The organism is Parvularcula lutaonensis, from assembly GCF_014651915.1.
Lineage (GTDB): Bacteria > Pseudomonadota > Alphaproteobacteria > Caulobacterales > Parvularculaceae > Parvularcula > Parvularcula lutaonensis.
Genome location: NZ_BMXU01000001.1, coordinates 1,247,501 through 1,301,839 on the forward strand (window position 1 = coordinate 1,247,501; position 54,339 = coordinate 1,301,839).

At 63.6% G+C, this 54,339-nt stretch carries 58 protein-coding genes, 2 tRNA genes, 1 other RNA gene, 1 pseudogene and 1 riboswitch (1 of these 63 running past the window's edge); of the genes and pseudogenes, 27 read left to right on the forward strand and 35 right to left on the reverse strand.

Annotated features, from left to right (window positions below; translation table 11 throughout):
• Positions 1-44: 44 nt before the first annotated feature.
• Positions 45-476, reverse strand: a complete 432-nt coding sequence (locus IE053_RS05980; protein WP_189573282.1) for a CBS domain-containing protein — start codon at positions 474-476, stop codon at positions 45-47.
• Between the two features lie 60 nt (positions 477-536).
• Positions 537-1,319 carry a rhomboid family intramembrane serine protease gene (locus IE053_RS05985; protein WP_189573285.1) on the reverse strand — a complete coding sequence of 261 codons (783 nt, stop codon included), beginning with the start codon at positions 1,317-1,319 and terminating at the stop codon, positions 537-539.
• A gap of 136 nt (positions 1,320-1,455) precedes the next feature.
• Between IE053_RS05985 and IE053_RS05990 the strand changes: the two genes are divergently transcribed.
• The 4 genes from IE053_RS05990 to IE053_RS06005 are packed head-to-tail and all read left to right on the forward strand — an operon-like array spanning position 1,456 to position 4,610.
• Positions 1,456-2,052, forward strand: coding sequence for a PilZ domain-containing protein (locus IE053_RS05990; protein WP_189573288.1), 597 nt, complete (start codon positions 1,456-1,458; stop codon positions 2,050-2,052).
• An 11-nt stretch (positions 2,053-2,063) separates the two neighbouring features.
• Positions 2,064-2,564 carry a hypothetical protein gene (locus IE053_RS05995; protein WP_189573291.1) on the forward strand — a complete coding sequence of 167 codons (501 nt, stop codon included), beginning with the start codon at positions 2,064-2,066 and terminating at the stop codon, positions 2,562-2,564.
• Between the two features lie 35 nt (positions 2,565-2,599).
• Positions 2,600-3,301, forward strand: a complete 702-nt coding sequence (locus tag IE053_RS06000) for a response regulator (protein WP_189573294.1) — start codon at positions 2,600-2,602, stop codon at positions 3,299-3,301.
• Positions 3,302-3,308: 7 nt separating this feature from the next.
• On the forward strand, positions 3,309-4,610 hold the full coding sequence (locus IE053_RS06005; protein WP_189573297.1) for an ATP-binding protein: 1,302 nt from the start codon (positions 3,309-3,311) through the stop codon (positions 4,608-4,610).
• A 7-nt stretch (positions 4,611-4,617) separates the two neighbouring features.
• Here the strand turns inward: IE053_RS06005 and IE053_RS06010 are convergent, their stop codons facing one another.
• The 7 genes from IE053_RS06010 to IE053_RS06040 all read right to left on the reverse strand — a co-directional run bounded on the left by IE053_RS06010 (position 4,618) and on the right by IE053_RS06040 (position 9,387).
• A complete protein-coding gene (locus tag IE053_RS06010; RefSeq protein ID WP_189573300.1) occupies positions 4,618-5,997 on the reverse strand; it encodes an outer membrane protein assembly factor BamB family protein in 1,380 nt (459 codons plus the stop codon).
• On the reverse strand, positions 5,994-6,842 hold the full coding sequence (locus tag IE053_RS06015) for a tetratricopeptide repeat protein (protein WP_189573303.1): 849 nt from the start codon (positions 6,840-6,842) through the stop codon (positions 5,994-5,996). The genes IE053_RS06010 and IE053_RS06015 overlap by 4 nt, the downstream gene beginning before the upstream one ends.
• A 29-nt stretch (positions 6,843-6,871) precedes the next feature.
• Positions 6,872-6,947, reverse strand: a tRNA-Trp gene (locus IE053_RS06020).
• A gap of 68 nt (positions 6,948-7,015) precedes the next feature.
• Positions 7,016-7,420, reverse strand: a complete 405-nt coding sequence (locus IE053_RS06025; protein WP_189573306.1) for a nuclear transport factor 2 family protein — start codon at positions 7,418-7,420, stop codon at positions 7,016-7,018.
• A 66-nt stretch (positions 7,421-7,486) separates the two neighbouring features.
• The gene (locus tag IE053_RS06030) at positions 7,487-7,942 is read right to left on the reverse strand and encodes a J domain-containing protein (protein ID WP_189573309.1); all 456 of its coding nucleotides are present in this window, start codon (positions 7,940-7,942) and stop codon (positions 7,487-7,489) included.
• Positions 7,943-7,993: 51 nt separating this feature from the next.
• On the reverse strand, positions 7,994-8,881 hold the full coding sequence (locus IE053_RS06035) for a division plane positioning ATPase MipZ (protein ID WP_189573312.1): 888 nt from the start codon (positions 8,879-8,881) through the stop codon (positions 7,994-7,996).
• Positions 8,878-9,387, reverse strand: a complete 510-nt coding sequence (locus IE053_RS06040; RefSeq protein ID WP_189573314.1) for an SPOR domain-containing protein — start codon at positions 9,385-9,387, stop codon at positions 8,878-8,880. Before IE053_RS06040 ends, IE053_RS06035 begins: the two co-directional genes overlap by 4 nt.
• A 98-nt stretch (positions 9,388-9,485) precedes the next feature.
• On the opposite strand from IE053_RS06040, the gene panC reads away from it, so the two are divergent.
• Positions 9,486-10,349 carry a pantoate--beta-alanine ligase gene (panC, locus tag IE053_RS06045; protein WP_189573317.1) on the forward strand — a complete coding sequence of 288 codons (864 nt, stop codon included), beginning with the start codon at positions 9,486-9,488 and terminating at the stop codon, positions 10,347-10,349.
• A 70-nt stretch (positions 10,350-10,419) separates the two neighbouring features.
• Here the strand turns inward: panC and tig are convergent, their stop codons facing one another.
• Positions 10,420-11,742 carry a trigger factor gene (tig, locus tag IE053_RS06050; RefSeq protein ID WP_189573320.1) on the reverse strand — a complete coding sequence of 441 codons (1,323 nt, stop codon included), beginning with the start codon at positions 11,740-11,742 and terminating at the stop codon, positions 10,420-10,422.
• A gap of 249 nt (positions 11,743-11,991) precedes the next feature.
• Here tig and IE053_RS06055 point away from each other — a divergent pair, with 249 nt between their 5' ends.
• Both IE053_RS06055 and IE053_RS06060 read left to right on the forward strand, forming a co-directional pair.
• On the forward strand, positions 11,992-15,303 hold the full coding sequence (locus tag IE053_RS06055; protein ID WP_189573323.1) for an amidohydrolase family protein: 3,312 nt from the start codon (positions 11,992-11,994) through the stop codon (positions 15,301-15,303).
• Positions 15,304-15,381: 78 nt separating this feature from the next.
• Complete coding sequence (locus tag IE053_RS06060) at positions 15,382-15,819, forward strand: hypothetical protein (protein WP_189573325.1); 438 nt, start codon at positions 15,382-15,384, stop codon at positions 15,817-15,819.
• Positions 15,820-15,937: 118 nt separating this feature from the next.
• Here IE053_RS06060 and IE053_RS06065 read toward each other — a convergent pair.
• Positions 15,938-16,022, reverse strand: a tRNA-Leu gene (locus IE053_RS06065).
• 111 nt (positions 16,023-16,133) lie between these two features.
• Here IE053_RS06065 and IE053_RS06070 point away from each other — a divergent pair.
• Positions 16,134-16,481, forward strand: coding sequence for a DUF1428 domain-containing protein (locus IE053_RS06070; protein WP_189573328.1), 348 nt, complete (start codon positions 16,134-16,136; stop codon positions 16,479-16,481).
• Here IE053_RS06070 and IE053_RS06075 read toward each other — a convergent pair.
• On the reverse strand, positions 16,478-17,932 hold the full coding sequence (locus tag IE053_RS06075) for an NAD(P)H-hydrate dehydratase (protein WP_189573331.1): 1,455 nt from the start codon (positions 17,930-17,932) through the stop codon (positions 16,478-16,480). The two genes, IE053_RS06070 and IE053_RS06075, sit on opposite strands and share 4 nt — an antisense overlap.
• 128 nt (positions 17,933-18,060) lie before the next feature.
• Here IE053_RS06075 and dprA point away from each other — a divergent pair, with 128 nt between their 5' ends.
• On the forward strand, positions 18,061-19,176 hold the full coding sequence (gene dprA, locus IE053_RS06080; RefSeq protein WP_189573345.1) for a DNA-processing protein DprA: 1,116 nt from the start codon (positions 18,061-18,063) through the stop codon (positions 19,174-19,176).
• Here dprA and IE053_RS06085 read toward each other — a convergent pair.
• Genes IE053_RS06085 through IE053_RS06095 form a run of 3 tightly spaced genes read right to left on the reverse strand, consistent with a single transcriptional unit; the run spans position 19,152 to position 21,401 of the window.
• Entirely contained in the window at positions 19,152-20,102 is a 951-nt protein-coding gene (locus IE053_RS06085) for an alpha/beta fold hydrolase (RefSeq protein ID WP_189573348.1), read from the reverse strand. The two genes, dprA and IE053_RS06085, sit on opposite strands and share 25 nt — an antisense overlap.
• Positions 20,099-20,416 carry an SCP2 sterol-binding domain-containing protein gene (locus IE053_RS06090; RefSeq protein WP_189573351.1) on the reverse strand — a complete coding sequence of 106 codons (318 nt, stop codon included), beginning with the start codon at positions 20,414-20,416 and terminating at the stop codon, positions 20,099-20,101. Before IE053_RS06090 ends, IE053_RS06085 begins: the two co-directional genes overlap by 4 nt.
• Positions 20,409-21,401 (reverse strand): class I SAM-dependent methyltransferase, encoded by a 993-nt coding sequence (locus IE053_RS06095; RefSeq protein WP_189573354.1) that lies wholly within the window; start codon positions 21,399-21,401, stop codon positions 20,409-20,411. The genes IE053_RS06090 and IE053_RS06095 overlap by 8 nt, the downstream gene beginning before the upstream one ends.
• A 196-nt stretch (positions 21,402-21,597) precedes the next feature.
• Here IE053_RS06095 and IE053_RS06100 point away from each other — a divergent pair, with 196 nt between their 5' ends.
• Positions 21,598-22,068 carry an Hsp20 family protein gene (locus IE053_RS06100; RefSeq protein ID WP_189573357.1) on the forward strand — a complete coding sequence of 157 codons (471 nt, stop codon included), beginning with the start codon at positions 21,598-21,600 and terminating at the stop codon, positions 22,066-22,068.
• Between the two features lie 35 nt (positions 22,069-22,103).
• Here IE053_RS06100 and IE053_RS06105 read toward each other — a convergent pair whose 3' ends face one another.
• Positions 22,104-23,069 (reverse strand): LysR family transcriptional regulator, encoded by a 966-nt coding sequence (locus IE053_RS06105; protein WP_189573360.1) that lies wholly within the window; start codon positions 23,067-23,069, stop codon positions 22,104-22,106.
• 94 nt (positions 23,070-23,163) lie between these two features.
• Here IE053_RS06105 and IE053_RS06110 point away from each other — a divergent pair, with 94 nt between their 5' ends.
• Positions 23,164-23,451, forward strand: a complete 288-nt coding sequence (locus IE053_RS06110) for a hypothetical protein (protein WP_189573363.1) — start codon at positions 23,164-23,166, stop codon at positions 23,449-23,451.
• A 141-nt stretch (positions 23,452-23,592) separates the two neighbouring features.
• Complete coding sequence (locus IE053_RS06115; RefSeq protein ID WP_189573366.1) at positions 23,593-24,753, forward strand: MFS transporter; 1,161 nt, start codon at positions 23,593-23,595, stop codon at positions 24,751-24,753.
• Here the strand turns inward: IE053_RS06115 and IE053_RS06120 are convergent.
• The 3 genes from IE053_RS06120 to IE053_RS06130 form a co-directional block, all read right to left on the reverse strand.
• Positions 24,711-25,106, reverse strand: coding sequence for a hypothetical protein (locus IE053_RS06120; protein WP_189573368.1), 396 nt, complete (start codon positions 25,104-25,106; stop codon positions 24,711-24,713). The two genes, IE053_RS06115 and IE053_RS06120, sit on opposite strands and share 43 nt — an antisense overlap.
• A 349-nt stretch (positions 25,107-25,455) precedes the next feature.
• Complete coding sequence (locus IE053_RS06125) at positions 25,456-25,623, reverse strand: hypothetical protein (protein ID WP_189573371.1); 168 nt, start codon at positions 25,621-25,623, stop codon at positions 25,456-25,458.
• A gap of 112 nt (positions 25,624-25,735) precedes the next feature.
• Positions 25,736-26,938, reverse strand: a complete 1,203-nt coding sequence (locus IE053_RS06130) for a succinylglutamate desuccinylase/aspartoacylase family protein (protein WP_229786076.1) — start codon at positions 26,936-26,938, stop codon at positions 25,736-25,738.
• A gap of 131 nt (positions 26,939-27,069) precedes the next feature.
• Between IE053_RS06130 and rpmG the strand changes: the two genes are divergently transcribed.
• The 3 genes from rpmG to purQ all read left to right on the forward strand — a co-directional run bounded on the left by rpmG (position 27,070) and on the right by purQ (position 28,711).
• Complete coding sequence (gene rpmG, locus IE053_RS06135; protein WP_173197016.1) at positions 27,070-27,237, forward strand: 50S ribosomal protein L33; 168 nt, start codon at positions 27,070-27,072, stop codon at positions 27,235-27,237.
• Positions 27,238-27,368: 131 nt separating this feature from the next.
• Positions 27,369-28,016: a PA14 domain-containing protein gene (locus IE053_RS06140; protein ID WP_189573374.1), complete on the forward strand. Its 648-nt coding sequence runs from the start codon at positions 27,369-27,371 to the stop codon at positions 28,014-28,016.
• 38 nt (positions 28,017-28,054) lie between these two features.
• Positions 28,055-28,711, forward strand: a complete 657-nt coding sequence (gene purQ / locus IE053_RS06145) for a phosphoribosylformylglycinamidine synthase subunit PurQ (protein ID WP_189573386.1) — start codon at positions 28,055-28,057, stop codon at positions 28,709-28,711.
• Between the two features lie 295 nt (positions 28,712-29,006).
• Here purQ and IE053_RS06150 read toward each other — a convergent pair whose 3' ends face one another.
• Positions 29,007-30,926 (reverse strand): family 16 glycosylhydrolase, encoded by a 1,920-nt coding sequence (locus IE053_RS06150; RefSeq protein WP_189573388.1) that lies wholly within the window; start codon positions 30,924-30,926, stop codon positions 29,007-29,009.
• A gap of 157 nt (positions 30,927-31,083) precedes the next feature.
• The gene (locus IE053_RS06155; protein WP_189573389.1) at positions 31,084-32,217 is read right to left on the reverse strand and encodes a serine hydrolase domain-containing protein; all 1,134 of its coding nucleotides are present in this window, start codon (positions 32,215-32,217) and stop codon (positions 31,084-31,086) included.
• Positions 32,218-32,294: 77 nt separating this feature from the next.
• Here IE053_RS06155 and IE053_RS06160 point away from each other — a divergent pair, with 77 nt between their 5' ends.
• Positions 32,295-32,876 (forward strand): NnrU family protein, encoded by a 582-nt coding sequence (locus tag IE053_RS06160; protein WP_189573392.1) that lies wholly within the window; start codon positions 32,295-32,297, stop codon positions 32,874-32,876.
• Positions 32,877-32,918: 42 nt separating this feature from the next.
• Positions 32,919-35,648, forward strand: a complete 2,730-nt coding sequence (gene purL / locus IE053_RS14620; protein WP_308430431.1) for a phosphoribosylformylglycinamidine synthase subunit PurL — start codon at positions 32,919-32,921, stop codon at positions 35,646-35,648.
• Between the two features lie 41 nt (positions 35,649-35,689).
• Here purL and IE053_RS06180 read toward each other — a convergent pair whose 3' ends face one another.
• Entirely contained in the window at positions 35,690-36,583 is an 894-nt protein-coding gene (locus tag IE053_RS06180; RefSeq protein WP_189573394.1) for a hypothetical protein, read from the reverse strand.
• A 583-nt stretch (positions 36,584-37,166) separates the two neighbouring features.
• Entirely contained in the window at positions 37,167-38,486 is a 1,320-nt protein-coding gene (locus IE053_RS06185) for a trypsin-like peptidase domain-containing protein (protein ID WP_189573396.1), read from the reverse strand.
• A gap of 113 nt (positions 38,487-38,599) precedes the next feature.
• A riboswitch (FMN riboswitch) is annotated at positions 38,600-38,751 on the forward strand.
• A 156-nt stretch (positions 38,752-38,907) separates the two neighbouring features.
• Here IE053_RS06185 and ribD point away from each other — a divergent pair.
• From ribD to folE, 5 genes and pseudogenes are all read left to right on the forward strand, one after another.
• Positions 38,908-39,987 carry a bifunctional diaminohydroxyphosphoribosylaminopyrimidine deaminase/5-amino-6-(5-phosphoribosylamino)uracil reductase RibD gene (gene ribD / locus IE053_RS06190; RefSeq protein ID WP_268249055.1) on the forward strand — a complete coding sequence of 360 codons (1,080 nt, stop codon included), beginning with the start codon at positions 38,908-38,910 and terminating at the stop codon, positions 39,985-39,987.
• On the forward strand, positions 39,987-40,583 hold the full coding sequence (locus IE053_RS06195) for a riboflavin synthase (RefSeq protein ID WP_189573398.1): 597 nt from the start codon (positions 39,987-39,989) through the stop codon (positions 40,581-40,583). Before ribD ends, IE053_RS06195 begins: the two co-directional genes overlap by 1 nt.
• A pseudogene (gene ribB, locus IE053_RS06200) lies at positions 40,580-41,182 on the forward strand (3,4-dihydroxy-2-butanone-4-phosphate synthase); the annotation flags it as partial. The gene IE053_RS06195 and the pseudogene ribB, both read left to right, overlap by 4 nt.
• Before the next feature lie 84 nt (positions 41,183-41,266).
• Complete coding sequence (gene ribH, locus IE053_RS06205; RefSeq protein ID WP_189573402.1) at positions 41,267-41,737, forward strand: 6,7-dimethyl-8-ribityllumazine synthase; 471 nt, start codon at positions 41,267-41,269, stop codon at positions 41,735-41,737.
• Positions 41,738-41,740: 3 nt separating this feature from the next.
• The gene (gene folE / locus IE053_RS06210) at positions 41,741-42,313 is read left to right on the forward strand and encodes a GTP cyclohydrolase I FolE (protein ID WP_189573404.1); all 573 of its coding nucleotides are present in this window, start codon (positions 41,741-41,743) and stop codon (positions 42,311-42,313) included.
• 216 nt (positions 42,314-42,529) lie between these two features.
• Here the strand turns inward: folE and IE053_RS06215 are convergent, their stop codons facing one another.
• From IE053_RS06215 to ruvC, 4 genes are read right to left on the reverse strand one after another with little or no spacing between them, the layout of a single operon-like run.
• A complete protein-coding gene (locus tag IE053_RS06215; protein WP_189573407.1) occupies positions 42,530-42,934 on the reverse strand; it encodes a YbgC/FadM family acyl-CoA thioesterase in 405 nt (134 codons plus the stop codon).
• 1 nt (position 42,935) lies between these two features.
• A complete protein-coding gene (gene ruvB / locus IE053_RS06220; protein WP_189573410.1) occupies positions 42,936-43,949 on the reverse strand; it encodes a Holliday junction branch migration DNA helicase RuvB in 1,014 nt (337 codons plus the stop codon).
• A complete protein-coding gene (gene ruvA, locus IE053_RS06225; protein WP_189573413.1) occupies positions 43,946-44,554 on the reverse strand; it encodes a Holliday junction branch migration protein RuvA in 609 nt (202 codons plus the stop codon). The genes ruvB and ruvA overlap by 4 nt, the downstream gene beginning before the upstream one ends.
• Entirely contained in the window at positions 44,551-45,054 is a 504-nt protein-coding gene (gene ruvC, locus IE053_RS06230; protein WP_189573416.1) for a crossover junction endodeoxyribonuclease RuvC, read from the reverse strand. Before ruvC ends, ruvA begins: the two co-directional genes overlap by 4 nt.
• Before the next feature lie 117 nt (positions 45,055-45,171).
• Here ruvC and IE053_RS06235 point away from each other — a divergent pair, with 117 nt between their 5' ends.
• Positions 45,172-45,318 (forward strand): hypothetical protein, encoded by a 147-nt coding sequence (locus tag IE053_RS06235; protein ID WP_189573419.1) that lies wholly within the window; start codon positions 45,172-45,174, stop codon positions 45,316-45,318.
• Here the strand turns inward: IE053_RS06235 and thiE are convergent.
• From thiE to tkt, 7 genes are all read right to left on the reverse strand, one after another.
• Positions 45,315-45,956 carry a thiamine phosphate synthase gene (gene thiE, locus IE053_RS06240; RefSeq protein WP_189573422.1) on the reverse strand — a complete coding sequence of 214 codons (642 nt, stop codon included), beginning with the start codon at positions 45,954-45,956 and terminating at the stop codon, positions 45,315-45,317. The two genes, IE053_RS06235 and thiE, sit on opposite strands and share 4 nt — an antisense overlap.
• On the reverse strand, positions 45,953-46,714 hold the full coding sequence (locus IE053_RS06245; protein ID WP_189573425.1) for a Coq4 family protein: 762 nt from the start codon (positions 46,712-46,714) through the stop codon (positions 45,953-45,955). Before IE053_RS06245 ends, thiE begins: the two co-directional genes overlap by 4 nt.
• 72 nt (positions 46,715-46,786) lie before the next feature.
• A complete protein-coding gene (locus IE053_RS06250) occupies positions 46,787-47,239 on the reverse strand; it encodes a PH domain-containing protein (RefSeq protein WP_189573428.1) in 453 nt (150 codons plus the stop codon).
• 98 nt (positions 47,240-47,337) lie between these two features.
• Positions 47,338-48,387: a class I fructose-bisphosphate aldolase gene (locus tag IE053_RS06255; protein ID WP_189573431.1), complete on the reverse strand. Its 1,050-nt coding sequence runs from the start codon at positions 48,385-48,387 to the stop codon at positions 47,338-47,340.
• 141 nt (positions 48,388-48,528) lie between these two features.
• Positions 48,529-49,728 (reverse strand): phosphoglycerate kinase, encoded by a 1,200-nt coding sequence (locus IE053_RS06260; RefSeq protein WP_189573433.1) that lies wholly within the window; start codon positions 49,726-49,728, stop codon positions 48,529-48,531.
• 73 nt (positions 49,729-49,801) lie between these two features.
• Positions 49,802-50,809 carry a type I glyceraldehyde-3-phosphate dehydrogenase gene (gene gap / locus IE053_RS06265; RefSeq protein ID WP_189573450.1) on the reverse strand — a complete coding sequence of 336 codons (1,008 nt, stop codon included), beginning with the start codon at positions 50,807-50,809 and terminating at the stop codon, positions 49,802-49,804.
• Position 50,810: 1 nt separating this feature from the next.
• The gene (gene tkt, locus IE053_RS06270) at positions 50,811-52,793 is read right to left on the reverse strand and encodes a transketolase (RefSeq protein ID WP_229786077.1); all 1,983 of its coding nucleotides are present in this window, start codon (positions 52,791-52,793) and stop codon (positions 50,811-50,813) included.
• 105 nt (positions 52,794-52,898) lie between these two features.
• Here tkt and IE053_RS06275 point away from each other — a divergent pair, with 105 nt between their 5' ends.
• From IE053_RS06275 to IE053_RS06290, 4 genes are all read left to right on the forward strand, one after another.
• Positions 52,899-53,099 (forward strand): hypothetical protein, encoded by a 201-nt coding sequence (locus IE053_RS06275; RefSeq protein WP_189573452.1) that lies wholly within the window; start codon positions 52,899-52,901, stop codon positions 53,097-53,099.
• Positions 53,092-53,400 (forward strand): cell division protein ZapA, encoded by a 309-nt coding sequence (locus IE053_RS06280; protein WP_189573456.1) that lies wholly within the window; start codon positions 53,092-53,094, stop codon positions 53,398-53,400. Before IE053_RS06275 ends, IE053_RS06280 begins: the two co-directional genes overlap by 8 nt.
• A gap of 136 nt (positions 53,401-53,536) precedes the next feature.
• Positions 53,537-53,694, forward strand: a non-coding RNA gene (gene ssrS, locus IE053_RS06285) — 6S RNA.
• Positions 53,695-53,700: 6 nt separating this feature from the next.
• The gene (locus IE053_RS06290) at positions 53,701-54,300 is read left to right on the forward strand and encodes a 5-formyltetrahydrofolate cyclo-ligase (RefSeq protein WP_189573459.1); all 600 of its coding nucleotides are present in this window, start codon (positions 53,701-53,703) and stop codon (positions 54,298-54,300) included.
• Positions 54,301-54,321: 21 nt separating this feature from the next.
• Here the strand turns inward: IE053_RS06290 and IE053_RS06295 are convergent, their stop codons facing one another.
• A protein-coding gene (locus IE053_RS06295) for a hypothetical protein (protein ID WP_189573462.1) crosses the window boundary here: on the reverse strand, positions 54,322-54,339 show its 3' portion. Its footprint extends 273 nt past the window's final position; 18 of the gene's 291 nt are visible here — the last part of the coding sequence; its start codon lies off the right edge, out of view — the gene reads right to left on this strand; it ends in the stop codon at positions 54,322-54,324.

Consider the following 54,339-nt stretch of genomic DNA (forward strand, 5'->3'; position numbering starts at 1 on the left):
TCAAATCACCCTAGAAAGCGCCGCTGGCCTGCGGAGGCCTCGTTTCAGCCGCTCGCGATGTAGCTCTTCAGGGCCTCGGCTTCTTCCTTCACCTCACGGATCCGGTGCTTCACCACATCGCCGATGGACAGGATCCCCACGAGTTCGTCCCCCCGCATCACCGGAAGGTGCCGGATACGGCGGTCCGTCATCATGTCCAGGAGCTCATCGACTGTCGCGTCGGGTGAGCAGGTGATCAGGTCCCTGGTCATCACTTCGGAGACCTTTCGTTCCCGCACGCCCATCGGCGCGCCGGCCATGACGCGAATCAGGTCCCGCTCGGACAGGATACCACTCGGCTTGCCCGCAGCATCCACGATCAGGAGGGCCCCGATATTGAGTTCGGCGAGTTTGTCGATCGCGTCACCGAGCCTTGCCGTCTCAGCGAGGGTCTCGACCTTGTTGCCCTTGGAACTGACAATATCCTGTGCACGCATCCTGACCTCCTTGGCGGTAAGGCCGTGATATGGTGCGCCTAGTCAGCCCTTCCCGCAAGTTCAGGAGAAGCCGAATGGCAGCGGAGGCCTTTTCGCCATGCGGTCGAACAGCGGGAATGCGATCAGCCCGAACAGAAACCCGCCAATGTGGGCCTCCCATGCGATCTGCGACGCTTCTCGAACACCGAATGCGCTGACAATGCCGGTCGCTAGATTGAGGCCGATATAGACCATCGACGCCACAAGGACGGGCCGCGCCCAGATTGGTGCTAGCCGTCCATATTCGGCTCCCATGGGTGCGAAGAGCCTGAGCGCGAAACGCAACGTTCCGGCCATCAGCCCGGAGATCGCACCAGACGCACCGATCATCGGGGTCGAATCATAAGGATGGAAGGCGAAATGCGTGAGCCCGCCGGCGATGCCGCAGGCGATGTAGAAAGCCATGAATACGAGAACATTGTGCGTCCGGTCCGCCGGAGGCACGCCCTCGACGCACAGACGCCGCGCGACGCCCGAGCCGAAGACCACCAGCCAGAGCATGTTGAGCAACAGGTGCGCGAGATTGCCGTGCAGGAACATGTGGGTGAACAGCGGAATGATCGCGAGCGCCACCTGGCCCTGCTCGATCCGAACGAGAAACTCCACGGGAACAAACGCGAAAGTGCTGAAGAGCGGGCCGGGGCCGAAGGGTGACTTGACCCAGAACGACGCGAAATAAGCGATGATGGTCCAGGTCACGATGCCGCCGATAGGCACTGGCAGGTTGAAGATCGGACCGCCGCGGAAGGGCGTGCTGCCGCCGAAGCCTCGGTTGCGTCTGATCGCGGAGGGTCGTTCGGACATGGGGCGGTGGGCCTTCCTCAGGAATGCGCAAGGTGGCCATCGAACGGCCCGGCAGCAAGCATTAGCCTCAACGTTTTGACCGTTTGTTGATTCGCCGGCGCTAGGACGTTTCGCTGCAGGAGAGGCGCAAACCACCATGGACTCTTTCCAAGCCCAGTCGATCAGGGACCTGGCCGAGCCGTCGAGGCTCGCTGAGGCGGCTCGAGGGCGTCGGCACCGCCGGGTACCGATGCGCCTGCCCATGAAGTTCAAGCTGCCCGATGGAAAGGCCCGCCAAGGCGTGCTGGCGAATCTCTCTGTCAGCGGGGCCGGCGTGATTGCACGGCCGGGCGCACTCAACGGAGACAAGGTCGAACTGGTGGTGCCTGATCTCGGTCGGTTCACCGGCACTGTCGTGCGCCTCAATCCGCGAGGCTTCGGCGTCGAACTCTCCGGGACACGGGCGGACCGGATCGCCCGGGCCGACGCCCTCCAGATCTTTCTGAATCGTCCTTCCGAGAATTCCCGCGCCGTCCGTTATCCCCTCGCGGAGGAAGCCGTGCTCGAGACGGTGACTGGACAGGTCGCACACTGCCTCATTCTCGATGTGTCCGAGACCGGCGCTTCGGTGGCGACAGCGCTCTATCCGCGAATCGGAGAGACCGTCATGATAGGCCGCAAGCGCGGGATTGTCGCGCGCCACCATGAAGAAGGGCTCGGAATCACCTTCATGCTTCCCATGGGCGCGCGCTAGGCGGGACAGGTATGGCGACCGAGAATTGGTGCATGAGCGTCGGCGGGAGGATCTACGGACCCTACCCCACGTCCCAAATGGCGAGCTTCGTCGCCGAAAAGCGCCTCGCCTATCACTCCCTCGTCGCTCCCGCGGGGAGCCGTGACTTCAGGCAGGCGTTGCAATTCGACGAGCTGCGCCCGCTTTTCCAGAGCGGTCCGGCCTCAGCTTCATTGGGCGGTTCGCTGCGCGCCTGTCTCGTCATCTTCGCCGACGGTCGTGCAGCCGAGGGCAACGCAGCCGAGATTCTTGGCCGCTTTGCCGATTCCCGTGCGCTTTCAGGATCCGTCTATCTCGTCCGCGGCGAGCTTGACGCCGAGTCGCTCCGAGCAGAGTTGGCGCAAGCCGTTCGGGGAGGCGAACGCCTCATGGTCATTGGCCTCGATAGCGGTGATTTCGCCTCGCAGGGCGTCGCCCTCACCGAGCATGAGACACTCGCCGCCCTCTTCCGCGACGCTGTCGAGCGGGATTGATGGGCAAAGCTGGCGAATTCCTTTAAGCGGATCGCATGGTGCAAACCGCCGAAACCCTTGCAGGACATGATACGCCGCACGTGCTCGTCGTGGACGACGACGAGGGCATCAGGAAACTGTTGGCGCGCTACCTGCGGGAAAACGGCTTCCTCGCCTCCGCAGTGGAAAGCGCGGCCCACGCTGATGCCTTGATGAAAACCATTGCCTTCGATGCGCTGGTGATCGACGTCATGATGCCGGGCGAGGACGGTTTCTCGATGACCGAGCGGCTGCGGGCGCGCTCCGCGGTGCCGATCCTCCTTCTCACCGCGCGCGGGGAGCCTGAGGACAGGATTCGCGGCCTCGAGGCTGGCGCCAACGACTACCTTCCCAAGCCGTTCGAGCCGCGCGAACTCGTCCTGCGCCTTCGCGGGCTCCTCCAGCGCACCGCCCTTCCCCCCAAGGACGAGCGCGTGCGCTTCGGTCCCTTTGCCTTCGATCCGGCACGGGGGGAGCTGACCAATGACGGTGAGAGGGTGAAACTCACCGATGCGGAGCTGCATCTTCTGCGTACGCTGGCCGCCAAACCCGGAGCCCCCATTCCGCGGACCGTCCTGGCACAGAAGGAACTCGGGGTCTTCGACCGCTCCATCGACGTCCAGGTCACGCGCCTGCGCCGCAAGATCGAAGAGGACCCGCGCAGCCCCCGCTACCTGAAGACGGTGCGCGGCGTCGGCTACGCCCTGATGACGGACTGACCCGCCCGTGCTCCGCAGGATCGCACCCAAGAGCCTCTGGGGACGGACGGTCCTGATCGTCGTCCTGCCGATTTTCCTGATGCAGTCGGTGGTGACCTTCATCTTCTTCAACCGGCACTGGGAAGAGGTGACAGGCTCCCTTGCCCGCCAGTCGGCAAGCGAGATGGCGCACATTCTCGAGCTATGGCGTGACCCACCCGAAGGGCTCGACCGCGACGATATCGTCGAGATGGCGCGCGAGGACCTGCAGCTCTTCATGCGCTGGGCGCCCGGAGAAACGATCCCGGAACGCGACAAGCTTTCCTTCTTCTCGCCGCCGAACAGGACGCTGGAGGACGAGCTTTCCCGAGCCATCAGCGAACCTGTCTGGATCAATACGCGCGGCTATGCGGACGAAGTCGAAGTCCGCGTCCAGCTCGACGACGGATACCTCGTCTTCGTCACACCACGCGATCAGGTCACCGCGCAGAACGGGCACCTCTTTGTGCTCTGGCTGATCGCCACGACCATGCTCCTCGGCTATGTCGCCGTGCAGTTCATGCGCAACCAGGTCCGCTCGATCACGCGGCTTGCGGCTGCGGCGGAAGCCTTTGGTCGCGGCGATGACATGCCTGAGTTTCGGCCGACCGGCGCGCGGGAAGTCCGGCAGGCAGGACAGGCTTTCATGGCCATGCGGGCACGGATCAAACGCTACCTTCTTCAGCGCACGGAGATGCTTGCCGGGGTCAGCCATGACCTTCGCACGCCGCTCACCCGGATGAAGCTCGGCATTGCCATGCTTCCCGAAGGCGAAGACCGGGATGCCCTCGATGCGGATGCGAAAGAGATGGAGAGGATGCTCGAAGCCTATCTCGACTTTGTGCGGGACAGTCAGGACACCGACAGGACGATCGTTTCGGTAGGTGAACTGGCCGCGGACCTGAAGGCCGAGTTCGCGCGCATGGGCAAGGCGCTCGAGGTGGAGATCGAGGAGGACCTGTCGGTCGATGCGTCACCCCTCAGCCTCAAACGCGCGCTCAGCAACCTGTGCAGCAACGCGTTTGCCCATGCCACGCGCGTGAGGCTCGAGGGGCATCGCGCAGGCGGCAGCGTCATCCTGACCGTCGACGATGACGGGCCGGGGATTGCGAAGGAAGACCGTGACCGGGCCCTCCAGCCCTTCGAGCGGCTCGACAGCTCACGATCTTCGCCAGGCAGCGGGCTTGGCCTTTCGATTGTCCAGGATATCGTGCGGAACCACGGCGGCAGGTTGACCCTCGGCGAGTCCCCGCTGGGCGGGCTGCGCGCGACGATCAGCCTGCCAGGCTAGCGCGCTGTTACTGCGCGGCCTCCCCGAAAGCTTCGACGAAGCCTTTCTCCGTGATGACGTAGATCGTCCCGCCGGCAATGACTGGTGGCAGGTTCGCCCCGTCCTTGAGGCGGTAACGCGCTTCGATCTCGCCATTCTGGGGAGAAAGCCCGATCAGTTCTCCATTGCTTCCCGCGAGCCATAGCCTGCCGCCACCGAGAACGGGACCGGCCCAGCTGATGCGCTTTTTCTTTCGCCGCTCGTTCTTGAAAGCGGGAAGGTCCACGACGAAGCGGATCCGGCCGTCGATCCGGTTGACCGCCACGAACTGGCCGGCGTTCGACACGATGTAGATCGTTTCACCTGCAAGCCATGGGGTATGATACCCCCCTACCGGACGTTCCCAGGCAACGGCCCCTGTCCTCAGGTCGATTCCGGCCATTTGGCCCGACTGGCTCACCGAGAAGACTGCGCCCCGGTCGATGATCGGGCTAGCGGCAATGTCGCCCAGCACCGAAAGGGCATTGAGCTTAGAGGTCCGGGAGATCGTCTGCTGCCAATTGACCCGGCCATTGATAAGGTCGAGCGAAGTCACTTCGCCCGAGCTGAACGGGACAACCACACTGCGCCCGTCGACAGCGGGGGCCGCGGCCGCCAGGAAGCGCGCTGATTCCTCGAAACTCTCATAGCCCCAGCGCTCCTCTCCGGTGGCCTGGTCGAGAGCAAAGACTTCATTCGAAATGCTCACGGCGATCACCAGGCCGCCAGCAACCGTCGGTGGATTGCGCATCGGGCTTCCGGTCTCGACCTGCCAGAGCAGCTCACCGGACCGCGCATCGAGGGCGGCGATGAAGCCGAAGCCCGACGTCACGAACAGTCGGTCTTCAGCAAGGGCCGCGCCGCCGCCGAAGCCGAGATCGGCCGGCTTGACGCGTGCGAAAATGTTGAGGCGGCGAGCGGCGCGGTCGCGGACATCCGGCGTCAGGGTCGTCTCCCAGACTTTCTTGCCGGTGTCGCGGTCGACAGCCATGACATTGGCAACCGCGTCGATATTGTAGAGCAGCTCCGTCCCGACGACAGGCGTCGAAGTGATCGGGGCTTTTTTCGCCTTTGGCGAGATGACGCGTGCGCGCCATGCGCGGACCAGCTCCGCGGGTGCGGCCACGTGGATCAGTGTGTGGTCGGGTGCGCCAGCAACCTGCGGCCAGGTTTCATTGGCAAGGGGCGGCGGGACGACGATGCCCTGCCCTGCGAGTTCGGGATCGGGCTCGATCACCTCTTCGGGTGCAAGCACGGCGACCGCATCCGCGAACTCACGATCTTCGGCACTGCCGCCATTGCTGCTGCAGGACACGGCCAGGAGGGCAAGCCCGGCAAGGCCGGCAAGTTTCAGGGTCCTCGCGATCACTGGGGCGTCTCTCCGGTTTCACCCGCGCCGGTGTTCTCACCAGCGGTCTCCTCTGCCTGTTCAGCAGGCTGAATATCCGGGAGCTGGGGCAGTCCGAGGGACGTGCCTGAGCCGACGCCAGCAGCGTCGAGTTCCGCGCCAAAGCGTTCGATGAAGGATGTCGCATCCGGGACCGGGGCCGCAGGCTGGATCGCGGCACCGTTTGCGGCGGCGTCGGCCAAGGCTGCGTAGGTTTCTGCCCGTGCGCGCAGGCCGGGAGGCGCCGTCTCTGATGCGGCGAGCGCTTCGAACCCAGCCCGTGCGGCGAGGTAGTCGCCTCGCACGAGTGCGGCAGCGGAGGTTATTTCCTCCGCATGCGCCCGAAAGGCTTCGGTTTCGACCTGTGATGCGATCTCCGCCGCCTCTTCGGGCCGATTGTTGAACAAGGCGTAGGCTGCGCGGATCCGGGCGACGTCGCGCATCGGCGCGGACACCGAAGCATCTTCATAGACGCTGGCGTAAAGATCGCGGGCTGCCTCGATATCGCCCTGCAGGCCAAGCTGCTGGGCGGCGCGCATGGCAGCGAGCTTGGCGAAGCCGCTATCGGCTTCCTCCGCGAAGGTGCGGAGCGACGCAAGGTCAGGCTCGGTCTCGGCGCCGAAACTCAGCGGGACATAGGCTTCGGCGGCGAGGCGCGCTGTTTCTTCCTTTCGCGACTCGTAGAACTGCCAACCTGCAACGCCACCGATAATGGCGACGGCACCGGCAATCAGGGGAATCTGAAACTGCCGGAGGCGCTCGAATGTCTGGTCGCGGGAGAGATCTTCATCGACCTCGCGGAGGAGGACGTCTTCTTCGGAAGCCACAGGCGCTCCTCAATAACTCTGTCCGGCACTGGCAGGGGCAGCAGGACTCGAACCCGCGACCCTCGGTTTTGGAGACCGATGCTCTACCAACTGAGCTATACCCCTAGGCCGTCCGGGGGCCTTACGGCCCTCGCACACAAGACGCAATAAGCCGTGAGGCCTGAACTCCGATTTTACATCGGATAGAAGAACTCCTCGCGGACGATCTTCCCGTCCTTGACGTGATAGGTCCCGATTTCGCTGCCCTCGGTGATCTCACCGGTTTCCTTGTTCTTGATCTTCATCCGGAAATGAACGGCAAAGGTGTCGTCGCCGAAATAGTAGGGCCCCTTCACCGCCTCTTCGGGCGGGATGTCCCCGATCTGCTCCTCGAACATCGACTCCCACCACTGGTGCTTGCCCTTGATCGCCTCGAGCCCCCTGGCCTCGCGGTCCATCTTCATGTCGGGATTGGCATAGGCCTCCACCGACACCGCATCGTCGGCGTAGAGCCTGTCCAGATTTGCAGAGGCTTGGCCCTTGCGGCAACCGTCGACGAGGGTGGTGGCGACGTCCCGCAGCTTGTCACTCGGTCCCATCGAATGTTCTCCCTTTGTTTGCGCCTGTGGCTTGCCATACCGGAGGCCTCCCTCCAAGCGGCGGAGTCAGTCGCTATGCAGCAGGACCTTGCGCGCCTCATTGACCTTCGCAGCCAGATAATCGCTGCCACCTTGGTCGGGATGGGCCCTGACGATCATGCGTTTGTGCGCAGCCTGGATCGCTGCTTCGTCGGGATCACCATCGAGGCCGAGCACCGCGAGCGCTTCGGCCCGGTCCATGCCTGGCGGGCGGGGCCGCGTCGGGGGCGGCTTGTCACCGAGCTCCTCGAAATCCCCCTTCCGTCCGACCTCCCGCATCACCTGCGTGCCGGCGAAACCGGCACCGATAGCCAGGGCCATGGCTGCAAGAGGCGTTAGCCTCATCCAGGCAAGCAGGATCACGGCCGCCGCCGTCGCCGCACCGATCAGCGCGAGCCGACGCTTCAGCGCGACCGAAAGATCGAGCTTCCGGGCCACGAAACCCGAGACAAGGAGAAGGACAGCGAGCGCAAACAGCAGCATCCTGCTACGCTACCCCTGTTTGGTGAAGAAGTGGATGGTCGCGGATGGCCTTCAGGCAGCTTCAGCCGCGGCTTCCTTGGCCCGCGCGGGCTCGGGTTTGACGTCCTCGCCGGACAGGCCGGGCAGCCTGAGCGCCGCGATGAAGCTCCGAAGTTCCTGGCGTGCCGCGATATGGCTCATCGAGGAGAGCTTTCGCGGGCTGCCCTTCGAGCCGAGATCGAGCAGCGTCATGCCATAGCTGAACAGCTCGCGATAAATCACGCGCTCACCGAAGCCGCGCGCCTGGCGGAACTGGATCCGCTTGGACAGGTCATCGAGCTTCGCTGCCATCTTGGCCTTGTTCTTGGCGTTGGTGGCCTGCAACCGGTTGCGGGTGACGACCCAATCAATGCCGCCCATGACCCCTGACTGGGCCCGCATCTGGCGCGCGCGCCAGACGGTCTCGGCATAGAGGCTCGGGCCCTTGATCTCGCCCGTCGCGCTGTCGACCCGGGCTAGAAGGTCAAAGTCGACAAAGCTGTCATTGAGCGGCGTCACGATGGTATCGGCATAGCAGTGCGCCGTGCGGCTGAGATGCGTGTCCGCACCCGGACTATCGATGACGAGGAAATCACAGTCCGCGAAAGCCTCGAGGGTCCTTTGCAGGCGGGCGTCATCATCCTCGTTGCGCATCTTGACGCTGTCATGCTCGGAATTCTGCAGTGGCAGGAATTTCGGCATAGGGAGCTCGTCAGGCGTCAGTCCCTGCGTCACCGCCCATTGCGCACGGTTCTCGAGATAGCGCGCAAGACTCTTCTGGCGCACATCGATATCCAGAACGCCGACCGAGCGACCTGCTCGCAGCAGCGCAACGACGAGGTGCATGGCGACGGTTGTCTTGCCCGAGCCGCCTTTCTCATTGCCGATGACAATGACATGGGTGCCTGTTTTCGAGGTCATCCGCCAAATCCTTGAGGGGGGTACAGGACTTCGCCCGTGGCGTCGGACGGTACGCAGTACGCGCCTTCGCCCCGAAGGGCCTTACACAGACTTTCGGCTTCCGCAAGACTGCCAATGGGCCCCGCGAGAAGACGGACAAACTGCCCGCGCTCGCCCAGGTCGACGTCTTTCAGGACAGGATCGAAATCCGCGAGCAAGTCGGGATAGCGGGCCTTGAGGACATTCCAACCACGCATCGCGTCCATGGCGGTGTAATAGGAGGCGAGATGGACGGTAGCCCCTGTCGCATTCTGCGGCCTCGCCTCGACATCGCTTCCAGGACCAAGCTCCGGCAACGCCGGCGGCTCCTCCTGCGGCACCGGTTTCGGTTCCAGCCTGTAGGAGTCCCGCAGCGGTTCGAGCGTCTGGGCAGCGCCTTCTGCAGGTACCGTGGCCAGCGCCAGCACAAGGCCCATCGCCAGCATCGCCAGGGTCCTGATCTTGAAGGAGAAGGCTTGGTCTGTCATGGCGCTGAGCGTTTACCAATGTGGTTGACGAAAAGTTACCGGACTCGCGCGGATTGGTTGCACGTGTTCGGACCCGAAGGACAAGGCCCAAAGCATCGATGAAAATCGCACGCAGCCTCGACGATCTGAAAAACTGTCTTCAGTCAGATGGATTCGCTGGATACCGGCTGGCCCTGGTACCGACAATGGGGGCTCTGCATGACGGTCACCTCTCCCTGACCCGCGTGGCCCGGAAACACGCGGAGCGTGTCTGTGCGACAATCTTCGTAAACCCGAAGCAATTCGGACCCAATGAGGACTTCGAAACCTACCCGCGCACCGAGCAGGACGATCTCGAAAAGCTCGCCGAGGCCGGGGTCGATCTTGTCTACATCCCGGCGCCTGGCGACATGTATCCGCCTGGCTTCGCGACGAGGATCGATGTCGGCCCCATCGCCGAGCCCTTGGACGGGGCGTCCCGGCCCGGCTTTTTCTCAGGCGTTGCGACGGTCGTCACGAAACTCTTCACGCGGATCAAGCCCGATGTCGCGGTGTTCGGAGAAAAAGACTACCAGCAGCTTCTCGTGATCCGGCGCCTCAACGACGACCTCGACCTCGGCGTCGACGTGATCGGCGCTCCCATCATTCGCGAGGCTGACGGCCTCGCGATGTCCTCCCGCAACCGCTACCTCTCCCCGCCCGAGCGCCGGATCGCTGGTGAACTCAACCAGATCATGCGCAAGGCGTGTCACCGCATCCGCGGCGGCGTTTCCGTTCCCGCCGCGCTGATCCAGGGGATGCAGGAGATGGATGCTGTCGGTCTTCGCCCCGTCGATTATTTCGAGCTGCGCTCAGGCACTGACCTCAGCCTCCTGCCCGAGCGGGAACTGCGCGCATCGGAGCTCGAGGATGCGAGGCTCTTCGCAGCGGTGATGCTCGGAAAAACGCGGCTGATCGACAACATGGCGGTCAGCGAAGCCTGACGATACGCTCAACAAAAAAGCGCCGGGCAAGGCCCGGCGCTTTCTTTCGATTGGCAAACGCCCCGAAGGCTTACTCGTCGCCTGGCTCGGCCATGAGCTCGTCCTTCGAGACGGTCTTTTCCGTGATCTCGGCCTTCTCGATGAGGTGGTCGACCACCTTCTCCTCGAACAGCGGCGCGCGGATCTGGGCCAGAAGCTCAGGGCGCTCCTGGATCATCTGGAAGAGTTGCTGCGGCTGCATGCCGAACTGCATGGCCTGGGCCTGGATGGCGCGGGTCAGCTCGTCCTGCGGGACTTCGACCTTCGCTTCCTTGCCAATTTCGGCCAGAAGCAGGCCGAGACGCACCCGGCGTTCGGCGATCTTCTGGTAGTCGGCCTTCAGCTCTTCCTCGGACTTGTCCTTGTCCTCTTCGTCGCGCTCGGCGTTCTGGACCTGCTGCCAGATCTGCTCGAACTCGGCCTTCACCATGCCCGGAGGCAGGTCGAAGTCGTGCTGCTCGTCGAGATAGTCGAGGAGTTCGCGCTTCATGTGGAGGCGCGACTGGCTTTCGTAGCGGCTCTTCACCATCTCGGTGATCCGCTCACGGAGCGCAGCGAGGTCGTCAAAACCGAGGGTCTTGGCGAACTCGTCGTTGATCTCGGTTTCGACCGGCTCCTGGTTGGCCTTGATGGTGACCTCGAACTCGGCCTCTTTGCCAGCGAGGTGTTCGGCCTGGTAATCCTCGGGGAAGGTCACGGTGATGACCTTCTCTTCGTCTTTCTTGGCGCCGATCAGGCCCTCTTCGAAGCCGGGGATAAACTGGCCCGAACCGATGACGAGTTCGGCATCCTCGGCGGCGCCGCCTTCGAAGTACTCGCCATCGACCTTGCCCTTGAAGTCGATGATGACCTTGTGGCCTTCCTTGACGTTCCGGTTCTTCGGCAGGTCCTTGTAGGACTGGTTCTGCTCGGCAAGCTTTTTCAGCTCTTCCTCGACCTCTTCGTCCGTCACCTCGGCGACCATCTTGGTCAGCTTGATGTCATCAAGGCCCTTGGGCTCGATCTCGGGCAGGATTTCCACGTGCATGTGGTATTTGAGGTCGGCCGTCCCCTTCACCACGTCGTCGATCTCGGTTTCGAGATGCGGATGCGGCGGCATCGCCGGCTGGACGTCCTTGAGGGCCTCGGCCTGCGCGGCAGCCATCTCTTCCTGAATGAGCTCGCCCATCAGGTTCGGCCCGTAAAGCTTCTTCAGGAAGCTGGTCGGCGCCTTGCCGGGGCGGAAGCCTTTCAGGTGCACCTGCGGCTTGATCTCTTCGAGCTTGGCTTCGAGGCGCTCAGCCAGATGGCTCTGCGGGATAACGACAGAGTATTCGCGGCTCAGGCCCTCGTTCTTGGTTTCCGTGACTTGCATCTCGTTTCCGTTCCGGCGCCGCCGATTCGCGGCATGGGTGATCCTTGTGGCCGGAGCGTCTCCGGCGGAAAAGCGCGCCTAGAGCGGAAACACCCGAGTTTCAATGGGGGGCGGGCTGAAACCGCGGAGAGGCTCGCCGGTCCGGGGCCGGAGGCCGGGATTTCCTTCGTGAAGCGCCACTGGTGAGCGTGATTGACCCGCCGCGTTTTCGGCCCAACCCTGCCCCTCCGTAAGTGTTCAGGTGGACCCATGACCAACCAGCATTTGCTAGCCACGACGGCCTTCGCCCTGTGCACCTTCCTGATGGCTGACAACGCCGGGGCGATGGCGCAGGAGACCGAAATCGCTGACGCGGAGGCAGAGATCGCGCGGGAGGATGCGAAGGCGTCCCTTCCCCTCGAGGGCAAGACCACCAAGCTCGATTTCACGGTGGAGGAAGGCACCTGGCTTTCCCTCGACCTGACCGGGGACGACGACATTGTCTTCGAGCTGCTCGGCGACATCTACCGGGTCCCTGCCACTGGCGGCAAAGCGGAGCAGATCACCTCCGGCCTTGGCTATGACAGCCAGCCCGCGCTCTCTCCGGATGGAAGCCTGATCGCATTCATCAGCGACCGCGACGGCAATGACAATCTCTGGGTCGCCGATGCCGCTGGCGAGAACGCGCGAAAAATCAGCAACCTCAGCCGCACACGGATCGTCTCCCCGGCCTGGAGCCCGGATGGCGATTTCATCCTCGTCACCGAACTCGGCAAGGAGCCGCAGCTTGCCCTCTACCACAAGGACGGCGGCAGTGGCGTCTCCCTCACCTCGAAAAAGCCGGGTACGGACGAGAGCGAAGCCATCGACGGCCTCGGCGCGGTGTTCAGCCCGGACGGGCGCCATCTCTATTACGGCGCTCCTACGAATGGGAGTTTTCCCGGTGCGCAGGTCCACAGGCTCGACCGAAGGACTGGCTATGTCGCGCCGATGACCCAGCTCGCAGGTGGCGGTTTCCGACCGGCTGTGTCACCTGACGGACGCCTTCTCGCCTATATCACCCGAGACGAGGCGGTGTCCCGGCTGAGGCTTCGCGATCTTGAGACCGGTGAAGACCGAGAACTCCTCTCGGGCATCCAGCGCGATGCGCAGGAAGGCCGCAGGCCAAGCCGCGATTACTTCCCCAGCTACTCCTTCACCGCAGATAGCGAAAGCATCATCCTCAACCATGACGGCGCCTTTGCCCGCATCGCGTTGGACGACAGCGAAATCACGGAGATTCCGTTCTCTGCCGAGGTCTCCCTCGACATCGGCCCCGACCTCAATTCTCCTTACCGGGTGGATACTGGCCCCGTCCGTGCGCGGATCGTGCATGATCCAGCCCTGTCGCCTGACGGGCGCCGGATTGCGGCCTCCGTATTCGGAGAGATCTACGTCACGCCAACGGCAGGTGACGGTGCGCCGCGCAAGCTAGACACCCGCAACATGCTCGCCTTCAACCCTGTCTGGTCCCCGGACGGAAGACAGCTGGCGTTCGTCACGTGGTCCGATCGCGAAGGCGGCCACATCTGGCGCATGCCGGCGAATGGCTCCCGCGCGCCTCGCCGCCTGACCGAGCACCCGGCCTACTACAGCGATCTCGACTGGTCGCCTGACGGCCAGACGATCATTGCCATGCGTGGCAGTGAATGGATCAGGCACCGGACCTTCAGCGAGTTTGGCGGCCTCGATACACCCCTCGAGTTCATCCACTTGCCGGCCCGTGGTGGCGAGATCACCGTCATCCGCCCCGCCGAGTATGGCGAGCGCAAGCCGCACTTCGCTGAAGGCTCGGACCGCATCTACGCCTATTCCGGCGAAGAGCTCTTCTCCATGACCCTCGACGGCGGCGACCAGCAGACGCACCTCAAGGTCAACGTTCCGACCGGCCGACCAAGCCAGGACGAAGCCTTCGCCGAGCGCATCGTCGTTCATCCGGGAGGGGAGCATGCGGTGGCGCTCGGTAATGCGCAGGTCTGGGTCGTGCCGATCCCGGCCCTTGGCGCCACGACCCCACAGGTCAATGTCCGGGGCCCTTCTATGCCCATCGCCCGCCTCACCGACATCGGCGCCGATTTCATCGGCTGGAGCGATGATGGTGAAGAGGTCTTCTGGGCGATCGGTTCGACCGTCTACCGCATGGACTTCGACGACATCCCGTTCACCGGGCCCGAAGAGGAGAACGGCGAGTCAGAAGAGACCGACGAACAGGACGGCACGAAGGTCCTCGAGGACGAGCCGACCGTCAGGGTCCGCGAGATCGTTGTCGAGAAGCCCCGCGCGACGCCCGAAGGTGCGATCCTCCTTTCCGGCGCGACCATTATCACCATGGCCGGTTCGTCTACGGAGGAAATGGTCGAAGGCATCGCGGATGCGGATATCCTGATCGTCGATAACCGCATCGAAGCGATCGGCGAGAAGGGCTCCCTCAATTCGCCCGAGGACGCCGAGACCATCGACGTGTCCGGCAAGTTCATCATCCCCGGCCTCGTCGACACCCACGCACACTGGGAGTTCCGGACCCAAGACGTGCTGGAGCCGCATAACTGGTCCCTTGCCGCCAACCTCGCCTATGGCGTGACGTCGGGCCTGGATGTGCAAACGGCGCATAAGGACTATTTCACCTATAGCGACTTTGTCGATGCGGGCATCTCGACGGGCCAGCGGGCCTTCATGACCGGGCGCGGCATTTTCTCCAACACCGATTTCGAGAGTTATGAGAGGACCCGCGCCTATCTCCGCCGCTACTCCGATCATTACCGCACTCGGAATATCAAGTCCTATCTCGCCGGCAACAGGAAGCAGCGCCAGTGGGTCGTGCTCGCCTCCGAGGAACTGGGCCTCCTGCCAACCACCGAGGGCGGCTCGGATATGCGCCTGGATATCACCCATGCCATCGACGGCATGTGGGGCAATGAGCACACACTGCCCATCGTTCCGTTGAGAGATGATGTGATCGATCTCTACGCAAAAACAAAGACCGCCTACACGGCGACCCTCCTCGTGCAGTATCAGGCCATCAGTGCCGTGAATTTCTTCTTCACGAACGAAGACCCCCATGATGACGAAAAGCTCGCCCGTTTCTATCCTGAGAACCGGATCGACGTCCTGACCCGGCGCCGCTCGACCTGGGCGCGGGAGGATGAATATGCTTTCAAGGAGGCAGCGGCGAGCGTCGCCGCGCTCCAACGCGCCGGCGGCCTTGTCGGAATCGGCGGTCATGGCGAGCTCCAGGGCCTCGGCTATCACTGGGAGATGCGCGCCCACGAGATGGGCGGGATGACCCCGGCGGAGATCCTCCGTGCCGCGACGATCGACGGTGCTGCCATCATCGGCGTCGAGCAGGATCTCGGCTCAATCGAAAGAGGCAAACTGGCCGACCTCGTGGTCCTCAACAGCGACCCCCGCAAGACGATCGATCACGCTTCGGACATCCAATACGTGATGAAGAACGGCGAGCTTTACGACGATGAGACCCTGACCCGTATCTGGCCGTCCGAGAAACCGCTCGCGCCGTTCTGGTGGACGGAGGATCAGCAGTAATACCCCGCAGAGGCCCGGTAGCGGTCCCGCCAGCCCTCTGCTAGCTTCCATCAGCATCAAGAGAAAAGGGCTTCTTCCATGCGCTCATTCCTTCTCGCCGCAAGCTGCGCAGCGATCCTGTCCGCCTGTGCAACGACGCCGGAGCCCTGCACACGCGCCTACTTCGTCTACAAGTCCGATGAGCTGCAGCGCGATTTCGTCAGGAGAAACCGGGGCGAAGTCCGGCGGCTGCGGACACTCCGCACGGACCTGAGGACGCAGCCTGATCTCTTCACGGCACTCGCCGTCGTCTCGGCGAAGCGGGACCTCGAACAGATCGTCTCGGATCTCCGCACCCGAGTGATCCCCGACGCCCGCAGCATCGCCAGCTTCTGCGGCATCGACGAGGCCTTCGACATCATCATGGATGGCTTCCTCGTCGAGCAGGGCATCGACCCGCAGCTCGTGAGGACCTTGGGCCTTCTCGACCTCTTCGAAGACCCATCCCTGATGAGCACGCTGGAGCCGGCGCTCTGAGCGCTCTGCAAGGCACCCGAAGCCGGAGCAGAGGAACCTTAACATCGTGCACGGTGCGGATGAGGTCAGATACCGAAGAGCGCGGCCTCAAACAAAAAAGCGGCAGGCCGACCATGAATGGTGCGGATGAGAGGACTCGAACCTCCACGCCATAAGACACCAGAACCTAAATCTGGCGCGTCTACCAATTCCGCCACATCCGCACATGGGGAGCCGGGCATCTAGGGCGTCTGTGCGCGGCTGTCGAGCGCTGCGTCGGAGGCTTGTCCCGACCCGGGCGAGCGCGCTTACTCAGCACGGCAGGAGGAAAACCCATGGCCTATCTGGAAGCTGCCGTCTCGCCGGTCCCGACCGCGCACAAGCAGCGCTATATCGAAGAAAGCAGCAAGGCGGCGGAGGTTTTCAGGAAACACGGCGCCCTCGCGGTGACGGAGAACTGGGCCGATGACGTGCCCGAGGGCAAGCAGACGGACTTCCACCGGGCCGTCGCCCGCAAGGCTGATGAGACTGTTGTCGTTTCGACCATTCTGTGGCCGTCCAAGCAGGTCCGGGACGCCGCCTGGCCCAAGGTCATGGAGGACGAAGCGATGAAGGGCCATGAGGGCCTTTTCGATATGTCGCGAATGATCTTCGGCGGCTTCGAGCGGATCGTCGATGCCTAAGAGACAAGCCGGTCAATCACGCCAGCGATGCGGCGCGGAAGCCGGTCGGCATTGAGGCTGGGGCCAGCACTGCGGGCCGCTTCGGCATGGATCCAGGCACCGGCAGCAGCGGCTTCCCGGGGCGCGACGCTCTGGGCCAGGATTCCGCCGATCAACCCCGCAAGGACATCTCCCGATCCGGCCGTAGCGAGGCTACGGCTGCCATTGGTATTGATGACCGGCAAGCCATCGCCTGCGATCACGGTCGTCGACCCCTTGAGCAGCACGGTGGCGCCGCAGCGCGCGGCTGCCGCCTTCGCACGGGAGAGCTTGTCGCCCTCGACTCCCTTGAAGAGGCGGGCGAACTCTCCCTCGTGCGGGGTCAGGACGCAGCCTTCGTGCAGCGCCGAGAACAGTTTGCTCGGCTCGTCCTCGTAAAGCGTCAGCGCGTCGGCATCGACAACGCAGGGCAAGCCGCTCGCGAGCGCCGTATGCAGACAGTCACGGGAAAGTGCGCCATGTCCCATTCCAGGGCCGATGACGATCGACGACGCCTTGCCCTCGGCCAGCTCCTCGAGCGCTTCGGGGCCGGTCATGGGCCTGACCATGACGGCATCGAAGACCGTGCCGGCAAACTCGGCGCTCGACAGGGGCGCGAGATAGGTCACCGCCCCCGCACCCGAGACACTCGCACCGTATGCTGACAGCCGCGAGGCGCTCCCCATGAAACCGGGCCCGCCGACCACGACGGTATGGCCCCTCTCGTACTTGTGCGTTTCTCGCGCCCCGTTGGCCAGTAGGTGACGCCAGAGTTCCGGCGCATTGTGCAGGGCTGATGCGTCTCCCTCCCGGTACTGAAGTCCGATGTCCGCACAGAAGACCTTGCCGCATCGCCTCGCCCCCTCGCCAAGGAGGTGTCCCGGCTTCAGCCGATGGAATGTCACCGTGACGTCAGCCTGCGGAGCAATGCCGAGAACTTCCCCTGTCGCCCCGTCGATCCCGCTCGGAAGATCGATCGACAGGACGGATGCTCCCGCGAATTCGAGCTTCTCGATCAGCGCACGTGCTTCGCCTTCAACGGGCCGCGAAAGCCCGGCGCCAAACAGCGCATCGACCACCAGCGCCCCAGGGCCCGGCGCGAATGTGCCGGTCGGCCTGAGCCTGCCGTCCAAGCCCCTGTGCCGTTCCGCTGATGGGGGTTCCCCGAGGCAGATCACCTCGATAGGCCATCCGGCATCAACGAGCATTTCGCCGAGACGCAGGCCGTCTGCGCCGTTGTTGCCGGGGCCGCAAAGGATTGTCACCGGACGCCGGGTGAACTCGGATCGCAGGACGCGCAGGCTCGCGCGAGCAGCCCGGTCGATCAGTGTGGTTTCGGGCGTCCCTGCCGCGATCGTCCGCCGGTCCGCTTCCGCCATGGCGTCCGGCGTCATGAGCGAGCACCGCTTCGTCGCTTCGGCGTCAAAGGCCATCGATCCGTCCCACCGTTCTTCCCTCTGCCAGCTTGGGCGCCCGAGCGTCGCCGAACAAGGTAACTCAAGAGCATTTCCAGCGGCTCAACGCGCTGGTGCCGGGAACCTTCTCCTGCCAAGAATACCTCATGACGCAGGTTATCAATGACCGGGAACGCTTTGCCCGGCTTCAGCTTTTCCGGTCCCGCGGCATCGGGCCACTGACCTACTCCGAGCTGATGCGGAGAATGGGAACGGCTGAAAAGGCCGTGGAAGTCCTTCCCGATCTCGCCACCGCAGCCGGTCGGCCGGGCGTGACCCTGGCGCATCCGCGGGATGTGGAGCGAGAGCTGCAGGTCGCTGCGGATTTTGGCATCGATTACGTCACCCTCGGCGAAGCAGCCTATCCCGAACAGCTCGCCGCGATCCCCGATGCGCCCCCGGTCATCGCGATGCGCGGGCGCGCCGAACTCGCTGGAAAACCATGCGTCGCGATCGTGGGAGCCCGGAATGCCTCGGCGGCAGGCCGGAGCTTCGCCCGCACCGTCGCGAAGGATCTCGGGGATTCGGGGTTCGTTGTCGTCTCCGGCCTCGCCCGCGGCATCGACGGCGCAGCCCATGAAGCGGCGCTCGATGCCGGGACGATCGCGGTCCTCGCAGGAGGGATCGACCAGATCTACCCGCCCCAGCACAAGGCTCTCTATGCGGATATCGCCGAGCGCGGTCTCATCGTCTCCGAACAGCCTTTCGGCATGGTCGCCCGGGCGCAAGACTTCCCGAAACGCAACCGGATCGTCTCCGGTCTGAGCCGCGGCATCGTGGTCATCGAGGCGGCTGAGCGATCAGGTACACTGATCACGGCGAGACTGGCTGCGGAGCAGGGACGCGATGTGTTCGCAGTGCCGGGCTCGCCACTCGACCCGCGCAGCCGCGGGACAAATGGCCTCCTGCGCAAGGGAGCGATCCTCGTGCGGGATACGCAGGACATCATCTCGGAGCTGGAGACCATGTCGGCCCAGAGCCGCCTGTTCGAGCCCTCGAGCCTGGGCTGGGATGTTTCGCCAGATCAAGACGAAGGCCAGCAGGACGGTCTCCGGTCAGAGATCGTCGGTCTTCTGAGCTTCACGCCAACCCACCGTGACAGGATCATCGCCGAAACCGGCGCTGGTGCCTCCTCGGTAACCATGGCCCTGCTGGACCTCGTCCTCGATGGCGAGGCTGTTGAGGAGACAGGCGGCTCCTACGTGCTGTCCGCCTCGCGTTGAGGCAGGTGCGCTGCGATATGGGCATCGAACGCGTCCCAGAACGCGTCGCGATACTCATCCCGCTCCATCAGGATTTCGTGCTTCGACCCCGGAACCTCGGTGATGGTGATCCAATCCCTGGCCAGCTTCCGGATATTTTCGTGGTCTGACGAATCGACCCAGGTGTCATCGGGCAGGCTGACGATCAGGACGGGTACGGAGAGTTTGTCGAGCGCACCCTCCTGATGGAGGCGCGCCTGCTGCCGGTGCATAGCGGCGACCATCGCCGGAGTGGTGCGCGGCAGGGTCAGGGCTTCGTCAGCGATCAGGAGATCGCGGAGGATCGCATGGCGTTCGGGGTCCGAGGTGAGCGTGTTGCCTTCGAACTCCATCGCTTCGCCGCCTTCCTTGGACAGCGGCATGTCCTTGAGCCCGACCGAGCAGAGCGCCCCGGCAAGCGCCCTCACCCCGGCGCGCTGCCACATGGCCGGGAAGATCCGGGTCGCAGGCGCCGACAGCACCACGGCATCGGCCTTGCCGCCCTCGGCGAGCCAGGACAGCGTGACGAGCCCACCCATCGAATGGGCAAGGATCACCAGCCGGTCAGCATCCAGATAATCGACGACGGCCGAGAGATCCGCGATGTGCTTGTCGAAACTGTCGAAGCGACCACGGGCGTCATCCTCACGCAGGCGTTGAGAGAGGCCCTGGCCCCGTGGATCCATGCACCAGACGTCAAAACCCCGGTCGATGAGATCAAGCGCGACCTCGCCGTACTTTTCTGCGGGCTCGGCCCAACCCGGAACGCAGAGGACCGTGCCCCGCTCTCCCGTACCGCCGAAATGCAGTACACGGATGATCGCCCCGTCCTCGCTCTTCACGGCATGTGCGGTCACGCCCTCGGGCATCGGGACCGTGGGTGGTTTGATGACGCGTATGTCGCTCACGTCGGTTCTCCGAGTTCGAGGCGTGCCATCACGGCCATGTCGCCGGAAATCTTGAGCTGACCGGCCATCAGCGCCGTTTCCAGCTTGCGCTGGCCGAGGAGCACGGACCGCAGAACGGGCACCTCGCCGCGCCAGAGGCAGAACCGGCCCTCGAGTTCCGGCGGCGCCTTCTCTGAGACGGAAGGGGAATCCCCCCGCCCGTCTATCCAGAGCGATGATCCGTCCTCGGTACATTCGATGCGGAGGACACCGTCGAAGGACGAAACGAAGCCCTTCTCGGCACCCTCACGCAGGCCGTCGGCTGCGCTACTCAAGCAGCGATTCCTCCGGTTCCATCGGTTTGACGAAGCGAAGGGTCATCCGGTCGCTCTCGCCGATATCGAGATATTTCTGGGGATCGAACCCCTCAGGGGTCGTGCCGTCACGGCCCGACGTCCGCGAGTTCGGCGGCAGCGTCCAGACACCGAAGGGGTGATCGGCCGTATCCGCCGGGTTCGCGTTGATCTCGCTCGAGGCGTCGAAAACGAAGCCGGCATCCTCGGCGAGTTTCCGAACCGTCGACTCCTTGATGTAGCCCGAGGACTTCTCGAGGGTTTTGTCGCGATCCTCGGGAAGGCGGTGATCGACCACGCCGAGCGTGCCACCGGGCTTCAACGCATCATAGAATGCAGCGAAGGCCTCCTCCGACCAGCCGCCCATCTCGAAATTATGGACGTTGCGGAATGTCACGACGACATCGGCCGATCCCGGCGGAGCGATCTCCTGGCGGTCAGCTGCCAGGACCGTCATCTCGACGTCACCGTAGACCTCGGGATGATCGACGTACTTCTCCTTGAAATTCGCCAGTGCCTCCTGGATCCGCGGGTTCTCGCTCTCAGGGTTGAAGCTCGCCGCGTAGAGCTTGCCGCCGCCGCTCGCGAGGTAGGGAGCGAGGATGTCCGTGTAATATCCGGCACCGGGCCAGACCTCGACCACCACGTCATCCGGCTCGATCCCGAAGAACAGGATGGTTTCGACCGGGTGGCGGTATTTGTCGCGCGCCTTGGCCTCCGGGCTGCGCAGGTCACTGCGCACGGCGGCCTCGAGGGCGAGGCGATTGGCGGCCCCTTCAGCCATGGCAGAGGCACGGTCCCCGGCAGCCTCGGCAGCCTCGGAGGCGGTGTCTGCGGCGGTTTCAGCTGCCGCTTCCATCGTTTCCGCGGCTGCGACAGCATTGGTCTCGACCTCGGCCTCTCGGTCTTCGGAGCAGGCGACGAGCCCGAAGGCCAATGCGGTGGTCAGGAGAAGTCTCATGGTCATCGGCGTTTCCTCGCAGATTGAGTTGCACACGGCTTACCGGGTTCCCCGCGCGCGGCAAGAGGGACGTCCAGACAGAAAGAAATCGACTCGCAGGGTCTTGAACAGACAAGTAGACTGCCCACCTCAACGAGTGCCGGGTGCCATAACGGGCCCGGCTTCAGCCGCAAGGCGCGATCATTGCTCAATGGAGGATGACATGAGAACTTATGACCTGACCCCCGTTTATCGTCAGAGCGTTGGCTTCGACCGACTGTTCAACGAACTCTTCGACGGCCTCTCGAAAGCCGAAACCACCGGCTATCCGCCCTACAACATCGAAGTTCTGGGCGAGAACGACTACCGCATCACCCTTGCCGTGGCAGGCTTCTCCGAGGACGAGCTCGAGATCGAAGTCACTGATCGCGCCCTACGCATCTCGGGCTCGCGCAAGGAAGATGACGGCGTCGAGCGGAAATTCCTTCACCAAGGTATCGCGGGCCGCAGCTTCGAGCGCCGCTTCCAACTGGCTGACCACCTGAAAGTGCGTGGTGCCACGATGGAAAACGGGCTGCTCAACATCGAGCTGCAGCGCGAAATCCCAGAGGCGATGAAGCCGCGCAAGATCGCCATCGGCAAGACCGATGAGCAGGACGGCCCGCGTGTCATCGCCAGCAACGACGCGGCGTAGTCCTCCCCTCTTCCAAACGCCAACTCGTTGCGACGTCAGGAGGCTCTCGGGCCTCCTGACAACGAGCAATTCTCAGCCATCCGGATCATCTCGGCGATCAGCCGCTCCCTGACCCAGCGATGCTGCGGGTCATGGGTCCAGTTCGGATGCCAGCCGATGAACAGCTTGAAACTCGGCACCTTCACCGGACAATCGAAGATCGAGAACTTCCCGCGCGAGAAGTTGAAAAGCGTGGCCGGTGCCGTCAGCACGCAGTCAGAGTTCTCCAGGACCTCGAGCGCCAGCAGGAATGTCTCGGTCCGGAAAGCAATACGCCTCTTCATCCCCGCCGCATGAAGCACCTGGTCCACCGCGCCGACATCGAGGCCCTCCGGATTGATCAGGATGTGGTCGGCCTTCACATAGCTTTCGATGTCCATGCCGTTGGCCAGCGGATGGTCCCGCCGGACGGCCGTCACGTAATGCTCCTCGAAGATCGGCCGCTGCACGAATTCATCGACGTTCACGCCCGGCGGTAGCTGCAGCATCTTGGGCTCGGGCAGGATGATCGCATCGATCTTGCCCGCGATCAGGTCCTGCGCCTGGGGCACGGCAGGCTGCAGGATGTCGAGTTCGAGGTTCGGAGCATCGGGCTGGACTGCCTTCTGCCAGGCGCGGATCACCACGGCACCGACGCTGTCTATGACAGCTATTCGGAATCTTCCGCTCTGATTGGCCGGATCGAAGCTTTCCTCCTCCAGGAGGAGGTCGCGCATCCGGTCGACAATTTCTGCTACGCGCGGTTGCAGCGCTTCCGCCTTTTTCGTGGCCAGCATGGTGCGCCCGGATTTGATGAGGAGCGGGTCGCCCAGTAGGTCCCGCAGACGCCCCAGCGCATGGCTGACAGTGGGCTGCGACACATCGAGCCGCGCCGCTGCACGCGTGACAGATTGTTCTGTCAAAAGCCAATGGAGTGTCACAATCAGGTTCAGATCGAGGTCTTCAAGGCGCGTTCGTGTCATAGACCCATCCTATAACGAAACTTCCGATCTTGCATTTGATTTTATGACAGGGAATTTCTAATTCGGTTGCAACGCACAAACGAGGAGAGGTCCCTTGACCAAAATCGCTCAAGCTACTGCCGCTACCCTTGCACTGTTCGCGGCCGCTGGCATCGCCCACGCTGGCTCGCTCAACGACGACATCAACAACTGCCGCGCCGCCATCGTCGAGGCCGGGCTTCTCGGCGACGCCGAGTTCAACCTCGACTTCGTTGACGACAAGGGCAACCGCAACCGCGTCCTGACCCTCGAAGCCAACGTCGTTGGCGGCGAAGACGTCATCATCGAGTGCCGCATGAGCCGCTCGAAGATCAAGGAAGTCGTCATCGCTTCGGCTGAGTGATTGCTGGCCATCCGGCGGCCTTAGCCCCCGCCGGATCGTCATCCTCCCGAGAAACGGCGCGCGGCCTTGCCGACGCGCCGTTTTTTTATCTAGGGCACCGGCACGCGGTCCCGCTCACCAGGTCCGCCAGAGGATGGGACTATGAGCGCCGTCAGCGACACCGGACAGGAACGCATTCCGCTTGTGAGCCTCATCGCGGCGATCGTCGCGATCTCCGTGGCAGGCATGGGCTTCGGGCATTCCCTGCCTCTGTTCTCCTTCCTCCTCGACAGCTACGGCGTCAGTGACGAGGAGATCGGTCTACAGACTGGGGTCGCGGCCATCTCGGCCCTGATCGGCGCCCCGTTCTATCCTCGGGTGATCGCCAGGATCGGCCTCAAGCCGTTCCTTATCATCTGCGTCCTCATCATGGTCATCCCCTATCTCGCCGTCTTCTGGGCCGGGGAGCGGATCTGGATGTGGTATCCGTTGCGCTTCATCTTCTCGATCGGCGGGGCGGGCCTCTTCGCCGGATCGGAAATCTGGATCAACGGCCTCGCCCCCGACCGGATCAGGGGCAAGATCATCGGCATCTACGCGACCTGCCTTGCCTTGGGTTTCGCGGCCGGACCCTTCATTCTCGCGACCACGGGCTATGACGGCTTCCTGCCGATCCTCGTCGGCGCGACCGTCTTCAGCTCTGCGGTCATCCCTCTCTTCTTTGCCAGCGCGCCGAAGTTCGACGGCGAACACACGAGCGGGATCTTCGCGGCCATGAAGACGGCACCCGTGATCTTCGGCGCTTCCGCCATGTTCGCCGGTGTCGAGAGCGCAGTCCTGATCTTTCTCCCGGTGCTGGCGCTCGAGCTCAACCACGGCGTCGCCATCGGAGCTCAGTCCGTGACGGTCTACGGTCTCGGCTTGTTGGCGGCACAACTCCCGGTCGGCCAGCTTGCCGACATGTTCCCGGCAAGGCGCGTCATGACCGGATGCGCCGCTGTAGGGGCAGCTCTCGCCTGCCTGATCCCGGCAGTGCAGGAGCACGTCTGGGCTCTCTTCGCGGTGCTCTTCGTCTGGGGCGGGGCGGTCGGAGGCATCTACACGGCAGGGCTCGTGGTCATCGGCAACCGGTACAAAGGGCACGAGCTGGCGGCGGCGAATACCGGCTTCGTGTTCGCCTACGCCGCAGGCGCCGTCATCGGCCCGATTGCAGCAGGTTTCGTCCGCGGCACGTTAGGGCCGAACGGCCTTCTGTTCGCTGTTGGGTTGAGCCTTGCGCTCTATGCCTGGGCAGCCCGGCGTCCCTCTCCCCGTGGAGCATAGAACACCGTCAAGGGCGCGGCACGGTCAAGAAGCGCTGCGACCTCCCTCTCCGGAACAAGCCAGAGCGCGGCCTGCTTGGCGCCTTCATAGTCATAAGCAGCCAAGGCCCGGATCACCTGGATCAGGCGGTGCTCCTGCGCGGTCGGCACGATGCTGTCCGAGACGCTCCAACCGCGACGACCGAAGCGCTGCAGATGATCCAGCGTGCGCCCCAGCGCCCATCCGGCCACCCGCCCGGCAGCGCGGCCAGGCTCCGCGGCAAGCGCTTCCTTCGAACGCTCGCGGCGCAGCGCGCAATCACAGCCATGGGCACGAAGATGCGAGAGGAACAGGAGGTCGTCTTGGTCAGTCATGCGTAGATAATAATCATTCTCATCTGCGCCGCAAGCCCAGTTAAGATCGGTTCTCAGACGCAATCCTGCTATTCGAAGCGCTACCGGCTCGCTGCCCGCGGGCCTATTCGAGCGCTGGCTCGATTTCGCCGCTTCGCGGCTTCACTCGCGTGCTCCGCCCAACCCGTCTCGTGCCGGCGACGGCGAACCCCCACAGCCCGAAGAGACAGCAGCGCTAGGCAAGTGTCGCAGGCGCAACGCGCCGACAAAGCCCGCGCTCAAATAGCGAGCGCGAGCGAGCTATAGCGCCTATGAAAAAGCCGGCCACGCCGGGCCGGCTCCTCCTACGGGTTTTCGCTACCCGCGAGCGTCAGGCCGTTTTCTTGGCCTTGTTCGGATCCTCTTTGTACTCGCCGCACCAGTCGGTGGCGGCCACCGTCGGCCAAGAGGCTTTCTTCTCGTTCTCGGCAGGCTGCGGCGCGTAGCGGCGGCACTCGCTGCCACTCTCGTTGTAGAATGCGCAGGTCTGGCAATGCATGATCCGGCTCCTCAAAAATGTCTCTTCAGGCCAACATTTAGTTACAAGAGTAGTTCCCGAAAAACAAGAGCGTGACACGGATCATCTCTGCACGTGCTTTTAAGAAACGGTCTCAGTGATCCTGCGAATCTATTGCAATACTTCTGAGAGCCATTCGCATGTTTTCAGGTGCGCAGACGATCTCCATCCCATCGAACAGGGGGTCCGCTTCCACCGCGGCTTCGATGGCGTCGTGGGTCGCATCCACGTCGGTCCCCCTGCCGGTCTCGGCGATATGGAACAGCGCATCCCCGCGGTTGACGATCGGCAGGTTGCTCCTGCCGATGACAACGCCTTTGCTCCGTGCCCTGACCTCCATCTCGTCCTCCCCCAAGGGACCCGAGACGACGGCCAGAAGCTCGTCGGCGTCAACACTATCGCCGAGTCCCCGATAGGCCCGCATGATGCCGCCGATAGGTGCGCGTTCCCAATGGCTCCGCGCGGTCCTGATCGGCTCGGCGGCAGGCTTCGAACCCTTGCTCGGCGGCAGCATGCCCTTATGGCGCATGACGTTCAGCACACCCTTGACCCCGATCCTGATCGCCGTCTCGTTGAAGCGCAGGGCCTCGCCGGCCTCGTAGAGAAGGATATCGCAGCCGCGCTCCTGCCCCTCCGCGCGCAGCGAGCCGTCACGCAACCGGCTATCGAGCATGATCGTTGCCCCGAACGCCCTGGCCATGGCGAGAACCTCGGGATTGCCGAGATTGGCCCTGATCTGCGGAAAGTTGTCCCTGTGGACCGCGGCGCTGTGAAGGTCGATCCCGAAGTCGGAGCGGCTGACCACTTCCTTCATGAAGATATGCGCGAGCTGTGCGGCGAGAGAGCCTTTCTCCGCACCCGGAAAGCTCCGGTTGAGGTCACGCCGGTCCGGTAGGTAGCGGCTGTGTGTGATGAAGCCATAAGCATTGACGATAGGCACGAGGATCAGCGTCCCCTTCAATCGGGACAGGGCCTTCACCTCCGACAGGCGCCTGATGATCTCCACCCCGATGATCTCGTCGCCGTGGATGGCGCCTGAGACGAACAGAACCGGGCCGGAGGATTTCCCATGAATCACCTGCACGCCCAGATGCATCCGGGTGTGGTCGGCCAGACGGCTGAGGGGGATGTCGATGGTCCTGCGACGCCCCGGTGCGATTTCTTCGCCGTGGATGACGAACGGCTTTCTTGGTGCTTTGCTCATGATCCTGTCCCAAGGCCCCCCCGGACGAAGGCGCAGTGGGACCATTTCCGTCTTCTTCTGGCCAGCGTCGAGAAGATTATCAGGTAAGCTCATGCGGTGACGGGCATCCGGGCCGACCTGCCAGCCTTCCCCCTTGCGAAGAATGAACGTCTTTCGCTTGACTCAGCCGCACGACCCTTTAAACGCCGCGCTTCCGATTTCTCCGATCCTTTCAAGGTGACCCCGTGGCCAAACCGACAACCATCAAGATCCGCCTCAACTCGACCGCTGGAACCGGCTACTTCTACGTGACGAAGAAGAACACCCGGACCATGACCGAGAAAATGGTCGTGCGGAAATACGATCCCGTCGCGCGCAAGCACGTCGAGTTCAAGGAAGGCAAGATCAAGTAAGCCGCGAGGCTCCTGTTCTTGAAGACGAAAGGGCGCTTTTGAGCGCCCTTTTTTAATGTCTGGAAGCCACCTGTGACTACGCCTTCCCTCCCGCGCCCACAGACCGCGCGCGTGGTTTCAGGAGTAGCTTGATGAACAAGTCGATTGCCGCCCTCCCTTTCGTTTTCGCCTCCCTTGCCAACGCGGCCAGCGCGGCCCCGATCCTGTTGGACGTGAAGGGGCAGGTCTGGGACAGCGATCGTTCGCTCAGTTCGGTGGACGACGCCCTTCGCCTGATCAACACCCGCGCTTCCGACGCGCAGTTCGACGTCAGCGCCATTGATTACCCCCGGGGTCTCGACCAGCAGAAGCAGCGCAGCGGCGTCCTCCTCAGCGATTTCCTCGACGACGACGCTGCAAGCCTGACCGGGAAAGACTTCTCGGTCGAGACCTCGGCATTCCTGTTCACGGGCATGATCAACCTGTCCGCGGGCGAGAACCTCTTCACCGTTGCCAGCGATGATGGCTTCGAATTGACGATCGACGATGTGCTCGTCTCCCAGCATCGCGGGCGCCGGGGTTTTCGCTCGACGTCAAAGACCGCCGACCTTGGCGGAGGCTTGAAAGCCTTCACCCTCGTGTTCTTCGAAAACAGGGGCCGCACAGGGGTCGAGTTCCTGGTCAATCGCGAAGTGGCAACCGCCATGGCGCAGACGCCCGCCCCCGGCGGGCTCGCATTGATGGGCGCGGGTATGGCGTTCCTGGCGGCGCGGCGGATACGCAAGGGCCGTGCTGCTTAGCCCTTTCGCAACGGGAGAAGCACGCCTAAGGGGCGGCCATGAAGACTGCCGTCATCGTTTTCCCCGCTTCGAACTGCGACCGCGACGCCCAGGTCGCCTTGCGCGACGTCACCGGTCATGAGCCGCAGATGATCTGGCATGCCGAGACCGAGCTGCCGGATGGCCTCGATCTGGTCGTGCTGCCCGGCGGCTTCTCCTATGGCGACTACCTACGCACCGGTGCGATCGCCGCGCGCACAAGGATCATGGACGCGGTGAAGCGGCGCGCTGAAGCGGGGGGGCCGACCCTTGGCATCTGCAACGGCTTCCAGATCCTGTGCGAAGCCGGCGTCCTGCCCGGTGCGCTGATGTCGAACACGAACCAGCACTTCATCAGCCGCGACGTGACCTTGCGCGTGGGCAGCACGGACAGCCCCTTCACCGGCAGCTACAGCCGGGGCGACTACGTGACCTTCCCTGTTGCGCACCATGACGGCAACTACCAGGCCGAGGCGGACGTTCTCGAGAGGCTTGAAGGCGACGGTCGCATCGCCTTCCATTATGCCGAACCGATCAACGGCTCCGCCCGCAACATCGCAGGCATCGTCTCTGAAGACCGCCGGACACTCGGCATGATGCCCCACCCGGAGCGCGCGATGGGCGAAGGAGCCGATGGCCGCGTCTTCTTCGAACGGCTGATCGCAGCGCTCGGCTAGTCCTGGACCTTCCGCATCAGGAGCATATCCTTGATGCGGAGCGCGTTCTCGGGCTCGAACCCGTACTCGACCCTGCCCTCTTTCGGATTGGCGAAGGTCCCGAAGAGCATGTCCCAGAGTGGCAAGCCGTAATTGCGGGCGTGAACAGCGCCGTGAACAGGACTGCGGTGGCTATGTAGGCGAGAACGACCGTGGCTCAGGAAACCCTAGGCGCCTCGAACGTGATCCGCCATCGGCGCGTGGGCCGGGAAGGAGCGGAGCCGGAGCGGGAAGGTTGCTCCGGCCCCTCCGGACGTTACTGGCAAAGTCCGGTGCTGCCCGCCGGATCGAGGGGCAGCGTTGCCGTGACGTCCGAGACGCAGAAATCGACGGTGACCTTGCCGCCTTGCGAGGTGGAGGTCGTGAAGGTCACGGTTCCGTCGGCGCCGGTGACACCGCTGGCGGTTTCGTTCCAGCTGCCTGAGAACTGGCCGCTGACGGAGGCGCTTTCGACGGGATTGCCGAGATCATCCGTGATCGTCACCGTCGCGGTGCCGAGCTTCTGGCCCTTGCCCGCCCCTTGGGTCCCCGTGGTGACCGAGCTGACCACGACGCTGGTCGGGTCCTCCGAAGGCGGAGGCGGGTCGCCACCGCCATCGCCTCCACCCGTGCCGTATATATCGAAATTGTCGATATAGTACGTATCACCCGTATTGGTGTTCGGGGCGATCAGGACAACGAGGCTATCGACGGCGTTATCCGCAGTCCCGGCGTCGATCCGTTCTGCCAGGTTGAAGCGCAGGCGCTGCCATCCATTCTGGATTTCCGTGTGCGCAACATATTTCGAGTGTCGCCCGGTCGGATAGTTGGTGGGGCTGGCGACACTCGAGTCCTCCATTTGCACCAGGATTTCCGTACCGATCGGCGCAGCGGTGAAGACGTCGAGGAAGAAAGCCTTGTCCCCGGTGAGGAAAGGCGCCGCGTCCGGCACTGCCGCGGTGCTTCCGGCGATGACGTCGTAGAGCGAGCCGGAGTCCCGCGTGTACATTCCGACCGTGGAGGAGCTGTTCACCGTATCCGCGCCCGGATTGGCCGCTTGTTGGTCAAACGTTCCCGTGAACTCTGTATACGTCCAGTTCTGCGTGCCTTCGAAATTGTCGAGGATGGTTTCCTGGCTGACAACCGGAAGGACATGAACGTCCGCAGCCAGGTCGCGGCTGCCGCAGCTGTTGGAGACGTTGGCCGTCACAACCCCGCCGGTGGCCGCCCAATTGACGGTGAAGCTCGACGAGGAAGAGGTCTCACCTGTCGGCGCGGTCCATGCGTAGCTCGATCCCGTGCCTTTCTCGCTCACCACCTGGTAGGTGGCGGGCTCGTTCGGATTGACGATGATCGGTCCTTCCAGGGCCGCGTGGCCGAAGTCATAGGCACGGACATAGTCGACTTCCATCACCGCTGGCAGGACACTGTCGTCGACCGGGCCACCGAGGTTACCGCCGACCGCCAGGTTCAGGAGGAAATGGTACTGATAGTTCTCGAAGGTCCAGAAGCTCGGATCGCTCAGGTCCTGAGGCGTCTTGGTCGAGTAGAGAATGTCGTCGATGTACCAACGCATCTCGTTCGGCGTCCATTCGACGGCGTAGACGTGGAAATCGTCCGCCCACGTATCGGGGGCCTTGCGAATGCCATTCCCGGAGAACTCGTTATCGGGATAGGCATTGCCGTAGTGGATTGTCCCGAAGATGTTCTCGGGATCCTGCCCGACGGCTTCCATGATGTCGATCTCGCCGGAGGTCGGCCATCCGACATCAGGATCGGTCGGCAGCATCCAGAACGCAGACCACATGCCTGCGCCAGCAGGGAACTTGATCCGCGCCTCGAAGCGGCCATTGGTCCATTCTCCGCTGTTCGGCATGTTCGCCGTACGCAGACGGGCCGAGGTGTATTGGGAGCCTCGGGTCCGCTCTTTCTTCGCCGTGATCTTCAGCGTGCCGTTGGAAACGGTCGCGTTCTCGGCCTTGTAGTATTGCAGCTCGTTATTGCCCCAACCGCAGATCCCGTAGTCGCACCCGTCGCCGATCATCGGCTCCCATTTCGAGGTATCGAGAGAGGTTCCGTCGAACTCGTCCGCGAAAACCGGCGTCGGTGTCTGGCAGGTCTGTGCCACGGCATGTGGCGCAACCAGCCCTGTTGCCAGCGCCAGCGCGGACGCTGCACGCATCATTCTTCCAGTCATGTTCGTCCCTAACGGTTTCGGGTCGCCTCTTCCTCGGACGGCCTCGGAGGTGAATGAAAGCATGCCTTGCCGCGGGCCATCACCCCGGTTCATCGCTCAATTCGACCGCTTCACCGAAATTGGTGCGGCGCACACGAACAGTATATCGCTCGGAGCGCTATCGATCTGACTTGGGTTCTGGTCGAGCAAGCAGCGTATCGACCAGAACCGCTCGCATGTCCTGATAGCCCGACTGGTCAAGCGCGACGCCAGCGACGACCCTGCCCGTCTTGGGATCGATACCGACATAGGTGCCCCAGAAGCCGCCATGGCTGAAGACCCGGTGGCCCTCGATCTCCCCGGAAAAAAGCCCGATGCGATAGGGACTCCCTTCAGGATGGCCAGGCGCCGTGGTCATCAGCTCGAGCGTCGCCGGATCCTCGAAGATCCGCCCCGAGAAAAGAGCGTGGTAGAACCGCGCGACGTCCTCCGCGCTCGCGATCAGGCCCCCTCCGCCAAAAGCATCCATTGATCCGTGAACCGCATAGGTGTCATCGCCATCGATGAATTGATGGGCCCTGTCCGGTATGCCGGCAGGCCGTTGCTCGAACCCGTCCCACCAGGTTCCGTCGAGCCCTAACTCGTCAAGTTTCGTCAGTTTTCTGACCGCTTGGGGCAGGGATTCGTGCGTCCTCCGCTCAAGGATCATCCCGAGAATAACATAACCGGTATCGGAATAGGCGAATGCCTTGCCTGGCGGCCCTAGAGGGTCGGTTGCCTCGACGAGGACCGCAACCTGCTCTTCGGGGGTCCAGACTTTCGAAGGTTCGGAGAACACCGCTTCGAGATAGTCGTCCGTGCTCGCATGGTCTGCGAGCCCTCCTGCATGCATGAGGAGGTGCCGGACAGTGATCGTCCCGGAATCGTATCCATCGGCGCGAAGCATCCCTGCGACTTCGGGTTCGAGAAGGCTGGCAATGGCCGCGTCGAGGTCAAGCTGCCCATCCTCATGGAGCCGCAGGATCGCCGCCGCCACGAAGGTCTTGGTGATCGAGGCGATGCGCACAGGCGTCCGGGCCGTCATCGCCCGTCCCTCGGGATCGGCGACGCCCGTCCCTGCTCCGATCACCCTGCCGTCTTCCAGAACCACCGCCATGGCGAACCCCGGCACGTCCGCCCGCTCTGCCTGCAGGGCCCCGAGCTTCTCGTGGAGAAAAACTTCAGCTTCAATTTCGTTGCCAGAGGCACATCCTGCAATCGCGACGAGGAGGGCGGCGCCCAGAATGGTCCGAATAATTCTAACAGATTGCATGGGATGGGGCGCTCCTGCGCTTCGTGCTGGGTAGCAGGTGGGAACTCCCTTACCGTTTGGCCAGACAGGAGGCAGGCATGACAGCTCTCTATCTCGGGCTCGCCATCTTCATGGGCACCCATCTCTTCACCGGCTTCGCGCGGGGGACGCGTCAGGCGCTGATCGAACAGATCGGGGAGATGTCCTACAAGGGCCTCTATTCAGTCATCTCGCTGATCGGCTTCGTCCTGATCATCATGGGCTGGCGGCAGGCCTCGATGGAGCCGGTCTACACCCCGCCTGAATGGGGGCCGGGCGCAGCGGTTATCCTGATGGTGTTGTCCTTCATCCTGTTCTCGGCAGCCTATCTCCCCGCAGGCAGGATCAAATCCTTCGTCGGGCACCCGATGGTCGTCGGCACGATCCTGTTCGGGCTGGCCCACCTGCTCGCTAATGGCGATGTGCGTTCCGTCGTCCTTTTCGGCGCCTTTTTCAGCTACGGCATCCTAGACCGGATCGCGGTGGCAATGCGGGGAGAGACCGGGCCCAAGGGAACATCACTGGTCGGGGACCTCGGTGCGCTGGGCCTCGGGCTCTTGGGAAGCTATCTCGTGATCCATCACCTGCACCGCTACCTGGCGGGGGTCGCCCTCGACCCGGCGCATCTCTTCGGGCACTAACCCTCCCTTGCGCGCGGGGGCCGTAAGGGGCATTCCCTGCCCATGACCCACTCTGCCGAGACCATCGCCGAACACGGCCTGACGCCCGAAGAATACGAACGCTTCAAGACCTCGATCGGACGCGAGCCGAGCCTTCTCGAGCTCGGCATCGTCTCGGTCATGTGGTCGGAGCACTGCTCCTACAAATCCTCCCGTCGGCACCTGAAGACCCTGCCCACCGAGGGGCCCCAGGTCATCCACGGCCCCGGGGAGAACGCGGGCGTGGTCGATATCGGCGACGGCCAGGCAGCCATCTTCAAGATGGAGAGCCACAATCACCCGAGCTTCATCGAGCCCTACCAGGGCGCGGCGACCGGCGTTGGCGGCATCATGCGGGATGTCTTCACCATGGGTGCGCGGCCGGTGGCGCTGCTGAACGCTCTGCGCTTTGGTGCCATCGATCATCCGAAGACGAAGCACCTCCTCTCCGGCGTGGTCGCGGGCATTGGCGGCTACGGCAACTGCATGGGCGTGCCCACGGTGGGCGGCGAGACGGGCTTTGATCGCCGCTACAACGGCAACATCCTCGTCAATGCCATGTGCGTCGGCATCGCGGACCAGGACAAGATCTTCCTCTCCGCCGCCAAGGGCGCGGGCAATCCCGTCGTCTACGTCGGATCGAAGACCGGCCGCGACGGCATCCACGGCGCCACCATGGCCTCGGCAGAGTTCGATGAAGCCTCCGAAGAGAAACGCCCCACGGTGCAGGTCGGCGACCCCTTCATGGAGAAACTCCTGCTCGAGGCCTGTCTCGAATTGATGGCAGAGGATGCGATCATCGCGATCCAGGACATGGGGGCGGCGGGTCTCACATCGTCCTCGGTCGAGATGGCCTCCGGCGGCCTCGCGGCTGGCGAAGGCGGTATCCACCTCAAGCTCGATGACGTGCCCCAGCGCGAGGAGGGCATGACGGCCTATGAGATGATGCTCTCCGAAAGCCAGGAGCGTATGCTGATGGTCCTTAAGCCTGGCGCTGAGGAGAAAGCCCGGGCGATCTTCGACAAGTGGGATGTCGACTTCGCCGTCATCGGTCACACCACCGATACCGGCCGCCTGGTGATCGAGCACAAGGGAGAGATCGAATGCGACCTCCCTCTCGGCCCCCTCGCCGATGAAGCGCCAAACTATGACCGTCCGCAGGCGGAGCTCAAGCCACCTGCGCCGCTGGACGACCCGGTGGCCAGCTTGACCGACCTGCAGGTGTCGTTGACCAAGGGCGATCAGGACCTCGAACAGGTTGCGGAAGCCCTGATCGACGAAACCCTGAGCGGCAGGGACGGCATCGGAGCTGTCGGTGTCTCCGAAGGCAAGGGCACGCTGACCATCCATGCGCGGACCGCCTTCGGCGCCGATGCAAGCGTTCTCGGCGAGTTCAGGAAGGCTGCCGAAAACCTCGAAGCGGCGGGCGCTGTTGCGAAGGTCCGCATCGAGGAAGAGACGGTCGAGGTGAACCTTGCCGATTCACCCGGCGGCGACACGATCCTGCTGGCGCTCCGCAAGCTGATGGCTTCGCCGGATCTGTGTTCGCGCCGCTGGATCACTCAGCAGTACGACAGCACGGTCATGGCCGATACGCTGATTACCGGCGGGGATGCCTCGGTTGTGCGGGTACACGGAACGAACAAGGCCCTCGGCGTCACCGCCGACTGCACGCCGCGCTACTGCGCCGTCGACCCCTATGAAGGCGGCAAACAGGCCGTGGCCGAAGCCTGCCGGAACCTCTCGGCCGTGGGCGCAGAGCCGCTGGCCATCACCAACTGCCTCAATTTCGGCAATCCGGAGAAGCCCGAGATCATGGCGGGCTTCGTCGGCTGTATCCGCGGCCTCGGTGATGCGGCGAAGGCGCTCGGCGCACCGGTGGTCTCTGGCAATGTCTCTCTCTATAACGAGACCGACGGCTCACCCATTCCGCATACGCCTGCGATTGGCGCGGTGGGCATTCTCCGTGACCTCACCAAGCGTGCGACAATCTCAGGCATGCAGAGCGGGGACGCCCTCATCGCGGTGGGCGTGACCCGCGGCCATCTGGGCCAGTCGCTTTATATGCGGAACCTCTTCGGCATCGAAGAAGGCGCTCCGCCCACCGTCGATCTCGAGCTCGAAAAGACCACTGGTGATTTCATTCGTAAGCAGATCGAGGAGGCCACGGTCTCAGCCGTCCACGATGTCTCCGATGGCGGTCTCCTTGTGGCAGCCTCTGAAATGTGCCTCGCCAGCGGCATGGGCCTCGCCCTCACCACTGCCGTCAGTGCAAGGAAGGCAGCCTTCTGGTTCGGTGAAGACCAGGCCCGCTATCTCGTAGCAGTTCCTGCAGAGAACGCGGATAACTTCGTCCTGAAAGCCGCCATGGCAGGGCTGCAGGCCAGCCGTCTTGGTATCTTCGGTGGTGACGATATCATCCTCGATGGGCAGGAACGCATCAGCGTCACCAGCCTCGCCGCCAGCCACGAAGCCACAATCCCCGAACTCTACCGCCTCGAAGAGGACCGCCTCATGCCGATGAAAGCATCCGAAATCAAAGAGATGGTCCTGGCGGCCATGCCTGACGCCGAGATCGAGATCGAAGACCTCGCAGGCGATGGCGACCACTACCGTGCACGAATCGTCTCCGCAGCCTTCAATGGCCTCAACCGCGTGCAGCAGCACCAGATGGTTTACCGCGCCCTCGGCGGCAAGATGGGCGACACGCTGCATGCCCTGGCGTTGGAGACCGTGGCGAAGCCGAAGGGCTAAAGGAAGGGGAGCCGAGGCTCCCCTTTTTGTTGTCGCCGCCTTTATTTCTTCGAGCTGTAGCCAGGCTCGGCGGCGTAGCCGAGAAGAAACGGCTCATTCGGCTTGTACGGTTCTTCGATGCGATAGCGGACTTCCCGCTCGTCAATGCTCAGCACCGTGACGGTCGCGCCGGCGACATCAAGGGTGACCGGCAGGTCTGCCGGACCGAACTTCACATTGTAGGCGTTGTTGACATCGGTTGTGCTGGCGAGTTTGCGGCCTGAGTAGTTGCCGCTCTCATCAAGGCTGACCGGGCGGCCGTCAAATTCGATGGCGAAGGACAAGAAGTAGTTGCCGAGCGGGCCCTTCTCGATCATCGGGCCGATGTTCACGAACTCTGCCGTGTCGGCTGCTTCGACCGTATACGAAATCGCAATCTCCGGATGGCCGTTGAGCATGATCGGCAGCTGTTGGCCGATGGAGAGGGCGCCGCCCGTGCCCTGCCCCGCGACGGCGGCGAAGAGCGGCCGGTCGAAGACCATGTCGGCATCGGTGTCGAGAAGGCAGACACGCAGGACGCGCTGGTCCAGCACGTTGCTCCGCTTGTCGAGCGTCGGACGGTAAGCGCAGAATGGCAGCACGCCCCGCGGGAAACCGGTGACCGCACCGAGCGGGTTGTCCTCAAGCACCGGGATCATCTGGCCGCGGGTGCCGTCGCGATTGACCTGGAAGACCTCGTGGTCGCCTTCAATCTTGGCTTGCATGGCGAGCCGAGTCGGTTGGGTGAAGAGGAAGTCGCCGACATTCGCGGTGCCTTCCTGCCCTTTCATGTCAGACGCCTCGACCGGCTTCACCGGCCAGGAGCTCCCCATGGACGAGTACATCGTCACAAGGCCGGGAATGGTGGTACATGCGCTCAGCGCCAGCGCGCCGAGCACGGGAACGAGTTTGTTCATTGGATGCCCCTGCAATAACTTTAGCCCAAGCCTGAAGTTTTACGGCGTGATTCCCGAACGACAAGGTTGGGGACAGGCTTGTTTCATCATTTCTGGCGTCCGGGAGATGGGCACCACGGTCGAGCCGTCGTGAGCGCTGGGTGGCTAGGGCAGAGCGTTTGTCCGCCGGTGGGCGGTTTTCCTGAGAGAGGGATCGTCCGGGCGCGGGGCTGGCCGTGCACTGACTAATATATGTATAGCGCGGACAGGCCCGCGCCCGGCGGTGATTTTGCGAGTGGCCCACAGAGCACTTTAAGCACTCGAGCAGGGAACGGGGTCGTTAAGTCCCGCACCTGCTTCACCGCCTCCGAAGCGAAACACGGAACGACCGGTTCGACCCTGGTTTCTTCAGGGGAGGGAGGGAGAATAGCGCGTCCGCAGAGGGCGTGGATAAGTTTCGGCTGTCGTCTCGGAGGCCGAAGCCGCCGGTGCGACCTGACTCTGTAATTCGGTCTTCCCGTGATGGGTCCCGGATAATCGCTTCGCGATTTCCGGGATGACGGATGGACGGAGCCATCCGCAGAATGACAATGAGATGTAAGGCCTACGGACGGAGGGTTTCGTAGAACAGCCGGTCGCCGCGTTGGACGAGGATCTTCACCGGGCCTGAGCGCACATCGCGAAGCTGGCGCAGTTTTGCGCCGACGCCTTCAGCGGTCTCGGCCTCGTCCCAACCGATTTCCAGGATCACATCACCGGGCTGCAGCGAGCTGGTGCCCTGCAGGTGATGGCTGACGCCGGTGACCACGACGCCCTTGGCCCCGCGCGGCAGGTCGAAGCGGTCTGCAAGGGTGTTGGACACTGTCTGGAGGCGGAGACCCGCCATCTCGACACCATCCTCCTCATCCTGGTTGAGGCCGGCAAGGCGGGTTTCACGGGTGACGAGGACCACGTCGACCCGGCGACGGGTTCCGTCGCGGTTGATGACCACCGGGATCGGCTCACCGATCGGTGCGGCAGCGATGACGCGAGTCAGCTCGCGGCGCCCCTCGATAGGCTTGCCGTCGAAGGAAAGGATGACATCACCGGTGCGCAGACCGGCGACAGCGGCAGGGCCATCGGCGACGGCGATGCCCGTAACGAGCGCGCCCTGGCCCCGGTCAAGGCCGAGCTGCTGCTGGGTCTGGGCGTCCACGTCGTCGAGGAAGGCACCGAGATAGCCGCGGGTGGTGCGCCCATCGCGGACAAGCTGCCTCACCACCGGCTCGACGATCTCTGCCGGGATGGCGAAGCCGACGCCGACATTGCCGCCAGTCTGGCTGAAGATCACGGTATTGACGCCAATCACCCTGCCGCGGCGGTCGAAAAGCGGGCCGCCGGAATTGCCGCGGTTGATGGCCGCATCGGTCTGGATGAACTTGTCATAGAGCCCGGCGCCAATGTCGCGGCTCTGGCCCGAAATGATGCCTGCGGAGACGGAGTTGCCGAGGCCGAATGGGTTGCCGATGGCCAGCACCCAGTCACCCACACGGGCATTTTCGCTGTTGCCGAAATTGACGGTCGGGAAACGACGGTCCGGGTCGATGATCTCGAGCACAGCAAGATCGGTTTCCACGTCACGGCCACGCACCTTCACGTCATACGGTGCGTCATCACCGAAGATGACGACGAGATTACGCGCATTTTCAATGACATGATTATTGGTGACGATGATACCCGAGCTCTCGATCACGAAGCCGGAGCCGAGCGCCCGGGGCTCCGCGCCGCTGCTCGACCCGCCAGGAACGGTGGAGACGTTGACCACCGAAGGGAGCACCCGTTCAGCCAGATCAGCGAAGCTGTCAGGCGCACCGGCCCGTGCAGGGGCGACCAGCACCAGGACAATGGCGGCAAAGCGGAACGCGAAAAGAACGGCACGTGCCATGAGTGTCTCCCCGGATGACCCTTAAGGGTTACCTCAGAACAGCTTCGCGCAAAACCCGTCAAAACGGTCGATCTTGCCCTTCGCTGTTTCGGAGATTACGTAGCACCCACAACATAAGCTTTCGGGGCGGGGTGAAAGTCCCCACCGGCGGTGATGGAGCAGCGCTCCTCAGCCCGCGAGCGGAAGGTCTCCTTCGGGAGAGACGATGCAGGAACCGGTGCGATTCCGGTGCCGACGGTTACAGTCCGGATGGTAGAAAGCTTGGCCGGATGGGTGCGCTCCGACGCGTGCCCTGTTGACGCCCTTGGTGCAGCCTGTTTCGCGCGAGCGTCAGGCGGCTTCACCACTGGTGCGTTGCCGGTTGTCCGCGCCCCGATTGCTGGAAAGCTGAAGGAGGCGCGTTCTGTCGGACGCCCATTACATCCGCCGGGCCATCGAGCTCGCAAGGCAGGCCGAAGGGTTCACCCATCCGAACCCCATGGTCGGCTGCGTGCTCGTCAAGGACGGCAAGGTCATCGCCGAGGGCTTCCATGCCCGGCCGGGCGAGGCCCATGCCGAGGCCATGGCGTTGAAGGAGGCGGGCGAGAACGCGCGCGGCGCGACAGCCTATGTGACGCTCGAACCCTGCAACCACTATGGGCGGACACCCCCTTGCTCCCATGGCCTGATCGACGCCGGTGTGGCGCGGGTGGTCTATGGCATGCGCGATGTGAACCCGGTGGCCGAAGGCGGGGCCGAGGCGCTGCGCAAGGCGGGGATCGCTGCTGAACTCGCTCCGGTGGAAGTGCGTGCGGAATGCGCGGCACTGGTCCGGCCCTGGGTCCATGCGATGAAATGCTGGCGGCCCTGGGTGACGGCGAAGCTGGCGATGACCCTCGACGGCTACACGGCAACCCCTTCAGGCGAATCGAAGTGGATCACCGGGCCCGAAGCACGCAGGCGGGGGCACGACCTTCGACAGCGTACCGACGCCATCATCGTTGGCAGCGGCACGGTGCTTGCGGATGATCCCGGCCTCGATCCGCGTCCGGAGGGGCGTGATGTCGCGCCGAGCCTGAAAGTCGTGATGGACAGCGGGCTCAGGACACCTGTCGACGCGAAGCTGCTGGCGACCCCCGGCCCGGTTCTCATCATCGGGCATGATGACGCGGACCATGACCGCGCTTCGGCGCTTGAAGCGGCGGGAGCGGAAATCGCGCTTCTTCCGGGGGCGGATGGCCGACCTGACCTCAAGGAAGCCCTTCGCTACCTGCACAGCCGCGGGCTGGTCGATGTGATGATCGAAGGTGGCGGCACGCTGCTTGGCGCTGCGTTCGATGCTGGCGTGGTCGATGAAGTCTGGGCATTCGTCGCGCCGGTCCTGTTCGGAGCAGGCCGCCCGGCCATTGCGGGCCGGGGCCCCGAAAGCCTGGCCGATGCGTTCCAGCTCACCAAGGTCGAAACCGAAACGCTCGGCCCGGACATCCTGGTCCGTGGCCTCAAGGAAAGGACCGCCTCCTAATGTTCACGGGACTGATTGAGGAAATCGGCACAGTTGTCGCGCTGACCGACACGGGCAAGGGCGTCGACCTGACCGTGCGCGGGCCGCTCTGCGCGTCGGACGCCAAACTCGGCGACTCGATAGCCGTGCAGGGTGTCTGCCTGACGATCACGGATTTCGATGACGAGAACATGACCTTCGGCCTCGCGCCCGAGACGCTGCGCCGCACAAGCCTGGGGGCACTTGAGGAAGGCGACGGCGTGAACCTCGAACGCGCCTGCCTCCCGACGACGCGACTGGGCGGGCACTATGTCCAGGGGCATGTCGATGGCACGGGCAGGCTGCGTGAGATCCGCGAGGACGGCGATGCACTGTGGGTCACGATCGATACGCCTGCGGAGCTTCTCAAGTATGTCGTCGAGAAGGCCTATGTCGCCATCGACGGAACGTCCCTCACGGTGACGGCCGTGGACGACACATCATTCAGCGTGATGCTGGTCCGGCATACCCAGCCGCTTATCACGCTTCCGACAAAACAGCCGGGACAACCGGTCAACCTGGAGGTCGATATCATGGCCAAGTTCGCAGAGAAGATCATCAAGGAGCATATGCAATGAGCGGTTTCGTCAGTGTCGAGAAGGCCGCCCAGGCTCTGGCCGAGGGCAGATTCGTCATCATCGCCGATGATGAGGGCCGGGAGAACGAGGGCGACCTCGTCATCGCTGCCGAGTTTGCAACGCCCGAGGCGATCAATTTCTGCGCCATGCATGGCCGAGGGCTGATCTGCTGCGCCCTGGCGCCGGAGATCATCGAGCACCTGCAGCTCAAACCCATGGTGCCGCAGGAAGACAACAAGTCGGGCTTCGGTACGGCCTTCACCGTGTCGGTCGAGGCGCGCGAAGGCGTGTCGACAGGCATCTCTGCTGCGGACCGTGCACGGACGGTGGAAGCTCTCATCAACCCTGACGCCAAGCCGGAGGACCTCGTCTCACCGGGCCACATGTTCCCCCTGCGCGCGCAACCGGGGGGCACGCTGACCCGCGGCGGGCAGACCGAGGCTTCGGTTGACCTTGCGAAGATCGCTGGGCTTCGTCCGGGTGCGGTGATCTGCGAAATCATGAATGATGACGGCACCATGGCCCGGCGTCCCGAGCTCGAAGCCTTTGCGCAGAAGCACGATATCCCGATCACCACGACCGAGGCGATCCGACAGCACCTGCTGGCCGCCAAGGCCGAAGCCGCCTGATCATGGCGGCGCGGCGCTCTCCGCAACGACACCCATCAAGAAGAAGGCCAAGACATGAAACGCATTGAAGGCAGCGCGGACGGCAAGGGTCTCCGCATCTGCGTTATCGATACAGGCTGGAATGACTTTATCGTCAGTAGGCTGACCGAAGGCGCGCTGGCCACCTTGAAGAAGCACGGCGTCGCGGACGACGACATCACCCATGTCACCGTCGCGGGCGCCTTCGAAGTGCCGATCGCGGCGAAGACGGCGGCCGAGACCGGGCGCTATGACGCCATTGTCGGGCTCGGCTGTGTCATCCGCGGTGCGACCGCGCATTTCGATTATGTGGCGGGCGAAGCGGCCAAGGGCATCGCCAAGGTCGGCCTCGAGACCGGCGTCCCGGTGATCTTTGGCATCCTGACGACCGAGACGGTCGAGCAGGCCATGGACCGTGCAGGGATCAAGCTCGGCAACAAGGGCGCGGAAGCCGCGACCGTGGCCGTCGAGACGGCCCGCACGCTGCAAGCGATCAAGGAAGGCTGAGCCGTGGCAGAGACCCCCTCCCGGGAGAAGGCCCTCGAGGCCGTCCGTACCCTTCTCGCCTATATCGGTGACGATCCGGACCGTGAGGGCCTGATCGACACGCCGAAGCGGTTCCTTGGCGCCTATGACGACTGGTTCAAGGGCTACAAGGAAGATCCCGAAGCCCTCCTTGGGCGGACGTTCGATGATGTTGGCGGGTACAACGACATCGTCATTATGAAGGATATCCGCTTCGAGAGCCATTGCGAGCACCACGTCGCGCCGATGATCGGCACGGCCCATGTCGCCTACCTGCCCTCGGACAAGGTGGTCGGCATCTCGAAGCTGGCGCGCGTCGTCGATGCTTATGCCAAGCGCCTGCAAAGCCAGGAGACGCTCACGGAGCAGATCGCCCAGACGATCGACCGTGTGCTGAAGCCCCGGGGCGTGGCCGTCATCATGTATGGCGAGCACCAGTGCATCTCTACCCGCGGCATCAACAAGCAGGGCGTGGATTGCGTGACGCGGACGCTGCTGGGTGAGTTCAAGACGGACCCGGCGATGCTGGACCAGCTGATGCAGTTGATCAGGACCTAGATGCGCCTTGCTGCAAGCATCCTTCTTGCGGTCGTCTGCATCGGCTGGGCTGTGCTCCTAGCTGAGGTGACCGCCGCTGGCGATCCGGGCTGGAACCTACCAACCATGGCGAGGTATCTCTTCGTGCCGATCATCGAAGGAATCTACCTACCGTTTTATAGTGGCTGGATTCTGATCGTATTCAGTCGGCTGCTTTCGCGCGCTCGACACTGATGATCAGCCCACCATCTCCGCCATGCGCTTGGCGAGCGCTTCCGGCATGCGCCGGGGGCGGCCGTCGAGCGTGATGACGGCGACCACCACCTGGCCGTCGGCGAGGAGTTCCTCGCCGCGCCAGATCTTCTGCTCAAAGACCATCTTGGCACCCTTAGCCGCAACGAGGTCCGTCTCCACCGTGATCACGTCATCGAGCTTTGCCGGAAGGCGATAGCGGATGTTGAGTTGCGACACCGCAAAGGTGCAGGGGTCGTCGCCCTCCATCAGCTTCGAGAGGTCGGAGAAGTTCTCCCGCAGACTCTCGGACCGTCCGCGCTCGAAGTATTTGACGTAGTTGGCGTGGTAGACGATGCCCGTGATGTCGGTGTCTTCGAAATAGATGCGGAAATCGATGCGGTGGGCCATCTCAGAAAAGCTCCGGGTTCCTGCTCGGCGGGACGAGGCCCAGGTGGCGGTAGGCCCGCTCGGTGACAACCCTGCCCCGCGGCGTGCGCTGGATCAGGCCCTGTTGCAGGAGATAGGGCTCGATCACGTCCTCGATCGCGTCGCGGCCTTCTGACAGGCTGGCGGCCAGGGTTTCGACGCCCACCGGGCCGCCGGAGAAGTTCTCGGCGATGACGGTGAGGTAGCGGCGATCGAGGCGGTCGAGGCCCGCGCTGTCGACTTCCAGCCGGGCGAGGGCGTCCTGCGCCGTCTGCTGATCAATGCGGCCATCGCCGTCGACGGCGGCCACATCACGGACGCGGCGGAGGAGCCTGCCTGTCACCCGCGGTGTCCCCCGGCTGCGCCGGGCGATTTCCATCGCTCCGTCTTCGTCGATCGGTGTGCCGAGCTTCTCCGCGCCGCGGCGGACGATGCGGGCAAGCTCGTCGGGCTCATAGAATTCGAGGCGCAGCGGGATGCCGAAACGGTCGAGGAGCGGCTTGGTCAGGAGGCCCGAGCGGGTCGTCGCGCCCACCAACGTGAAGCGCGGCAGGTCGATCTTCACCGAGCGCGCCGACGGCCCCTCGCCGATGATGAGGTCGAGGTGAAAATCCTCCATCGCCGGGTACAGAATTTCTTCGACGGCAGGCGTCAGGCGGTGGATCTCATCAATAAAGAGAACGTCATTCGGCTCAAGGCCGGTGAGGAGCGCTGCAAGGTCGCCTGCCTTGGCAATGACCGGGCCGGAGGTCGCGCGGAAGCCGACGCCGAGCTCGTTGGCGACGATCTGCGCGAGGGTCGTCTTGCCAAGTCCCGGCGGGCCGAAGAAGAGGACGTGGTCCATCGCTTCTTCGCGCTTCTTGGCCGCTTCGACGAAGACGCGGAGGTTGTCCTTGACGCTCCGCTGGCCGACGAAATCGTCGAGGCGCTTGGGGCGCAGGGCTGCATCGTCGTCCGATGGCTGAAGATCGGGTTCTGTGATCCGCTCGTCGTTCATTTCGGCGCCAGCAGTTTGAGGGCTGCGGGGATGAGCTGCTCGACGGTCATGTCGTCGGAGGTCTTCGCTTCCGCCACGGCCTTGCGGGCCAAGGCCTCGTCATAGCCGAGATTGACCAGTGCAGACACGGCCTCGAAGGCAACGCCGGACGGGGCTGGCGCGTCGTCGTGTTCCGGCACAGAGATTGGCGCGCGGCCCGCATAGATGCCAGCAGTTTTGTCCTTCAACTCCGTGACGATCCGTGTAGCGAGCTTCGGTCCGACGCCCTGTGCGCGGGAGACGGCCGTTTTGTCGCCGAGGGAGATTGCATCGAGCAGCGCGCCGGGCTTGAGGACCTGCAGGATGGCAAGGGCAGCCTTGGAACCGACGCCCTGCACCGATTGCAACATGCGGAAGCAGCGGCGCTCGTCCTCGGTCTCGAAAGCGACGAGCTTGATGAACGTCTCGGCGACAAGGGTTTCAACGGCGACCTGTACCGGCTCGCCCACCGTCATTTTCTGGAGCGTGCGCGGCGCGCAGCCGACCTCGTACCCGACACCGCCGACGTCAATGATCGCGGTGTCAGCACTGACGCTCAGCACACGTCCCGAGAGATAGCCGATCATGAAACGGCCCTCAGCGCGGCAGTCTTGCGGTGGAAGGCATGGCAGAGCGCGATGGCGAGTGCGTCTGCCGCATCGGCAGTCTCCGCCCGGCTACCGGGGAGGAGACGCGCGACCATGGCGGCGACCTGCGTCTTATCGGCATGGCCTGCTCCGACCACGGATTTCTTGATGCGGTTGGCGGCATACTCCGCCACCGGCACGGAGTGGCGCGCCGGGGCGAGGAGGCAGACGCCCCTCGCCTGCCCCAGCTTGAGGGCCGAGCGCGGGTCGGCATTGACGAAGGTCTCCTCCACCGCCGCCTCGTCCGGCGCGTGGTCGGCCACCAGGGCGTCAAGGGCTTCGGCAAGGGCGCAGAGCCTGTCGGCGAGGGCGAGCTTTGCGGGCGGGGTTATGGCCCCGGACGCGAGGAAGGCGACCCGCGAACCTTGGCAGGTGATGAGCCCCCAGCCTGTGCGGCGAAGGCCTGGATCGATACCGAGAATGCGGACGGACTGCGCCAAGGGACCACCTTTGTTCTCACCCGTCTTCGGGGAGGTCGCGCCGCGGTTCAAGCCTTTGCGAGAATGGCGAACGCTTCCCCGCGCCCGCGCCTTAGCCCAGCAACAAGGAGGCGCACCATGCCCAAAGATCAACCCGACAAAGACGATAAGCCGGAGACTGAAGACGAGCGCCTCGAGGAAGGCCTCGACGACACCTTCCCGGCCAGCGACCCCGCCTCGGAAGCCCGCGAGCCGAAGCCCGGGGGGCATGAGAAAGACGCCTAGGCGCCAAGCGCCGCCTGGAAGGCTCTTGCACCAGCTTCGGCGCCGTCTGGATGATTCCAGATGGCGCCTGAGACGGCGACGTAGTCAGCTCCTGCCTCAATCAGGCTGCGCGCCGTCTCCGCCGTGATCCCCCCGATCGCCACGCAGGGCACCGTCGCCATCTCTGACCACCGGGACAGGATTTCGGGGTCCGCGTGATGCTCGACCGCCTTGGTCGTCGTCGGGAAGAAGGCGCCAAAGGCGACATAGTCCGCGCCCGCTTCGCCTGCCTCCATCGCCAAATGGATGCTGTCGTGGCAGGTGACGCCGATGTCCCTGTCCTCGCCGAGAAGGCGCCGGGCTTCAGCCACCGAGCCGTCAGACTGGCCGATATGGACGCCATCGGCACCGGCCTTTTTCGCCAAGTCCGCCCGGTCATTGATCAGCAAGCCGACGCCTGCCTGCGCGCAAAGCGGCAGCAGGGTCTCGGCAGCGCGCAGGACCTCGTCATCCCCAACATCCTTGAGCCGGAGCTGCAGGCAGGCGACATCCGCCGCGGTGCCCGCGCTCGTGCCGAATACGCGCACGACCTCCTCGGCGAAGGCCGGGAGGTCTGCAATCTTGGGAGGGGTGATCAGGTAAAGAGCTGGGTCCGTCATGCCGCCTGCGGTTGGACCAGGGCGAGGAGTCGCTCCTGGGGCAAGGCCGCATAGACGGGACACGGGACGATGTTCAACTCCTCACGGACCTCTCGCAGGCGGCGGTCCAGGAGGTCGATGAAATTGACGTGCAGCAGGTCCGCCGAAGCCCTACCCATGCGCCCGCCATTGTTGACGACCTTGAAGACCGGCAGGGACGGATCCTCGAGCTTCACCCTTATCGCGCCCATGCGGGCGAGATACTTGTTGCCACGGTTGCCGGTGATCTTGCTCGTGAAGTTGAGCAGCGCCAGCTCACCGAGGCTGTCACGGTTGTAGCCCGTGAGGACATGGAACATGTCGTGGGTGATGTTCAGCCAGTAGGTGAAGGCCGAATATTCAGGGTATTCGCGCTCGAAATCTTCGGTCAGCAGCCCCTTGTCGCGAAAACTCTGGGCAACGCCGTCGGTATCGAGACCCTCGCGGTCCATGAAATCGGCATAGGTCCGCCCCACCGTGCCGACGGGCAGCTCGCGGAGGCGCTGGCGGTCATCGAGGGCGCGGAAGATCGCGCGGCGGTCGTTGACCATTTGCTCGTAGAACGGCCCGCGGGCGAAGCGCTCGAACGTCCTGTGCAACATGCCGCCATTGATGTTGTAAGAGAAATCGAAGACGTAGCTCGTTTCTTCCTTGTTGCGCATCAGGCCGAAAAACGCAGCCAGCGACTTGTCCGGCCGGATCGGCGGAGCAGGCGGCATCTTGATTTTCGACATATCCATGGGCGACCTCCGAGCGTGAAAGATGAGGCTAGTTCACCTTTCCGTCCAGCCCATGACCGCCAAAGATTATTATCAGCTTGATTGATCCTTTTCGGGATGCGCCGTCCTGAACGCCGGCGCCCGTTCGATCGAGATGCGCGCCTCGCTGATGGAGGTCCTCACGTCGACGGGGTCCTGGATCGGCGGCGAATGGAGGGGGCTGCCGCCCGAGCCGTTCAGTTCGAGCCGACCATAGCCGAAGAGGCGCTGGAACACCGTTTGATAGACATTCACATTCTCAAGGGCATCGAGCGGAATCTCGTTCGTCCGGCGGCTGATGAAGCCCTTTTTCAGGATGATACGCCGGTCCGTCAGTGCGAACTCCGTGGTCTGCATATAGACCTGCACGACCACGAAGACGATGATGCCGATGATGGAAGTGATCAGGGCGATGACAGCCAGCCCCTGATTGAATGGGCCGTCACCGATCACTTCCACCTGATAGAGATGCCAGAACAGCCAGGCGACCGGAGCAAGGCCGAACACGACCAGCTCCAGCCACGCCAAAAAACGAAAGAGCCAAGGGAACCGCGCCAGGACGATCAGGCGCTCATGGGGCGGCAGGCTCTTTTTGACGAAGAACGTCAGGCGTCGTTCTCCATTTCAGGGGTCCATGCGCCCTGCTGGGCTAGGCCGTTCATTCTCGCACGGTGGGCGAACGCCGCCTGTGCGGCGGGGACGTTCTCTTTCTTGCCGCCCCAGCTTTCGAGCGCCGACGCCTGCAGGGCGCGGCCGTAGGAGAAGCTGAGCTTCCACGGCATGATGTCCGCATACGCCTTGTTCATGGTGTTGAGGTTTTCCGTCGCCTGCACTTCCGACTGGCCACCGGAAAGGAACACGATGCCCGGAACCGCAGCGGGAACCGCATTGCGGAAGCACCGGACGGTCTTCTCGGCAATTTCGTCCGTAGACGCCTGTCTATCCGACTTCTTGCCCGCGATGACCATGTTCGGCTTGAGGATCGTGCCTTCGAGAGCGACCTTGGCGTCGTAGAGCTCCTCATAAAGAAGCTTCAGCCCCATCTCGGTCACTTCATAGCAGCGGTCGATATCATGATCGCCGTCCATCAGGACTTCCGGCTCGACGATCGGGACGATGCGCTGCTCCTGGCAGAGAGCTGCGTAACGCGCCAGCGCGTGCATGTTGGCGCGCAGGCACGAATAGCTCGGGATGGAGCGGTCACCGCCGCGGCCGATGTCGATCACGGCGCGCCATTTGGCAAAGCGGGCACCGAGCTGATGGTACTCTTCAAGACGCTCCCGCAGGCCGGTGAGGCCCTCGGTGACCTTCTCGCCAGGGTGGAAGGCATAGTCCTTCGCACCCATGTCGACCTTGATGCCGGGGATCGAGCCTGCGGCGGTGATGAGGTCGACGAGCGGGGTGCCGTCTTCCGCCTTCTGACGAATGGTCTCGTCGAAGAGTATGACGCCGGAGATGTTCTCCTTCATTGCGCTCTCGGTGCGGAAGAGAAGCTCGCGGTAGTCGCGACGGTTGTCCTCGGTGGACTCAAGGCCGATCGAGTCGAAGCGCTTCTTGATCGTGCCGGTGGATTCGTCCGCAGCCAGGATGCCTTTGCCTGGTGCCACCATGCGGACGGCGATGTCATTGAGCTCATTGAGCAGTTCAGGGGTCATGGGTCTTCCCAAGTTTCCATGTCTTCAGCCCCGACCGGTATTTCGGAAAGCCGGGGATGGAAGGCGCCTCCGAAAAGCGCCGTTCTTGCGATACACCCGCCGCTGGCCGGTCGTCCGGCTTCTCCTGGCGGCCCTAGCTGATTACTTCTTCTCCAAAACCTTGATGCCCGGGAGGGTTTTGCCCTCCATCCATTCAAGAAACGCGCCGCCAGCGGTGGAGACATAAGTGAAATCGTCGATCACGCCGGCCATGGCGAGGGCCGCGACCGTGTCGCCGCCCCCTGCGACGGAAATCAGCTTGCCCGCCTTGGACAGCTTGGCTGCGTATTTCGCGAGCTCCACGGTGCCGACATGGAAGGGCTCGGTTTCGAAGGCACCGAGGGGACCATTCCAGACCAGCGTCTTGCAACCCTCAAGGGCCTCTGCATAGCTGTCGATGCTGTCCGGGCCGAGATCGAGGATCATCTCGTTGGGCCGCACGGCATCTGCCGCGCGAACATGGGTCTTGGCGCCGGCCTTGAACTCCTCGGCGACGACCACGTCCTTGGGCAGGAGGATGTCGCAGCCCGCGTCGGCGGCCTTGGCCATGATGTCCCGGGCGGTGGGCACGAGGTCCGGCTCGGCCAGCGACTTGCCGATCTCGAAGCCCATGGCGAGCAGGAACGTGTTGGCCATGCCCCCGCCGACGACGAGCTTGTCGGCCTTGGCGATGAGTTCGTTGAGGACGTCGAGCTTGGTCGAGACCTTGGCCCCGCCGACGATCGCCATCATCGGGCGTTCGGGGTTCGAGAGAGCCGCTGCGAGATAGTCGAGTTCCTTGGCAAGGGCGAGACCTGCCGCAGACGGAAGATGCCGCGCGACACCCTCGGTCGAGGCATGGGCGCGGTGCGCGGCGGAGAAGGCGTCATTGACGTAGACGTCGCCCAGGGATGCAAGATCGGCGGCGAAGCCCGGCTCGTTCTCCTCTTCCTCTTTGTGGAAGCGCGTGTTCTCGAGAAGATAGACATCGCCCGGCTGCATCTCGGCGATAGCGTCCTTGGCCGTCTGGCCAACCGTGGCCGGAACGAAGCCAACTGGCGCACCCAGTTCGTTGGCGAAGGCCTGCACGACCTGCTCGAGGCTCATTTCGGGGTTCGGCTCACCCTTGGGACGGCCGAAATGCGACAGCAGGATGACCTTGGCCCCCTTTTCGCGGAGGGCCTGGACGGTCGGCAAGGCGCGGGCGAGGCGGGTCGTGTCCGAGACCTTCCCGTCCTTCATGGGCACGTTGAAATCGACACGGACAAGCACGCGCTTGCCGTTAAGGTCGCCGAGGTCTTCAATGGTGTTGTAAGTCGTCATACGGAAGATCACCGCCCAGTGCGGCCCTTCTGTAGGACGAAGCGGCGAAGCGCCGCTTCGCCGCTTGCGGGAGTTAGAGGTATTTCGCCATTTCAAGCGCGGTGTCGGACATACGGGTGGAGAAGCCCCACTCGTTGTCGTACCAGCTCAGCACCCGGACGAGGCCGCCATCGACGATCTGGGTCTGGGCCGCAGCGAAGGTCGAGGAGTGCGGGTCGTGCATGAAGTCGCTGGAGACGAGCGGTTTGTCCGTGTAACCGAGGACGCCCTTCATCGCACCTTCGGAGGCTTCCTTCATCGCAGCGTTGATGGCTTCGACCGAGGTCTGTTTCGAAGGGACGAGCTTGAGATCGACGACCGAGACGTTCGGGGTCGGCACGCGGATCGAGGAGCCATCGAGCTTGCCCTTCAGCGCCGGGATCACGAGGCCGAGGGCCTTGGCGGCGCCGGTCGAGGTCGGGATCATGTTCTGGGCCGCAGCACGGGCGCGGTAGAGATCCTTGTGCAGCGTATCGAGCGTCGGTTGGTCGCCGGTATAGCTGTGGATCGTGGTCATGTAGCCGCGTTCGATGCCGCAGACATCCATCAGGACCTTGGCCACGGGAGCGAGGCAGTTCGTGGTGCACGAACCGTTGGAGACGATCTTGTCGTCCGGACCCAGCGTATCGTGGTTGACGCCGTAGACGATGGTCTTGACGTCAGCCGTCGAGGGCGCGGAGACGAGAACGCGCTTGGCGCCGGCGTCGAGATGGGCCTGGGCCTTGTCCGGCGCGGTGAAGATGCCAGTGCATTCGAAGACGATGTCGACACCCTTGTCGCCCCAGGCGAGATCGGCGGGGTTGCGCTCGGCCGAAACCTTGATGGTCTTGCCATTAACGGTGATCGAATCGTCATTCGAGGAAACCTCCATCGGCAGGCGGCCGTGGATGGTGTCGAATTCGAGGAGGTGAGCGTTGGTCGCCACCGAGCCGAGGTCGTTGATCGCGACGACCTCGATATTGTCGCGGCCGTGTTCAAGCATCGAGCGCAGGGCGAGGCGCCCGATGCGGCCGAAACCATTGATACCAACTTTGAGCGTCATGTTACTCGTTCCCTTTAATCAGGCTGCGAACTTTTGCAGCGGCGTTCTTGGCAGTGATGCCGAAATGCTCGTAAAGCTCCTTATACGGACCTGAAGCACCAAACGTGGACATTCCGAGGAAGTCCCATCGCGTGCCGCCGAGGCCGAGCAGCTCGCCCCAGCCCATCTGGATGCCCGCCTCGATACCGAGGCGCGGCGCCGTGCCGAGAACATCGGCGATATAGTCGCCGTCCTGCTTCAGGAAGAGCTCGGCACAGGGAAGTGATACGACGCGGGTCGGGATACCCTCGCCGGAGAGGTTGTCGGCAGCCGCCAGCGCGATCTCGACCTCGGAGCCGGTGGCGACGATCGTCGCCTTGGCGCCTTCGGCGTCGCGCAGGACATAGCCGCCCTTTCGGGTCAGGTTTTCAGAGGCGTCCGCACGCACTGCGGGGAGGCTTTGGCGGGTCAGCGCCAGGACGGAAGGGGCCTGCAGCTCGAGGCTCACGGCCCAGCTCTCGGCCGTCTCCACCTCATCTGCGGGACGGAAGACGTAAAGGCCCGGAATCGCCCGGAGGCTCGCGAGATGCTCCACCGGCTGGTGGGTCGGCCCGTCCTCGCCAAGGCCGATTGAGTCGTGGGTCAGGACATAGACCACGCGCTGCTCCATCAGCGCCGAGAGACGCATGGCCGGACGCATATAGTCGGAGAAAACAAGGAAAGTGCCGCCGTAGGGCACCACGCCGCGATGCAGGGCGAGGCCATTCATGATGGCCGCCATGCCATGCTCGCGAATGCCGTAGTGGATGTAACGCCCGCCGGGGTTCTCCGCGTCGAGTATGCCGAGCTCCGCCGTCTTGGTGTTGTTCGAACCGGTCAGGTCCGCCGAGCCGCCAACAGTCAGCGGCGTCGCCGCGTTGATGGCATCGAGACAGTTCTGTGATGCCTTGCGGGTGGCAACCGCCTTGGCCGCCGAAGCAGCCTCCCTTGCATGATCGCTCAGCGCACGGATGGCCGCGGAAACGTCGCCCGCCATCGCTTCGTCGAACGCGGCCTTGTGGCTCGAGCCGTGGTGGCGCTCCTCCCAGACGGCGCGCTCGCTCGCACCGCGGCTGCCGGCGCTTCGCCAGGCATCGTAGACATCGTCCGGGATCTCGAAGGGCCCATACTCCCAGCCAAGCGCGCGGCGTGCGGCCGCGATCGCCTCGGAACCGAGCGGCGCACCGTGGGAGCCCGACGTGCCGGCCTTGTCGCCGGCATTCTTGCCGATCACCGTCTTGCACGCGATCAGCACCGGGCGGTCCGAACCCTTGGCATCGGTCAGGGCCTTGTCGACTGCTTCCATGTCGTGGCCATCGACCCGCATGGTGCGCCAGCCACACGCCTCGAAGCGGGCGATCTGGTCCGTCGAGTCCGACAGGCTGATCCTGCCGTCGATCGAGATGTTGTTGTCATCCCAGAGAACGATCAGCTTACCGAGCTTCTGGTGCCCGGCGAAAGAGATCACCTCCTGGCTGATGCCTTCCATCAGGCAGCCATCGCCCACGATGGTGTAAGTGTAGTGATCGACGAGGTCCGATCCGAATCGCGCCGCGAGGTGTTTCTCGGCGAGGGCAAATCCCACGGCGTTGCCAAGGCCCTGCCCAAGCGGCCCTGTGGTTGTTTCGATGCCCTTGGCATGCCCGTATTCCGGGTGCCCGGCCGTCTTTGCACCCAATTGCCGAAAATTTTTCAGTTCTTCGAGAGTCATGTCCTCGAAGCCCAGAAGGTGGAGAAGACTGTATTGCAGCATCGAGCCGTGACCTGCCGAGAGCACGAATCTGTCCCGGTCCGGCCAGTCTGGCGCTGCTGCATCGAATTTCATGTGCCGGCTGAAGAGAACGGTCGCAACATCCGCCATTCCCAAGGGCATGCCCGGATGGCCAGAATTCGCTTTCTCAACCGCATCCATCGAAAGTGCAGCGATCGCAGCCGACATTCGTTCATAGATGTGGTCTAATGGCATGGTCTCGTCTCCGGGGTTTCGGAGCTGTCGATGCCTCGCCCGACCCCGGGGGTCAAGGCAGCATGGAGGCTTGAACATGAATCAAGTTATGTTCATTCCTGAAACATGAACCGACTCGAATCATCCAAGCGCCGTTTCGAAGCTGCGTTGGCCGCAGTGGACAAGCATCTCTCGGGCGCAGCCAAGGCCAAAGCGGACGCCCGGAAGGGCCTCGACCTGCTCGACAGGGTCGAAAAGCGCGCGGAGACCGCGATCAAGCAATTGCGCGACATCATCCGCCAGGGAGAAGGCAGCTCTCATGGCTGAAATCAGTGTAGAGATCAATGGCCGCGAGCACAAACTGACCTGCGACGACGGGCAGGAAGCACGGGCACGCAAGCTGGCCGAGATATTCGACAAGCGTGTCCAGGACGTGCGGGCGAAGCATGACGGCCTGAGCGACAGCCAGGCCCTTGTCGTGGCGGCCCTCGCCATTCTTGACGAGTATGACGAGGCCAAGAACCGGTGGTCGACCATGACCCCGGAAGGCGCGGCGGCCGAGTGGGCCGCGGACCGGCTCGACGAAGCGAGCGAAAGACTGGAAAAGCTGCTCGCCGAAATAGCCTAGCGCTGTCGGCCAAGCGACCGGACGGGCGACATAAGGCCAGGAAAGGGTGGCGCGAGATTGTGCCTCACCTTTGCGTGCGGCAAGGGGACTGACGCGCCTCCCCCTTGCGGACGGCCCTCCCGACCCCTAGCTTCCCAGATCGCTGCCCGGCCCGTTAGGACATCTTTCCCCGGGGCCTTACAGCCATTCTAGGGAGCTGCCTCTGGCTCGGACCGTGGTCCTTTTCACGCGGCGCCCACCTGAACCTTTGGGTCCAGGGCGAATGCAACGTCCGACGGCCGGTGCGGCAGATTTGTTCCGATGATCCCTCCCCTCGCTCTCAACCTCATCAACTTCAAGAAGGTCTTCCGCGAGAGGGCCAAGCAGGCTCGCCGCCTGGCGAAGCAGAGCCAGCCCAATGCGGCGCGATTTGCGGCGACGCATTTCATGACGCATCTCGAGCCCCCGGAAGGCAGCGCCGTCGCGCTCTACCATCCCAAGGGCGATGAACTCGACACCGCGCCGCTGGCCGAAGCGCTGGCGCAGGCGGGAGCCGCTGTCCTCTTGCCGGTGGTGGAGAAGAAAGGCGCGCCACTCGTCTTCCGCCTGTTCGAGATCGACAAGGGGCTGATCAAGGGAGCCTACGGCATCATGGAACCGGGACCCGACGCCCCGGTGATGCGGCCTGATATGGTGGTGACGCCGCTTCTCGCGGTCCGTCCTGATGGCGCACGCCTCGGCATGGGCGGCGGCTATTACGACAGGACGCTGGAGAAGCTGAGATCGGAAGGCGACGTGGTCGCCATCGGCTATGGCTATGCAGCCCAGATGATGGAGCGCTTCCCGGTCGAGCCGCAGGACCAGTTCCTCGACGGCTTCGTGTCCGAGCAGGGCTTCACCCGCTTCGAACGGCGACGCTGAACGCGCGCCAGTCCGAAAGCCTTAAGCAGCGGTGCCTAC

Excerpts from the sequence above, each read along its gene's own strand:
- IE053_RS05980 (WP_189573282.1), bottom strand. The coding sequence starts at position 476 with ATGCGTGCACAGGATATTGTCAGTTCCAAGGGCAACAAGGTCGAGACC.
- IE053_RS05985 (WP_189573285.1), bottom strand. The coding sequence starts at position 1,319 with ATGTCCGAACGACCCTCCGCGATCAGACGCAACCGAGGCTTCGGCGGC.
- IE053_RS05990 (WP_189573288.1), top strand. The coding sequence starts at position 1,456 with ATGGACTCTTTCCAAGCCCAGTCGATCAGGGACCTGGCCGAGCCGTCG.
- IE053_RS05995 (WP_189573291.1), top strand. The coding sequence starts at position 2,064 with ATGGCGACCGAGAATTGGTGCATGAGCGTCGGCGGGAGGATCTACGGA.
- IE053_RS06000 (WP_189573294.1), top strand. The coding sequence starts at position 2,600 with ATGGTGCAAACCGCCGAAACCCTTGCAGGACATGATACGCCGCACGTG.
- IE053_RS06025 (WP_189573306.1), bottom strand. The coding sequence starts at position 7,420 with ATGGGACCGAGTGACAAGCTGCGGGACGTCGCCACCACCCTCGTCGAC.
- IE053_RS06030 (WP_189573309.1), bottom strand. The coding sequence starts at position 7,942 with ATGCTGCTGTTTGCGCTCGCTGTCCTTCTCCTTGTCTCGGGTTTCGTG.
- IE053_RS06035 (WP_189573312.1), bottom strand. The coding sequence starts at position 8,881 with ATGACCTCGAAAACAGGCACCCATGTCATTGTCATCGGCAATGAGAAA.
- IE053_RS06040 (WP_189573314.1), bottom strand. The coding sequence starts at position 9,387 with ATGACAGACCAAGCCTTCTCCTTCAAGATCAGGACCCTGGCGATGCTG.
- panC (WP_189573317.1), top strand. The coding sequence starts at position 9,486 with ATGAAAATCGCACGCAGCCTCGACGATCTGAAAAACTGTCTTCAGTCA.
- tig (WP_189573320.1), bottom strand. The coding sequence starts at position 11,742 with ATGCAAGTCACGGAAACCAAGAACGAGGGCCTGAGCCGCGAATACTCT.
- IE053_RS06055 (WP_189573323.1), top strand. The coding sequence starts at position 11,992 with ATGACCAACCAGCATTTGCTAGCCACGACGGCCTTCGCCCTGTGCACC.
- IE053_RS06060 (WP_189573325.1), top strand. The coding sequence starts at position 15,382 with ATGCGCTCATTCCTTCTCGCCGCAAGCTGCGCAGCGATCCTGTCCGCC.
- IE053_RS06070 (WP_189573328.1), top strand. The coding sequence starts at position 16,134 with ATGGCCTATCTGGAAGCTGCCGTCTCGCCGGTCCCGACCGCGCACAAG.
- IE053_RS06075 (WP_189573331.1), bottom strand. The coding sequence starts at position 17,932 with ATGGCCTTTGACGCCGAAGCGACGAAGCGGTGCTCGCTCATGACGCCG.
- dprA (WP_189573345.1), top strand. The coding sequence starts at position 18,061 with ATGACGCAGGTTATCAATGACCGGGAACGCTTTGCCCGGCTTCAGCTT.
- IE053_RS06095 (WP_189573354.1), bottom strand. The coding sequence starts at position 21,401 with ATGACCATGAGACTTCTCCTGACCACCGCATTGGCCTTCGGGCTCGTC.
- IE053_RS06100 (WP_189573357.1), top strand. The coding sequence starts at position 21,598 with ATGAGAACTTATGACCTGACCCCCGTTTATCGTCAGAGCGTTGGCTTC.
- IE053_RS06105 (WP_189573360.1), bottom strand. The coding sequence starts at position 23,069 with ATGACACGAACGCGCCTTGAAGACCTCGATCTGAACCTGATTGTGACA.
- IE053_RS06115 (WP_189573366.1), top strand. The coding sequence starts at position 23,593 with ATGAGCGCCGTCAGCGACACCGGACAGGAACGCATTCCGCTTGTGAGC.
- IE053_RS06120 (WP_189573368.1), bottom strand. The coding sequence starts at position 25,106 with ATGACTGACCAAGACGACCTCCTGTTCCTCTCGCATCTTCGTGCCCAT.
- IE053_RS06125 (WP_189573371.1), bottom strand. The coding sequence starts at position 25,623 with ATGCATTGCCAGACCTGCGCATTCTACAACGAGAGTGGCAGCGAGTGC.
- IE053_RS06130 (WP_229786076.1), bottom strand. The coding sequence starts at position 26,938 with ATGAGCTTACCTGATAATCTTCTCGACGCTGGCCAGAAGAAGACGGAA.
- IE053_RS06140 (WP_189573374.1), top strand. The coding sequence starts at position 27,369 with ATGAACAAGTCGATTGCCGCCCTCCCTTTCGTTTTCGCCTCCCTTGCC.
- purQ (WP_189573386.1), top strand. The coding sequence starts at position 28,055 with ATGAAGACTGCCGTCATCGTTTTCCCCGCTTCGAACTGCGACCGCGAC.
- IE053_RS06150 (WP_189573388.1), bottom strand. The coding sequence starts at position 30,926 with ATGACTGGAAGAATGATGCGTGCAGCGTCCGCGCTGGCGCTGGCAACA.
- IE053_RS06155 (WP_189573389.1), bottom strand. The coding sequence starts at position 32,217 with ATGCAATCTGTTAGAATTATTCGGACCATTCTGGGCGCCGCCCTCCTC.
- IE053_RS06160 (WP_189573392.1), top strand. The coding sequence starts at position 32,295 with ATGACAGCTCTCTATCTCGGGCTCGCCATCTTCATGGGCACCCATCTC.
- purL (WP_308430431.1), top strand. The coding sequence starts at position 32,919 with ATGACCCACTCTGCCGAGACCATCGCCGAACACGGCCTGACGCCCGAA.
- IE053_RS06180 (WP_189573394.1), bottom strand. The coding sequence starts at position 36,583 with ATGAACAAACTCGTTCCCGTGCTCGGCGCGCTGGCGCTGAGCGCATGT.
- IE053_RS06185 (WP_189573396.1), bottom strand. The coding sequence starts at position 38,486 with ATGGCACGTGCCGTTCTTTTCGCGTTCCGCTTTGCCGCCATTGTCCTG.
- IE053_RS06195 (WP_189573398.1), top strand. The coding sequence starts at position 39,987 with ATGTTCACGGGACTGATTGAGGAAATCGGCACAGTTGTCGCGCTGACC.
- ribH (WP_189573402.1), top strand. The coding sequence starts at position 41,267 with ATGAAACGCATTGAAGGCAGCGCGGACGGCAAGGGTCTCCGCATCTGC.
- IE053_RS06215 (WP_189573407.1), bottom strand. The coding sequence starts at position 42,934 with ATGGCCCACCGCATCGATTTCCGCATCTATTTCGAAGACACCGACATC.
- ruvB (WP_189573410.1), bottom strand. The coding sequence starts at position 43,949 with ATGAACGACGAGCGGATCACAGAACCCGATCTTCAGCCATCGGACGAC.
- ruvA (WP_189573413.1), bottom strand. The coding sequence starts at position 44,554 with ATGATCGGCTATCTCTCGGGACGTGTGCTGAGCGTCAGTGCTGACACC.
- IE053_RS06235 (WP_189573419.1), top strand. The coding sequence starts at position 45,172 with ATGCCCAAAGATCAACCCGACAAAGACGATAAGCCGGAGACTGAAGAC.
- thiE (WP_189573422.1), bottom strand. The coding sequence starts at position 45,956 with ATGACGGACCCAGCTCTTTACCTGATCACCCCTCCCAAGATTGCAGAC.
- IE053_RS06245 (WP_189573425.1), bottom strand. The coding sequence starts at position 46,714 with ATGGATATGTCGAAAATCAAGATGCCGCCTGCTCCGCCGATCCGGCCG.
- IE053_RS06255 (WP_189573431.1), bottom strand. The coding sequence starts at position 48,387 with ATGACCCCTGAACTGCTCAATGAGCTCAATGACATCGCCGTCCGCATG.
- IE053_RS06260 (WP_189573433.1), bottom strand. The coding sequence starts at position 49,728 with ATGACGACTTACAACACCATTGAAGACCTCGGCGACCTTAACGGCAAG.
- gap (WP_189573450.1), bottom strand. The coding sequence starts at position 50,809 with ATGACGCTCAAAGTTGGTATCAATGGTTTCGGCCGCATCGGGCGCCTC.
- tkt (WP_229786077.1), bottom strand. The coding sequence starts at position 52,793 with ATGCCATTAGACCACATCTATGAACGAATGTCGGCTGCGATCGCTGCA.
- IE053_RS06275 (WP_189573452.1), top strand. The coding sequence starts at position 52,899 with ATGAACCGACTCGAATCATCCAAGCGCCGTTTCGAAGCTGCGTTGGCC.
- IE053_RS06280 (WP_189573456.1), top strand. The coding sequence starts at position 53,092 with ATGGCTGAAATCAGTGTAGAGATCAATGGCCGCGAGCACAAACTGACC.
- IE053_RS06290 (WP_189573459.1), top strand. The coding sequence starts at position 53,701 with ATGATCCCTCCCCTCGCTCTCAACCTCATCAACTTCAAGAAGGTCTTC.